Origin of the sequence: Paraburkholderia sp. BL18I3N2 (genome assembly GCF_003001875.1) — a bacterium.
GTDB lineage: Bacteria > Pseudomonadota > Gammaproteobacteria > Burkholderiales > Burkholderiaceae > Paraburkholderia > Paraburkholderia phytofirmans.
In genome coordinates this window covers 57,672-115,342 of sequence record NZ_PVNC01000006.1, presented here as the reverse complement: position 1 = coordinate 115,342, position 57,671 = coordinate 57,672, and the positions used below count along the sequence as shown (strand labels likewise).

Genomic DNA, 57,671 nt, shown 5'->3' with positions numbered 1-57,671 from the left:
CGAGCCGCATGCTGGCTCCGACACCGCCGCGCTGCGCGCGAGTGCCCGCCGCGATGGTGATCACTACGTGCTCAACGGCACCAAGCAGTTCATTTCGAATGGCAGCGAGGCCGGCGTCGGCATTGCGTTCGCCATTACCGACAAGGCAGCGGGCAAACGCGGCGCGAGCACCTTCATCATCGACCCAAAGGCGCCGGGCTACAGCGTCACTCGTATCGAAAGCAAGCTCGGTCAGCACACCGCGCACACGGCGCAGATCGCGCTCGAAGACTACCGGGTGCCGGCGGAAAACCTGCTTGGCCTGGAGGGCAACGGTTATCGCACCGTGATGGGGGGTGTCTCGGACGGCCGCATCGGCATCGCGTTCATCTCGGCGGGCGTAGCGCGGGGGGCGCTGGACGCCGCCGTCAAGTACGCGCGCGAACGCGAGGCGTACGGCGGCCCGCTCACCAAACTTCAGGCCGTCGCTTTCGATCTTGCGGATATGGCCGCGCAGGTCGACGTTGCGTGGCAATACTGCCTTCACGCCGCGCGGCTGCGCGATGCCAGTTTCGACTGCATCAAGGAAGCGTCCATCGCCAAATTGTTCGCGAGCGAGATTGCGGAGAAGGTATGCTCCGACGCCTTGCAAATTCATGGCGGGTACGGCTACCTGACCGATTTCCCGGTCGAACGCTATCTGCGCGACGTGCGCATCTGCAAGATCTACGAAGGAACGAGCCACATCCAGAAGCTGATCATTTCGCGCAACCTGGATTGAACGGCCATTGAGATTTTAAAGTCGAAGAGAAGTCCGGCTTGCATGAGAGAACTTCATGCAAGCTTTTTTTGTCCATCGCTTGCGCGTTCCCCGGAATTGCTTTGAACAAACGCTTGAGCGACAAAAAAACCGCCGCAAAAGCGGCGGTTCGTGCGGTTCACGTGACGCTGGTGCCGTTACATGTCGCAGACGAGCTTCAGGAAACGCTGCACCTGTTCACCCGACTCGCCGTACGCGCGCGCGGTGCTCCAGTCAGCGATATCGCCGAAGCGAGCGGCGACGCCTTCCGGCGTGATGTCGTCATCGGCGAGCAGCACCGGAGCGCATTCGACGATGGTCCCCGCGGCGAATGCGCCGCCGCCCGCTGCGATGATGGTTTTCGACGGTGCGTTCTCGCCCGCAAGGAACAACACGGCGGGCGTCACGCGCTCAGGCTGGATACGCTCGAGCATTGCTTCCGGCAGGATGTCGGCGGTCATGCGCGTCGCCGCAACCGGTGCGATCGTGTTGACCAGGATGTTGTTCTTCCGGCCTTCGGTCGTAAGCGCATTCATCAGGCCGATCACCGCCATCTTCGCCGCGCCGTAGTTCGATTGCCCGAAGTTGCCGTACATGCCGGACGACGAAGTGGTCATCACGATGCGGCCGTAGTTCTGCTCGCGCATGACGTCCCATACCGCCTTTGAGCAGTTGATCGCGCCCATCAGATGAACGTCGAGAACCGCCTTGATGTCGGCCATTTCGAGCTTCGTAAAGCTCTTGTCGCGCAGGATGCCCGCGTTGTTGACGAGAATGTCGACGCGGCCGAACTCGCTCACCGCGCGCTTGGCCATTGCCTGCACCTGCTCGTAGTCCGCCACGTTCGCGCCGTCGGCGATCGCCGTGCCGCCTGCCTGGCGGATCTCTTCGACCACCGCGAGCGCTGCCTCGGACGATCCGCCCGTGCCATCGCGCGCGCCACCGAAATCATTGACGACCACCTTCGCGCCACGCGCCGCGAACGCCAGCGCATGTGCACGGCCAAGGCCGGCGCCAGCGCCGGTCACGATCGCGACCTTGCCATCGAAACGAATACTCATGCTTGAATCTCCTCGAACATTGTCAGCCATGGAATATCAGGGAAATAGGCGCGTGATCGACTCCGCGACGCATGCGGGCTTGTCGGCGCCCTCGCATTCGACGGTCATTTCGATCTTCAACTGCGCGCCGCCGCCTTTCAACTCGCTCCACTCCATGAGCTTGAAGTGCGCGCGCAGCCGCTTGCCGACCGCGACCGGTGCAATGAAGCGCACCTTGTCGAGCCCGTAATTCAGGCCACTTTTCGTTTCCTTGATTCCGAAGGCGGTCGCGAAGAACGCGGGCAGCAGGCTCAGCGTGAGGAAACCATGCGCGATCGTCCCGCCGAACGGGCCTTTCAGCGCGCGCTCCACGTCGACGTGGAGCCACTGGTGGTCGCACGTTGCGTCCGCGAACTGGTTCACGCGCTGCTGATCGATCAACAGCCACTCGCTCGTGCCGAGCGATTCGCCGACGAGCGGCTGCAGGTCGGCGATTTTCTGGAAACTCTTCATGCGTGGTTTTCCTTTTGAAGCAATTCGTTCTGCAGCTGCGCCGCGCAAGCGGCGTCGTGCTGGTCGCTGCTGCCGAACAGCACGTCGGCGACGACCGCCCGTTTGTAGTAGTGACCGACCTGGTATTCCTCGGTCATGCCGATGCCGCCATGCAACTGGATCGCCTGACCACACACGAAGCGCGCGGCGCGGCCGATTACCGATTTGGCCTGCGAGACGGCTAGCTGGCGAGCGGGTGGCGCGTCGTTTTCAAGCGAGCCGAGCAGCGCATAGAGCATCGAGCGCGCGAGTTCCATTTCCGCCGCCATGTCCGCGAGACGATGCTGAAGCGCCTGGAAGCTGCCGATGGGCACGCCAAACTGCTTGCGCACCCTCAGATATTCGGCGGTGAGTTCGATGGACTTTTCCATTGCGCCGACCAGTTCCGCGCCGAGCGCCGCTGTCGCGTGAGAGAGCGCGTGCTGGAGCGCCGGGAGTCCTTGCCCCGGCACACCGAGCACCGCTTCACGGGTCACGCGCACGCCTTCGAGCGTCAGTTCGGCGGCGAAGCTGCCGTCGTGCAACGGCAGCACACGGCGCGACAGGCCCGTTGAGTCCGCCGGCACTAGCATGAGCGTGATGCCGTCGGCGTCCTGCGCACGCGCCGATACGATGAAGCCGTCGGCATCCGCGCCACCCAGCACGAGTGTCTTGCAACCGGTGAGGGAGTAGCCATCCGGCGTCGGCGTCGCGCTCGTTTCGACGAACTCGGGAAAGCCACGCGACTGCGCCTCGCTATACGCGAGCGCGAACTTGCGCGAGCCGTCGGCGAGCGCCGGTAGCCATTGCTCGCGTTGCGCTGGCGTTGCGCCCGCGAGCAGCGTTTGCGCCGCCAGCACCGCACAGCCGAGGTAAGGCTCGACGACGAGTCCGCGACCAAGTTCCGAGGCGATCAACACCGTGTCGGTCAGCGAACCGTCGAAGCCGCCACAAGACTCGGGCAACGCCGCTGCGAGCCAGCCGTTGTCCGCGAGAGTTTGCCAATGCGTTGCGCTGCACGCCGAACGTGCCTTGACGAGCGCCATGCGCGTTTCGAAGCTGTAATGCCTGTCGACGAAACGCCGAACACTATCCTGCAGCAACTGCTGCTCTGCACTGAGAGTAAAGTTCATGATCCTTCCGACGACTCAGAGTTGAAACAGCATCTTGGCGATGATGCCGCGCTGGACTTCGCTCGTGCCGCCGTAGATCGTCGACGCGCGGCGGAAGAACATTTCGTTGGCAATGCCACGCGCCACGTCCTGGTGCGGCAAGGGCTCTGCTTCGCACGCGTCGTGCGGTTCGGGGTAAGCCACGGCGCCATAATCGCCGAGCGCTTCGACCATGAGCTCGCTGATGCGCTGCTGAAGCTCCGTGCCGCGCACCTTGAGGATCGATCCCATCGCATGGGCGGCGGGACTGTGGTCCTGCTCCATCGCCGCGACGCGCTTGACCATTGTGGCGACCGCGCTCACTTCGGCTTCGAGGCGCGCCAGGCGCAACGCGAAGCCCGGCTGCGCGATCAACGGCTCACACCCCACGCGGTGCGTTGCCGCGAGCGTGCGGAGCTGCATCAGATAACGCCGCAGGATCGGCAGGTCCGCTGCGCTCGCGTGCTCGTTGTTGAGCAGGAACTTGGTGATAGTCCAGCCGGCGCCTTCAGCACCGACGCGGTTGGCTAACGGCACGCGCACATTGTCGAAGAAAGTCTCGTTCAGGTGATGGCAGTCGTCGATGCTGCGGATCGGACGCACCGCGATGCCTGGAGTCTTCATGTCCACAAGCAGGAAACTGATCCCGGCCTGCTTCTTCACTTCGGTATCGGTTCGCACGAGCAGAAAAATCCAATCCGATTCATGCGCGTAGCTCGTCCAGATCTTCTGGCCATTGACGATGTAATGATCGCCATCGCGCTCGGCACGCGTGCGCAGCGACGCGAGGTCCGAGCCCGAGCCCGGCTCCGAAAAACCCTGGCACCAAAGCCGCTCGCCGGCGAGAATGAGCGGCACATGCTCGGCCTTCTGTTCCGGCGACGCAAATTCGTTCAGCACGGGGCCGAGCAGCTTCTGCGCGAACCCGTCCTGGGTTGGCGCGCCCGCCGCGATGCATTCTTCGTCGAAGACGAGACGCTGTAAAACCGACCAGCCCGTGCCGCCGTCCTTTTGCGCCCAGTACGGCGCGCCCCAACTTTGCTGATTCAGGATCTTTTGCCAGCGCACAAGATCGGGCCGCATGGAGCGAACGCTGCCCACCGGTTTGCCCGCAAGATCACGTGGCAGGTGCTCGCGCAGGAATGCACGCACTTGCTCACGGAATGCCTCAAGCCCTGCATCAGGTTGAAAATCCATTTACGTCTCCCGGTCAGTTGCAGTACATGGTCACCACGCACGCACCGCCGATGCCCACGTTGTGTTGCAACGCAACGCGCGCGCCTTCGACCTGCCGCTCAGCGGCCGTGCCGCGCAGTTGCTGGACCAGTTCCGTGCATTGCGCGAGTCCTGTCGCACCGAGCGGGTGTCCTTTCGAAAGCAGACCGCCCGACGGATTGACGATATAGCGCCCGCCGTAAGTGTTGTCGCCGTCGTCGATGAATTTCGCCGCGCCGCCTTCAGGGCACAGTCCGAGCGCTTCATAGGTAATCAGCTCGTTGTGCGCGAAGCAATCGTGCAGTTCGATCACATTCACGTCTTCGGCGCCGATGCCTGCGGCCTCATACACCTGGCGCGCCGCGTTTCTCGCCATGCTGAAGCCGGCCACGTCTCGCAGGTCGTCCCCTTCGAGCGATTCGGGGCCGTCCGTCGTCAGCGCCTGAGCGGCAATCCACACGCGCGTGTCGAGGCCGTGCTTCTTCGCGTAATCCTCGCTGCACAGCACGGCGGCAGCCGCGCCGCAAGTCGGCGGGCAAGCCATCATGCGCGTCATCACGCCAGGCCACATGACCTGGTCGGCCATCACGTCTTCGGTTGTGACCACCTTGCGGAACACCGCGTGCGGGTTGTTGGCCGCGTGACGGCTCGCCTTCGCGCGAATCTTCGCGAAGCTTTCGAGCGGTGTGCCGAAGCGCTTCATGTGCTCCATGCCCGCGCCGCCGAAAATGCGCAGGGCCGGCGCAATTTCAGGCGGCACGCCGAGGCGGTCGCACTGCTTGAGGAACAGTTCGGAAGGCAGCGGCCGGTCGTTAAAGTAGCTGCCGAGTGCGCCCGGATTCATCTGCTCGAAGCCGAGTACGAGCACGACGTCGAGCGCGCCGGCTTCGATTGCCTGGCGCGCGAGGTAGAGCCCCGTCGAACCAGTGGAGCAATTATTGTTGAGGTTGATGATCGGCAGGCCGGTCATGCCGACGTGGTAAAGCGCGCGCTGACCAGCGGTCGAATCGCCATAGACAAAGCACGCGTACGCCTGCTGGATCGCCTGGTACGCGACGCCAGCATCGGTCAGCGCGAGGCGCGCCGCCGCGGCGCCCATCAGGTCATAAGTTTCGCTGGCACCAGGCTTTCGGAACGGGACCATCCCCACGCCCGCGACGACGACTTTGCGCGTCATACGTTCTCCTTCAGTTGTTTTGATCGCTGATCGGATCGATCAGCACTGGCTCATCATAGGCAGACGGCTGCCAGGCCGGCACCCCTCCTTTCAAGGGGTGCATGCATCGCGTCGGCGCGTGCTGCCCGAGGTCCGCCCGCCCCCGCCAAACGCGGGGTGATGCCGCGCCCGGCGGACGTCCCGCGGAGATCGACGAAGTGGTCATCAACTTTGCCCGAATAGTCGAGCAGATGTCCATCTGCCACGGCAAAAAAGAACGCGACCCAAAAAGAAAAGAAAGCTCTTCGCGCCCATGCGCGAAGAGCCCCAGGACAGGCCGGCCCAAAAGTTGCCGGCCACTCCCCCCTCCGTCAAACGAACGCCGCGACCCCGGTCAGCGCGCGCGAAATGATGAGCTGCTGGATCTCCGTCGTGCCATCCGGGATCGGGATGATGATCGCTTCGCGCAACAGACGCTCGACGTTGAACTCCTTCGTGATCCCGTTGCCGCCGTGCAGTTGCACGGCGTCCCGGCAGACCTTGACAGCGGCTTCAGTGGCGAACGCCTTTGCCATCGAAGCCTGCATGTCGCAACGAACGCCCGCGTCGATCAGGCCGAACACGCGCTGACACATCAGGCGCGACGCGTCGACCATGATCGCCATGTTGGCGAGCTTCGCCGCGATCAGCTGATGCGCCGCGATAACCTTGCCGAACTGCTTGCGCTCCTTCGCATAGGCGATGGATTCCTCCAGCGCGGCGCGCATGATCCCGACCGACAGCGTGCCCACGTGCGCGCGCGCGTGCTCGAAGACCTTCATCGTATTGCGCAGCCCTTCCCCTTCCTCGCCGATCACGTTGGTGGCCGGCACGCGAGCATCGGTGATGAAGATCTGTGCGGTGGACTGCGACCCGAGCGCGATCTTGTCGATGTTGCGCGACTCGTAGCCATGCTCCTTGCGGTCGATAAGGATGTGCGAGAGACCTTTTTCGCCGCGCACGGTGCAGATCAGTACGTCGGAATAAACGCCGTTAGTGATCCAGGTCTTTTCGCCATTGACGATGAAGTGGTCTCCATCGCGCACGGCGCGCGTTCTCAGTTCGGCCACATTCGAGCCGACATCCGGCTCGCTGATGCCGATCGAGCCGAAGATCTTGCCGGCCAGCACGCCTGGCATGTAGCGCTCGCGCACTTCCGGCCGGGCATTGGTCAGCATGGCCGCGAGGCCCATGTTGAGCATGACGCACAGCGCGATATCGCACGAGCAGGCGACGAGTTCCTCGAAAAGCATGCCCTGGGTGGTGAACGACCAGCCCATGCCGCCGTATTCAGCGGGGATGGTACAGCCAGGCAGGCCGAAATCGGCGATGCGCTCCGTAAGCTCGCGCATTTTTTCTTTCGGAATGAAGCGGTCGCGATACTCCTTGGCAACGGGTTTGACTTCCGCCTGCAGAAACTTCCGAAAGCTCTCGACGGCGAGGTTCTGCTCTTCAGTGGGCAGTTGATACGGCATGGTATGGATTCCCTGAATGGTTCTGGTCAGGCGCGACCGAAGATGCCGATGTGGTCGATGCTCTCTTCCACACCCCAAAGGCCGCCGCCGTTGCCCTGGATTGCGAAGCGCGCACCTTCGACCTGGCGCGGACCGCACTCGCCGCGCAGTTGCCCGACCAGTTCGAAGATCTGTCCGAGGCCCGTCGCGCCGATCGGATGTCCCTTCGATTCGAGGCCGCCCGACGGGTTGATCGGCAGGCGCCCGCCAATCGTGCTCTCGCCGCGCTCGGCCATCACGCCGCTCTCGCCCGGCTTGCACAGGCCAAGGTTCTCGCACAGCGCGATTTCGCCGATCGACGACGCGTCGTGCAGCTCGGCTACGTTGATGTCTTCAGGCCCGATGCCGGCTTCTTCATAGGCGAGCTTCGCTGCATGAACCGTGATGTGGTTCGCGAGATCGTCGCCTGCGCGCGGCGAGGCCGAGCGCACGATCGTCGCAAGCACGCGCACCGCACGATTGCGGTCGAAGCCATATCGCTTCATCGCGGACTCCGTGCACAGGATCGCGGCGGCGGCGCCGTCGGAGATCGGCGAGCACATCGGCAACGTGAGCGGAAACGTGATCGGCGGCGCCGCGAGAATCTCCTCGATCGACATCGGCTTGCGATATTGCGAGCGCTCGTTGTGCACCGAATGGCCGTGATTCTTCGACGACACGGCGGCGAACTGGCGCTGCGTGATGCCGTAGCGCGACATCAGCTGGCGGCCGATCCCGGCATAGACATCCATGAATACGCTATACGGCTTGTCGGACTGCGTGCCGTCCGGCGCCGTAACGCCCTTGCCCAGTTCGACCATCTGCGCCGCGTTGGCTTCCGCCGTTTCGATGTCCCATGCGGAGTCGAACACGGAGAACATGCGCGCCTTGTCGCTCGAATACATCTTTTCCGCGCCCACGGCCAGCACGACATCCGCCATGCCCGCGCGCAGTTGCGTCACGGCGAGGTGAAATGCGCTGCTTGCCGACGCGCACGCGCTTTCGACGTTGTGGATCGGAATACCGCCGAAGCCGAGCGGGATCAGCGACACCTGGCCACGGATCATGTGCTGGCCTTGCATGTGGCCCTGCGTGGTGTTGCCGAAATAGGCCGCTTCGACCCAGCCGCGCTCACAGCCCGAGTCCTTCAAGGCGTCTTCAACCGCCCAGGCCGTGAGCTGCTTGACCGATTTGTCGAGATGCCGGCCGAACGGGGTCATGCCCATGCCGACGATGTAGATGTTTTCCATTGTGTGCCCGATAGCTTCGTGTAGAGTTCAGCAGCCCTTGAACTGCGGCTCGCGCTTTTCTGCAAATGCGCGCAAGCCTTCCTGAACGTCGTATGACCGCTGATGGTTGCGCAGCTCCAGCAACTCGTGGCGCAATGCGTCCGCCGCCGATTTGTCGGCGGTCTCGTTGGCCACGCGCTTCATACGCGCAAGCACGAGCGGACTCTTCTTCGCGAACTTGTCGGCGAGCGCCTGGGCGCGAGGCTTGAGTTCCGCATCGGCCAGTACCTCGTTGACGAGGCCGTAGCCCTTGAGCTCGGCGGCGCTCATCGCATCGCCCGTGAAAAGCAGGTAGCGCGCAACGTTTGCCGGTACCTTGCGCGGCAGAATCGCCGCGCCGCCCGCACCAGGGAAAACGCCGAAATTGGAGTGCGCGTCGCCAAGACGCGCCGACTCGGCGGCGAGCACCACGTCGCACGCGAGCACCACTTCGAGACCGCCCGCCAGCGCAAGACCGTTGACCGCGGCGATCACCGGCTTCGGGAACGCGCGCAGCGTGTCGAAAAACTCGACGATCAGTTCCAGGAATTCCCGCTTGCCTGGCTGCGTGGCCTCAGCGGCCTCGATCAGGTCGGCACCGGCGCAGAAAGCGCGGCCGTTGCCGGTTACGACCAGGACCCGTACGGCGTCGTCGTTGCGCCACGTATTCAACTGCGCGATCAGGCCCGTCGCCATCTCACGATTCAAACTGTTCATGGCGGCGGGACGGTCCAACGTCAACCAGCCGACCGAGTCCACCACTGCATGCGAATAACTCATCTCCCCCTCCGGAATCTTGCGAACGAATGTGATCGCCGCTTCGGTTGTGGTAAGTTAGTTTTCGCAACCTCGAATAGCACCCCTCGTTGTGAGGGGGCCACGCGCAGGTACATATTTGCGAAGCTGCAGACAACGGTGTCCAGCACCCGCCTTCACATGCCGTATCGCCCGGACTGGGTCACACCTTGAATACACCAATTCCCAAACATCTCGTTTCCACCAAATTTTCCCCGCCGCGTATCGGCGCGAAGTACATCACCCGCGTGGATCTGCTTGCGCAACTGCAGCGCAAGCGTCATTGCCGGTTGTCTCTCGTCACCGGCAGCGCGGGTTATGGCAAGACAACGCTGCTCGCACAGTGGCGCAAGGTTTGCCTGAAGGCGTCCGCCGAGGTCGCGTGGCTCGCGCTCACTGCCGACGACAAGGGCTACGCCGATTTCTCCACTGCACTGTTCGCTGCAATGCAGCGCATCGGCATTTCGGTGGCGACTGACCTCTCGCTCGAAGGAGCGAGCGCCGCGGCCATGGATGCAGCGATTGCGGCCATCGTCGAAGCGGCGGTCGAATTGCCCAAAGAGCTGTACCTGATGATCGACGACTATCAGTACGTCGAGGCACCGCTCGCGCACAAGTTCATGCAGAAACTGGTCGATCAAGGGCCAGGCAATCTGCATTTCGTGATCGGCTCGCGCCTTACGCCGCCGCTGAGCCTGAGCCGCCTGCGGATGATGGACCAGATCGTCGAACTGGACAGCGACGGTCTGCCGTTCGATCTCGCGGAGACACGCAGCTTCGTCGACGAAAACCTCGGCCTTGGTAAGATCAACGCCGACGAACTCACGCTCATTCACGAACTGACCGGCGGATGGCCGTCGTGCATCCAGCTCGTCATCATCATGCTCAGGAACCGGCCCGATGCGCGGGCCACGCTCGGCGACCTGATCTGGCGTTCCAGCGACCTGCAGGCGTATCTGAGCGAAGAGGTCATGGCGCAGCTTCCTGCCGAGCTGTCCGAATTCGCCGTAGCGCTCTCGATCTTTCGCCGCTTCAGTGCGCCACTTGCGCGTGAGGTCACCGGCAACGAACACGCCGCCGATCTGCTCGAACGCATGGAAGACGAGAACCTGCTGATCACCCGCGTCGACTCGGAGGACCGAACGGCGTGGTATCGCTTTCATCCGCTTTTCGGGGAGTTCCTTGCAACCCGCCTCGCGCGTCGCGAAGGCGATGCCGTGCGGGAATTGCATCGGCGCGCGAGCCGCTGGTTCGCTACGCACGGGCTACTCGCCGAAGCGGTGCGCCACGCGAGCGCGGGCGGAGACGTCGAGTTTGCCGCGTCGGTCATCGAGCGCGCAGCGCCAGCCACGTGGAGCGTCGAATATCTGGGCCCCACGCTCCATCTGCTGGAACGGTTGCCGGAACAAACACTGCTCAGCCATCAACGGCTGCTGTTCATCGCATGCCTGACGGTCGCGCTCACCACACGCCCGGCCAAGGCGAAGGCATGGCTCGCGCACCTGCAGGCAAATGCGGCGTCGGCAGATCCGGAGATCGCCAGCAGCCTGCCGCTGGTTCATGCCGCCATCGCGTTCCAGCACGACGACACGCAACGCATGATCGACCTGCTCGAACCACATCGCGGCGACACGTTCGACAATCCCTTTCTGCAGTATCTGCTGGTCGCCGAACTGTGCGCGGCCTACGCCGCGGCGGGCCGCTTTACCGAAGCGCGGCGCCTCTTCAATCTGCACCCAGTTCCGCCGGCCGAGCGCAACAACGACATGGCGCTCGTCGCACAGGCGACCCGCGCGTCGACGATACTGCTCGAAGGCAATGCGCGCGAGGCCGAACGCGAGAGCGCGGGTCTGCTCACCCGTTCGGTGCAGGCCGTGGGCCGCCATTCGATCAGCGCCAACATTTGTGCGAGCGTGCTGGCCGATGCCTGCTATGAACTCGACCGCATCGACGCGGCCCGCGAAACCATTGCGAACCGTCGCGGCCTGCTTCATTCTTCCGGGCCCGACGTATTAATTCACACCTCGCTCTGCCGGGCGCGTCTCGACCTGCTTCAGGAGAGCCCCGACGCGGCGCTCGACTTCGTGCAGCAGCAGACCGCACACCTGCGCAGCATGCGCCAGATCCGCGCGGTCGCGCACATGCTGGCCGAACAGGTCAAAATCCTGCTCCTCAAGCACGACCACGCGGGCGCGCTCGAAACGCTCGCCCTACTCGATGAAATCGCCCAGGCTCATGCCGCCGAACAAGGCTCCAAGGCGGAAATTCCTGCGATTGCAGCGCTCGCACGGGCGCGCGTGTTGCGCCACGACCAGCCTGAGGAAGCGCTGCGGGCACTGCAAATCACCCGCAGCCATGCCGAGGCATTCGGCCGGGGTCGGCTAGCTGCACTCGCGGATCTGCTGTCGGCCATCGTCTTCGCCGAGCAACGCAGCGACGACGACGCGCAGGCATGCTTCGCCCGCGCCGCGGAGGCAGCGCAGCGCTTGGGGCTCGTGCGTACGTTTGTGGATGAAGGCGCGGCCGCCGGCAGGTTGCTCGCAAAGATGGTGCGCCAGGGCAAGCTGGAGGGCGCGACACTGCAATATGCAACTGGCCTGCTCGAGAAGTTTCCGGACAGCGCGATCTCCGAGGGGCTGGCAGGCAATGTGCGCCGCCCGGGCGCATCGAAATTGCAGCCCATGCTCACTCAGCGCGAGCTCGAGATTCTGAGTCTCGTCGGCCAGGCCATGTCGAACAAGCGCATTGCCATTGCGCTCGACATTACGATCGAGACGGTGAAGTGGAATCTGCGCAATATTTTCAGCAAACTCGGCGTGTCGAGCCGCTATGACGCGATGGTGTGGGCCCGAAAGCAGGAGCTGATCCGCTAGCCTCGATCCGTTCAGTGCGCCCGGACCGGCGCGCGTGATCGAACCGGAGATATCGGGTATCGGCCGTAGCGGACACCCTCTTTGCTAACGGATCATTGCGTCTCGACGGCTTGCGCTTCGAATATGACGGGTTGTCCGAGTTCAGCCCACGCCTGAGCCATCGGCAGATAACGTTTCTCGATCGCGCCGCGCCTGATCTTCATGGTTGGCGTGAGCAAGCCATTGTCGGACGTCCAGGGGTCCGCGACGACCACGGCGAAGGCGAGCTTCTCGTGATCTTCAAGCGTATCGTTGACCTTGTCGAGCATGCTGCGCAGTTCCACACGCAAGGCATCATACGCAGACGCGTCCTGAAGTTCTCCTCGCGCAGCGGGAGACAGCATCAACAGCGCAAACGGCTGGGCGAGCCCCGGGCCCGTCGCGCACACGGCTTCGACTTTGGGATGACTCAGCTTGTTCTCGATGGGCGCGGGAGCCACATATTTTCCCTTGCTGGTCTTGAAGTTTTCCTTCACCCGCCCTGTAATTTTCAAACGGCCGAGTTCGTCGAGTTCGCCGCAATCGCCGGTTTTGAAGAAGCCGTCCTCGGTCATGCTTTGCGCGGTCAAGTCCGGCTGCCTGTAGTAGCCGAGCATCATGGTCGGCGCCTTGAGCAGAATCTCGCCATTCCCGGCAATCCGGCATTCGACGCCCGGCATGGCCTGGCCGGAATAGCCAGGCCGCACGAGCCCTGGACGGCTGTAATGCGAGTACGAGAAGTTCTCCGTCATGCCGTACACGTCCAGTAACTCCAGCCCGAGCATGCGATACCAGTTCGTGATTACCTCAGGCAGCGGCGCGGAGCCGGTAAAGGCGATCCTTGTCGCGTCGAGCCCGAGCATCGTGAGGATCTGCTGCTTGATGACCGCGGCTTCGGGCGTCGCTGTGTCAACCAAGGCCAGCTGGCTCGCGGGTAGTTTCGCGCAGACGCCCTGATAGAACTTGGTCCACAGTCGCGGCATCGAAATGAATACAGTTGGCCGCGCGCGATGCAAGTCCTGAACGAAAGTAGCAAGACTATCGTTGAAGAAAACCTGGAAACCGTGGCAAAGCGAATTCGATTCGACGAAGGACCGCTCTGCCGTGTGTGCGAGCGGCAGATAGGACAGAACTCGGTCCGCTGGAGTGAATCCGCAGAATTCACCTGCCTGCACCGCATAGGCAAAGATCGTCCCGAAGCTGTGCAAGACGCCCTTAGGACGGCCGGTGGTGCCGGATGTATAAATGATGGTTGCCAGCTCGCCCGGAGCCGGCAGGTGAACGTCCCGTAACGGCGCCTGGCTAGCGACGATATCGTCCCATTGAAGAGCCTCGGGCACGGGCGACATGGGCAAGCCGATCAACTGCGCATGCGGCGGCACTGCTTTGCGAATTTCATTCCAGCCGTCGGTCTTGCCGTCAAGCTTGCCGACAAACAGCAAACGAACGTCGCAGTGCTCGAAGACGTACTGCGCGGTGTCTGCGTTGATGGTTGTGTAGAGCGGTACCGAGAAGGTACCGGCCATCCAGATCGCCAGATCCGCGATGATCCAATGGGCGCTATTTTTGCCGACGATCGAGATCGCACTGCGCGGCGGCAGTTGCAACGACTGCAAATACCCAGCCATGCGCCGGGCCTGATCGCCGACCTCCTGCCACGTGTACTCCACGACCTGTCCGTCCGGCATCGACTCGGTTAGGTAGGGTGCATCAGGCTGTACACGCTCCCAGTGCACAAAGCGATGAATCAGGGTGTCCGAATTCGTACCGCTCATCTCAGTCTCCATATATTTTTCTGCGGTCCGGCGCCATGCCGGCCGTTGCATCCGTTTTGGGCCGCCGGTTGCCGGCGCCGTCAGTTCCGCCGCGAACCGCCGCCGTGTACCAGCGCCTTTTCTCTATGCAACATTCAGATGCAGCGTAAGGCACGGTAAGCGATCGGGGCAACAAATTCTCCCCCCGTAATTAGGGGTGACTGCACGGCACGTCGACACGAATATTGCGCCCATGATGGACCGGCGCGTTCGAGGCAATGTTGACATCTATCGTGCGAACCCGACGGCAGCTCGAGCGGTGTTCAGACCATGATTCGTCCTGCGGCCGTACACCGTACCGTCGCCGCCCATCTCCCCCATGGAAGGAGACGACATGAAACGTATCATCCCAGCCTTGCTTCTGGCGGCAGGAGCGGCGCTGGCCATCTCGCACCTGGCCGGCGCGCAGACGATCACCGAACCCACCAAGCAGCCGGGGCTGGCGGGTTATGACCAGCCCAACCAGTATCTGGCGTCCCGCACCGTCAAGCTCGCGGACAACATGGAACCGGCCATCGCGCACGCGGATCAGCAGCAGGAGGCCGTCCGCAAGCTGGAAGCCCTGCAGAAGAAATCCGGCAAGCGCCCCAACGTCGTGATCTTCCTGCTCGACGACGTCGGCTATAGCGATTTCGGCTTCAACGGCGGCGGCGAGGCTGTGGGCAACGCCACGCCTGACATCGACCGCATCGCGAATCAGAGCCTTATCCTGAGCTCGGCGTACTCGCAGCCGAGCTGTTCGCCGACCCGTGCCACCATCATGACCGGCCAGAACATGGCCCACCATGGCATCCAGATCCCACCGATGTACGGCCAGCCGGGCGGTCTCGAAGGGTTGACGACGTTGCCGCAGTTGCTCTCGCGCGCCGGCTACACGACGCAGGCCGTCGGCAAGTGGCACATGGGCGAAAACTCCGGCTCGCAGCCGCAGAACGTCGGCTTTGACGACTTCCGCGGCTTCCTCTCGGTGTCGGACATGTACACCGAGTGGCGCGACCCGCAATACAACCCGGAGATCGCGCTGAGCCCGCAGCGTTATCGCTACATTCTCAATCTGCCGTTCAACAAGAGCGACGTGCACGCCGTCAAGGGCGGCCAGATCGAAAGCCTGTATGAGATCAACACCGACACCATCAAGGATCTCGATACGAAGTGGCTCGACTACACGGTTGGCTTCCTCGACCGGCAGAAGAACGCCACCAGGCCGTTCTTCCTGTACTACGCCCCGCGTGCCTGCCACTTCGACAACTATCCGAACGAGTACTACAGCGGGCGTTCGGCGGCGCGCACGAACTATGGCGACTGCATTGTGCAGGTCAACGACATGTTCAAAAAGCTGATCGACACACTGCAGGCGAACGGCGAACTGGATAACACGATCGTCTTCTTCGCATCGGATAACGGCCCCGAGCAGGAGGTACAGCCGGCCGCCCGCTCGATGTTCCGCGGCGGCAAGGGCTCGACCTGGGAAGGCGCGGTGCGCTCGCCGTTCTTCGTCTACTGGAAGGGAATGATCGAGCCGGGCCGCTCCGACGGCCTGTTCGACTTCGCCGACATGTTCAACACGTCGGTGGCGCTGTCCGGTACGCCGGGCGCGGGCGTCTCGAAGCTGGTCCCGGCAACGACCTATCTCGACGGCATCGACCAGACCTCGTTCCTGCTCGCCGACAAGGGCGTCTCCAACCGGCGCAGCGTTTTTTACTTCTGGAACGACGAGCTTTCGGCTGTGCGCGTCGACGAGTTCAAGCTGATGAAGAAATTTCAGCTTCCCGACGCCGTCACCCAGAAAGGCTACAACGGCGGTTTCTCGGGAATGCTCGGCAATGCATGGACCGCGCTGGTCTTCAACCTCTACACGGATCCCAAGGAAGAGGAGTCGATCGCGATCCGCCATATCCCGGTCAGCGTGCCGCTCGTGATGGAGTTCGCCCGCTATCAGCAGGTCCTCAAGAAATACCCCCCGAAAACCCAGGCCTCGCTGAAGTAGGCTTGACTGCGCCGAGGTCCAGTGCGACGTCGGCGCTTCTGGCATTGGAAACAGCAATGAAGTTAGCGAACAAGCATGGGTACGGGGCGGCCGCTGTCGCGGTCGCTCTTGTCATGGCCGGCAGCGCCATCGCCGCGTATGAGCACGTCAAGGGCCCCGCCCCGCTTGCCGTCGGCGACGGCGTGGCCGGACCGAAAGACATGGTGTGGATCGCCGGCGGCGACTTCATGATGGGCAGCGAGCACCCACGCGCGCTGCCCAACGAGCGGCCCGCGCACAAGGTGAAGGTGCATGGCTACTGGATCGACCGCTACGATGTCACCAACATGGAATTCGCCCGTTTCGTCGCCGCGACCGGCTATGTCACGACAGCCGAACGCAAACCGCGCTGGGAAGATCTGGCGGTTCAGTTGCCACCCGGCACGCCGCGCCCCGCCGACGACACGCTCGTGCCCGGCGGCCTCGTCTTCACCGGCAGCGACGCGCCCGTCGCGCTGAACGACTACTTGCGCTGGTGGAAATTTGTGCCTGGTGCCGATTGGCGGCATCCGGGCGGACCGGGTAGCAGCATCGCCGGCATGGACCGTCATCCCGTCGTGCAGGTCTCCTACGAGGATGCGCTCGCTTATGCGCGCTGGGCGCACAAGCGGCTGCCGACCGAAGCAGAATGGGAGTACGCGGCACGCGGCGGCCTTGAGCAGGCCGATTATGTGTGGGGTAACGAGTTCGCGCCGGCCGGCAAGAAGATGGCGAACACCTGGGACGATGCGGCCCGCCCATTCCCCGTCACCGAGGACCGTGGCAGCCACGAAAAGGTTCAAGTGGGGACGAGCGTCGTGGGCAGCTTCGCGCCGAACGGCTATGGTCTCTACGACATGGCTGGCAACGTCTGGCAGTGGGTCGCCGACTGGTATCGCGCGGACGCGTTTCGCGTCGAGGCGGCGTCCCGACGTGTGGTTAGCGATCCTCACGGCCCTACATCGAGCTACGATCCCGAAAACGGTCCGACCGCCGCGGCCCCTGAACGCGTGACGCGCGGCGGTTCGTTCCTGTGCAGCGAAGCTTACTGCATCAGCTACCGAACCAGCGCGCGCCGCGGCACGGACCCGATGAACGGCATGTCGCATCTTGGCTTCCGGCTGGCGATGGACGAGGACGAGTGGAAGCGGCAGTCGCGCCATTGAGGTGACGCTGATGCCCGGATACTGGCCACCTCAAAAAGAGGACGGTGTCTCGGGTTCACTCGCGGTGAAGGCGACAAGGTCCTCCCGGATCTCATTTGCTTTTCAACCCGTCTCGCCAGGCGATCGCTTCGAGTTCAACCCGGACCGCGTCCTCGACGGCAACCACGGGGTGCGCCCGAAATTCAAACGCGGGGAATGTCGAGCAAACTTTGTGAACCGCCAACGGATCGTCGCAGTCGACCAGCATGTGCCCACCCCACTCCCCGACACGCACCACGAAAAATTCGATCTTGAAGTTCTCTGGCGCTTTCCACTGACCAAAGACATCAAGGATTCGCTTCTGGGCGTTCTCGTACTCTAGAGGCGAACCTTGTGTGCGTTCGAACCAGCTAATGATGTACTTCATGGCCATCCTCCTCTAAACATCGATGTCGCCATAACGCTCGCCGTTTGGACGGGCCAGCGAATCAGCAAGCTACAACTGGAGCAGCGGCGACGAATGCCCATTGCTGTTGCCCGTCTTATGCACCGCTTCGAAGCGGCCAGTGAGGGTCGTTTTGCGTGATTAAAATAGCTTAGCTCACAGCAGAACAGATTCGATGGAGATGTAACTGCGAGTGGCGGTTCATGGCCGACTACGCGCTATTCCGCCTCCCTGCTTCGATCGCAGGCGAGGCAACCGACAGCACGGCCCTCCGGTTGCCCCGCCAGACCCGCCAGGCGATCGCAGGGCTGAGCAGTGACGACGGCGGCATCATCAGATTGACGACCTTCAGAAACGCAATGGCCAGCGTGCTGTCGCGTGTCGCGGCACGGTGAAGCTTGCCGATGTACCAGTTGATGAAGCGCAGCATCGGCGGGCGCGCGCCCTTGACTTGTGGATGGCGGAGGTCGTTGCCAACCGCGATGTCCCAGGGAATATCGACGATCTTCGCGGCCGCCCTGAAGAATCGGCGCGCAAGATCGTGCGAACCCGTGCGCAGGCACCACTGCAGTGTCAGCGCTTCCTCTGCCGCGACCGTCATGCCCTGCCCGTAGACAGGGTTGAAGCTGCAGATGGCATCGCCGAAAACCAGATAATTTTTGGGGAAGCTCGCAAGCTTCTCGTACCGCCGACGCAGGTTGGAGACGTAGCGGTAGCGTCTGTAATCGGTGAGCGGCTCAGCTCTTGCGACCAGGTCGTGAATCTCCATGGTCGGCAGCGTCGCCAGATAGGCGAGAAAGCCCTGGTCGTTGTCGGGTGCGTCGTCGCCGAGAAAACCGCCGGCGCTAACGATCCAGCTATCGTTTTCCTGCGCAAGCATGACGCCGTTGCGCCAGTTCGGCGCACTCCCGGCGACAACGATACCGTGCTTACCGTCGAGATCAGTTGGCCGACGTCGATAGGTACGGGTCATATAGCAGATGCCGATCTCGATCTCCTCTTTGACGGCCGGCGAGTAGCCGAGCTCCTCGAGCCACGCCGCAGTGGATGAGCCACGGCCAGTCGCATCGACGACAAGGTTCGCCTCAATAGTCTCTTCCGGCCTGCACTCGACACATGCGCGCACACCGTTCACGCACCTGCGAGCGGGGTCGGTGGCAAGACCTCGCACGGCGCAATTTTCCACGACGCGCACGTTCGTCAATCCCAGCAGCCGCCGGCGTAGATGACCTTCGAGCACGGGGCGGCTCGCAAGCAGCCCGGTCAGGTTGCTCGCGCCGTTGGCGAGCCTGACGTTGCGGCCTATCCAGATCACGTCGTTGGCTACATCACCGATCAACCCGTTGCTTTGCGCGACAACCTCGCTGTTATATCCGGGGAAGAATTCGTCGAGTATCGCGCTGCCGCGCGCAAGAAGCCCATGGGTATGACGGCCCTGCGGCACGCCCTTGCGCGGCAGGTCGGCTGCCGGAAACGCATCGCGTTCGAGCACGGTGACAGCGGTGAAGAAATCCGACAATACGCGGGCGGCCAGGAGCCCACCCATGCTGGCGCCGATCACGATCGCATGTTCGCCCAGGTTCTTCATGGCAATTCTCCAGTTCAATCCAACGCGATGAGTCCGGTGACCGTCGCTTGCACGGAATGGTAGGATTGCCTCGTCCCCTGAGCGTCCCCCGGACGCCATCATTGAGAGTCGACTCGCCATGGCTCTGTTCAGCGTGCGGACGCTTGGATTTCCGGAGATCCATCGGAACGGCCGGCTCTGCCAGTTGCCCTTGCGCAAGGGCCTGGGGCTGCTGATCTACCTGGCCGAAGCGAATGGCCCGGTCGCGCGCGATGCCGTCGCTGCGATGTTGTGGCCGGAAGGCGGCGAAGAGGTTGTACGGGCGCGGCTGCGACGCCTGTTGCATCGCCTGCAGCATACGCTCGGCGACGACGTTCTCGCAACAGACCGGTCGACCGTTCGATGGTCGGCAGCGATCCGTCTGCAAGTGGACTCCCAACTGTTCGAGCAAGCCTGCGATCGTGGCGAGTTCGAGCGGGCGTGCCGCCATTATTCCGGCGACTTTCTCGAGGGTTTTTCGCCCGGCGACTGCCCGCAGTTCGATGAGTGGGCTTTTTTTCGCCGCGAGGCTTTGCGAAGCCGGGCGATCCAGGCGCTCGAGCGAGTGGTGCACGACAAGAACGCAGCCGGCGACTACGCGGCCGCGGCCGCGCACGCCGGCCGCCTTGTCGAGCTCGATCCACTCAGCGAAGTGTACGGCCGGCACCTCGTCCGCAATCTTCTGCTCGCCGGAGACCGGGCCACGGCCCAGCGGCACCTAGCGGCCCTGACCCAACGGCTGCGCGACGAGCTCGATGTGGCGCCCGAATCCGAGACCCTCGCGCTGCTCGATGCCGGCGCGGCCTTCCGCTTCGAGGAACCGCCGTCGACGCGCTACGTCAGCGGTGGCGGCGTCCATCTCGCATACCAGACCTACGGCGCCGGCCGCATTGATGTGCTGGTGCTGCCCGGTTTCGTGTCTCACGTCGAACGGGTGTGGGAAGAGCCGCGCTGCCGGGCGTTCCTGTCCTCTCTTGCCGGGATGGGCCGCCTCATCCTGCTCGATCGCCGCGGCGTCGGGCTGTCCGACCGGGTCGGGTTCAATCCGGGCGTCGACGCGACCGCGCAGGACATCGGCACCGTGCTGGATGCCGCCGGCAGCCGGCGGGTCGTGCTGTTCGGCGCGTCAGAAGGCGGACCGGCATGCATCAGGTTTGCCGTCGATCACCCGAGTCGCGTCGCCGGCCTCATTCTGTTTGCCTCGTTGGCGAAGGGAACCGCAACGAACGACTATCCCCACGCACTTCACGCCAGTCAGTACGACATGTGGCTGCAGCAACTCGTCGCAGCCTGGGGCGGCCCCACAGGCATCGAGACATTCGCGCCGAGCCTGTCCTTCGACCCACAGGCGAGAGCCTGGTGGGCAGGCCTGCTGCGGGCCGCGTCGAGCCCGGGCGCCATCAGGGGTGTGCTCGAGGCTTTGCGCAACATGGATGTGCGGTATCTCCTGGGCCGGATTTCCGTGCCGACCCTGGTGCTGCATCGTCACGACGACCGCGCCGTTCGCATCGGCGCGGGCCGGCATCTCGCCAGCCACATCGCGCAGGCGCGATTCGTCGAACTCGACGGCGCCGATCACTGGGCCTTCGCGGGCGATCAGCAACCCGTCCTCGACCACATCAGGCAATTTGTCGGCAGTCTTGCTGGGTAATCGCGACCGGGAGATGTGGCGCAAGACATCCGTCGCACGGCGTGCAAACGGTCCGATATCCACGTGCACCTTCGTGCAACTCAGCGGCGTTTTTGCTCCGACAAATCGCACGCTTCTGGACCGCACATGCACTGTTTGAGCGCAACGCCTTCTCACCGGCACGCTTACGTTGCTAAACGCGAGATGACGAAACGACGCCCTTCATGGCCGTTCTGTGCAAATCTGACGCATCCGGCCACCGACCCCGGCAGATCGTGCCAACTAAGGCGCCGACTGGGACAGCTCGTCAAATGCGGCCCGGAAGTCGCTAAAGACCATCCAACTTCGTTTGTACCGGCACGCAAACTCCGCGAGCCAAAACGGTCGGACGACTCTAAAGGATGACAGCGATGCGATTCGGCAAAATCCCCGTGACGGTCATTACAGGCTTTCTCGGCGCGGGCAAGACCACACTCGTCAATCACATTCTCGATGCAACCCGACCGATGCCGATCGGCATCATCGTCAATGAATTCGGCGAGGTGGGCATCGACGGCCAGTTGATCGTGGCCGACGAGGAAGCCGTGGTCGAGATCAACAACGGCTGCGTGTGCTGCACCGTGCGCACCGATCTGGTGGCCAGCGTGCGCGATTTACTGACACGCTACGGCGACCGGCTGGAGCGGTTGATCGTGGAAACCTCCGGGCTCGCCGATCCCGCACCGGTACTGCAAACATTTCTCGCCGACCCCGACGTACGCGAGCGCGTCGAACTCGAAGCCGTCGTCGCGGTGGTCGATGCCTGTCATGCGCACGCGCAGCTTGGCGACGACATCGCACGAGAGCAGATCGTCTTCGCCGACCGCATCGTCATCAACAAGACGGATGCCGCCACGCCCGCTCAACGCACAGCGCTGGCTGACACTATTGCGACGCTGAATCCGACCGCGCGGCTCGAGTTCACGTCCCACAGTGCGATCGACGTGAACGCGCTGCTCGGCGTGCGCAGCTTCTCGCTCGACAACCTGCTCTCGATCGAACCTGATCTGCTGGACGACGGCGCACACGATCACGAACACGACAACTCGATTGCATCTTGCGCGTTCGTCGTGCCGGGCGACGTGGACGCCGGGCGCTTCAACCGCTGGGCCAATCAGCTCGTGCAAACGCATGGACAGCAACTGCTGCGCATGAAGGGCGTGCTCAACATGCGTGGCGAGGCACGCCGGCTCTATTTTCACAGCGTGCATATGTTGATGGACACGCGCTTTGGCAAAGCCTGGGCGCGCGACGAAACGCGCGAAAGCCGCTTCGTCGTGATCGGCCGGGGCATCGATGCCGCCGTCATGCGCGACGGCCTGCTCGCTTGCATCGACGAACCCGTGCACAGCTGAGCCTCGCCAACGCCACTTCCCCTTTCACATCACCACACTTCCATCCTTTCTCGAGGAGCAGGCAAATGAAAAAACCAGAGGCATACACAGTGAGCATCGGCGTTCTCGCCGTCGTCGACACATGGCTCACCGGCACCATTTTTCCGGTGCCGGTGTGGGTGACGTTCATCGCATGGGCGTCGTTCTTCGTGCTCGGCGGCGGCAATGCCGGCTTCGTCAAAAGCGTGGCGTCGAATCTGACGGGTCTTGTCATCAGCTCGCTCACGCTCCTCGGCATCGCGACGATGACCACCACGCCGTTCGGCATTGCGGTGGCGGTCGGCATCGGCAGCGCGCTGATGGTTCAGGCGTCGAAGATCAGGCTGCTCGACGTGCTGCCCGCAATCGTGTGGGGCTTCGCGTCGACCGTCGGTGCCACCGTGGCCAGCGGCAGGCCGATCACCACGGCCGGCATCGGCAACCCGGCGCTCGTAGCCGCCGCCGCGCTCGTGACCGGCGCGCTGTTCGGCTTCGTCTCCGAAAAACTCGGCGACGCGCTGTCGTTCAAGCGCACCCATCAACTCAGCTAATTCGATTCCTATCCGTCTGCGGAGCGTATCGTGAAACTACAGCATCACCTTGGCGGCATTGAAAATCTCGGACCTGTCAGCACGGAAACACGCGTGTTCGTCGAACCGTGGGAAAAACGCATCTTCGGCATTCATACGGTGATGATGGCCGAGAGCGCGCATCTCTCGGACGCCATCCATGCGTACCCGGTAAAGGAATTGCCAACGTCATTCAGGAACGACTGGACGTGGGCTTCGCTGCGCACCGGCGCAGAAGACATGCAGCCGTTCGAATACTTCAAGTACCGCTACTACGAGAAATGGCTCGGCGGCATTTCGCAGTTCTTCATCGATCAGGGCTATATCAGCGCCGAGGAGTTGGGCGAGAAAACCGCCTTCTTCCGCGCCAAGCCGGACGCCGCGCTGCCGGAAAAACCGAACGAAGCGATCGGCGCGCAGATCGGCGCGTATTTGCAGAAAGGCGATTCGGGCGCTCACGCGCTGGAAGGCGCAGCGCGTTTCAAGGCCGGCGAGACCGTGCGTATTGCCGATCCGGATGCGGTCGACCATACGCGTTTGCCCGGTTATCTGCGCAACAAGACTGGCGTGGTGGACCTCGTCTATCCCGGCGCGTTTTCGTATTTCGTGTCGACAGGGCCGGACGGAATCGGCGAGCCGATGCCGGTGTACCGGATTGCGTTCGACGCCGCCGACATCTGGGGCTCCGGAAAGAGCGAGGAACACACGACGATTTACGCGGACCTGTACGAAGCGTACGTCTCGCCAGCACATTGAAATCTTTGCGACGAAACCCGATTGCACAACGAGAGAGAACGATATGAGTGACCTGTTTCAGTTTCCCGACGACCGGGAAGCGTCGAGCGCCGCCAAGGTGCGCGCGCTCGAAGCACTGCTGATCGAGAAAGGCGTGATCGGCAGCGATTCCGTCGATGCCGTACTCGAACACTTCGCGACCATGGCGGGACCGTTCAACGGCGCGAAGATCGTTGCACGAGCATGGATCGATCCGGAGTTCAAGAAGCGTCTCGTCGCCGATACGCCGGCTGCGATCGCCGAACTCGATTTACCCGAGGGTATGGCGGGCGCGGAAGGCGAACACATGGCCGCCGTCGCCAATGACGCCGACGTGCACAACCTCATCATCTGCACATTGTGCTCGTGCTATCCGTGGCCTGTGCTCGGACTGCCGCCGTACTGGTACAAGGATCCCGTGTTCCGCGCGCGTGGCGTGCGCGAGCCGCGTGCGGTGCTGAAGGAATTCGGCGTCGAGGTGCCGCCCGGCAAAGCGGTGAAAGTGTGGGACAGCAGCGCGCAGATCCGCTGGTTCGTGGTCCCGGAACGGCCCGCGAACACCGAACATCTGAGCGAACAGGAACTCGCCGCGCTCATCACGCCGGAATCGATGATGGGTGTGGCCCTCGTCGCCCCGCCCGCCGCCTGAAGGGAGCATGCGATGTTCACACGCTTCGAGGAATATGCCGCGACGTCGATGCTCGGCGCCATCGACTCGCCGCCCCGGCTCGACGGCAAGCTGTATTTCACCAATCGCTGGGAGCGGGATGCATTTGGCCTCGCGTTGTCCCTCTCGAAAGCGGGGTATTTCGAATGGGAGGATTTTCGCCAGTGCCTGATCGCCTCGATCGCGCGTTGGGAAAATGCCCCGGCCGATTGCGCCGCACCGCCGCACTGGGACTACTACGAGCGCTTTCTGGAAGCGCTGCTGGACGTGGTCGAAGCAAGCGGTGTGTTGTCCCGCGACGAACTCGCGGGAATCATGACCGCGCGCCGGCCCATGCAAGCCAATGCGCCCGCTTCGCACCCACCGACCGCATGAAACGCGCCGCTTCAAACTCTTCTATCAACCGACTCTCGATTTCGAAGGATGCCTGTCATGAGCGATGCTGTCCTCCACCCAACTGCCGAACTGACGCCGATTCCGCTGCGCGAGCTGCTTCCGTGGATCGTTTTCGGCGGCTTGCTAACGCTGCTCGCGCTGTATTTCGTCGGTGCCGAACAAGGCGCCACGTCGATCGTTCCCGGCATGTACGTGCATGAATTCGTCCACGACGGCCGCCATCTGCTCGGTTTCCCCTGCCACTAATCCACGAGGTCGTCATGGTTGGAAAACTATTGGTACGCGGCATGCTTGCCGGCATCGTCGCTGGATTGGTGACGTTCGGCTTTGCAAAAATCGCAGGCGAGCCGCGCGTGGATCAGGCCATATCGTTCGAAGAGCACGCGGCCGCGGCGCGCGGCGAGGCGCGTGAGCCTGAGCTCGTTAGCCGCGAGACGCAGGCGGGTCTCGGGCTGTTGACCGGCGTGGTGACCTACGGCGCGGCATTCGGAGGCCTGTTTGCACTGACCTTCGCATTCGCATATGGCCGCGCTGGCCGATACGGCGCTCGGGCGCTGTCGGCGACGATCGCGCTTGCGGCTTTCGTCACGCTTTCCGTGGTGCCGAACCTGAAGTATCCGGCCAACCCGCCGTCGGTCGGAGACCCGGACACGATTGCCTATCGAACCGGACTCTACTTTCTGATGATTGCCGTGTCGATCGCCACGCTGGTGTTGTCGTTGCAGGTGAGACGACTGGCGAGTGCGCGACTCGGGGCATGGAATGCGTCGATCGCAGCGGCAGCCGTATTCGTCGCTATCATTGCCGCAGTGCTACTCGCGTTGCCGACCATTAACGAAGTTCCGGCGGCGTTTCCCGCCACCCTGCTGTGGCAATTCCGGCTCGCGGCGCTCGGCATGCAGGCGATCCTCTGGACGACCATCGGCTTGCTGTTCGGCGCGCTGGCCGAGCGCTGCGTGCCGGCGGGTCGCGAGCAGGACGTTCGAGCGCGCGTTTTCCGGGTTTTTATGGCGGATGGCCGGCTCTAATGTTTCTGGATAGACTGACTGGCACAACGGAGATGGGGTGATGAAACACATCAAAGTCGGCATGGTGGTCTTTCCCGGCTTCCAGCTGCTCGACATTGCCGGTCCGAAAGACGCCTTCGCCGAAGTGAAAATACTCAGCAAGGGTGAGTCGGAATACGAAATGCTGACCGTCGGCACCACGCGCGGCAGCCTGCAGTCTTCGAGCGGGCTGACCATCATGCCCGACCGCACCATTTTCGACGTCTGCCCGGAATTCGACACGATCATCGTGCCAGGCGGCCTCGGCATTTTCGAGGCCTTCGACGACCCCGCGCTGAGCGGCTGGCTCAGAGACCGGCACAAGCAGTGCCGGCGCATGTCGGCGATCTGCAACGGCCTGTTCGCGCTCGGTTCGGCCGGGCTGCTCGACAACCGCGTGGTCACCACACACTGGATGGACGTGCCGCGCCTCGCGGCCACCTTCCCGAAGGCGCGCATCGAGCCCGACCATATCTACGTGCAGGACGGCAGCATCTTCACAACGGCTGGCGTGACCGCCGGGATCGACCTGTCGCTCGCGATGATCGAAGCCGATTTCGGCCGGCAAATGGCGCTCGATGTCGCCAAATATCTCGTGGTCTATCTTCGCCGTGCGGGCGGCCAGTCGCAATTCAGTCCGCTACTCGAAGTGCAGGCCTCGCCGTCGACGCAAACGCTCTTGTTGCAGCAGTACATGCTCGACAATCTGCATGTCGATCATACGGTGACCACGCTCGCAGAACGCGCGCACATGAGCGCGCGCAATCTGTCGCGGACCTTCATGAAAGAATGCGGCGTCACGCCGATGACATTCCTTAGCCACGCGCGAATCGACGCCGCACGGCATTATCTGGAAGCCACCACTTTGCCGTTGCGTGAAATCGCGCGCCGCTGCGGATTCGACCATACGGATGGGTTTCGCCGCATCTTCCAGCGGCGTCTGCAGATCAATCCCGCGGAGTATCGCGAACGTTTCAGGTCGAGTAATGGATCGTCCAGAACCGGTGTCGGCACGGTGCCCGCTGAAACGCGTCACACGGATAGCGCGAGCCGCGCTCTCAATACGTCGATCAAGGCCCGCACTTTGGCCGAGGAATGACTCCGTTGCATCGCGGCGTATTCATTTCACCCCGGGCCCGCAGCCGGATCAGGCACGCACCTGGATACGATTGACGCCACCCCCACCGCCATCCATGCACCAGGTGTCCTGTTCCGCCTGCCAGTCACATCGGCATACCCTGCATGCGACGGGCGAAGCGTGTCCGCTCGGCTTGGTCCATCAGATCCAGAAATTGATCCGTGCCCATGTGAATCAGCGCTTCATGGTCGCCGGCTTCGAAATACACGTCCGGCTGCAGGGCGAGGCTCTCGTCGAGATAGGTTTGCATGCCGTAGGCCGTACAAACCGGCGGGAGCGCTCCCGCGTCGCAATCCTTGAACAACTCCCGTAAATCGGTCTCCTTGGCCAGCAGGAGGTGGCGTCCGGTCTTTGCCCAGAGCTCGGACAGTCGCACCGCGTAGGTCGATGGCAACACCGTTGCCACATAGCCGTGCTCGTCTTCAAAAAGCACTGTCTTGGCGAGGCGATCGCCGGGAATATGCGCTGCCGCCGCGGTTTCGACGCTGGAATGACTGTGCGGATGATGCACGATTTCGTACTGCGAGCCTTTGCTGCGCAGGCAGTCCTGGAGCGTGGCTGACATTGACATGACACACCTCCACTGGAAGCAGAGCGGAAATTGCTTTCGCAAGATTCTTTAAGAATAGTTCGCTTTCGCTGGCGCGTGAGAAACATGCGGACGGAAGCGCCGTCTGCAAAGTTGCCGCGTCGATTCGAATGAAGATAGATCGACTTTGATACGGTTATATCGGCCGTTCAAATGCGAACCTCAATGCCTCGCTCGTCATGAATCAGGCGCCCTATTGCTAGCCGCCATGCCGCCCGGCTCGGTTACGCCGACCCGCGGACGTGACCGCCTTTCTATGCCTCGCAGACCCGGTTACGTCCGGTTGACTTCGCTTCATATAGGGCCGAGTCGGCCATGTTCACCAGCGTTGCGCCATCATGAGCCACCCGCCCGTCGGATGTCACCAGGCCGATGCTCACGGTCACCCGGCCATACCGGCTTTGCACGTGCTCAAGATTCAGATCGAATACGGCGCGCCGAATGGTCTCCGCGACATTCGTGGCGCCGGTCGCGTCGGTATCCGGAAGCGTCACCACGAACTCCTCGCCGCCATATCGGGCCGCCTGGTCCGCCGATCGTAGAACGCACAGGCCCACACACTGGGCAACGGCTCTCAGCACCTCATCGCCCGCCTGATGACCATAGTAGTCGTTGTAAGCCTTGAACTGATCAATGTCGATGAACAGCAACGAAAGCGGACGGCCCGAGCGGTTGGCTCGCTGCCACTCCTTTTGCAGCGTATCGTCGAAGGCGCCCCGATTGCTCAGCCCCGTGAGAGCGTCCGTGCGCGCCAGGTGTTGCAGTTTTGATTCCGCACGCTGCCGCCGCCGTAGTTCTCGCGACAACAGCAAAGAACCAGCCCCAAGAATTATGCTGAACACCGCCATCACGATCTCGAGCCGCAAGGCCCGGCGTCGCCATTCAGCGTAAACGTCGCTCTCCGCAGGCGCCACGTCGACGATGATCGGAAGCCCGGTCAAGCGCTTGTACACGTAGAGCCTGCGAACCCCATCGATCGAGGCGGTGCCCGCGAAGGCACCTTCGTTCGTCGACATTGCCTGAATAAAAACCGGAGCGTTTCGGATGTCGCGCCCGACCACCTTCGGATCGTAGGGCAAACGCGTGATCATGGCGCCGTTAGTCTCGATCACTGCCGCGGTGCCGCGCTCCCCCACGGACAGGCCGTCCAGCAAAGCGCGAAAATAGTCGATGCTTAGCGTCCCGACCACGACACCGCCGAAAGAGCCGTCCGGGTGCGCAATCCGACGGCTCAGGGCAATCGTGAGCGCCCCGTCCCGCAGCCGTGACGCGTAGGGCTTGCTGATGTAGAGGCCGGTGTTACCGTTATCGCGGTGAAAGCTGAAATAGTCACGATCGCCGAAATTGCCCGCTCGCGCCGGTACGAATCCGGAGTCCAGGACGATGTCCCCACGCTCATTCATCACGAAGATGGAGCCGAGGTACTTGCCCGAAGCGGCGCGGTCGAACAGCACCCCGCTGCGGATCTTCTCGGGGAGTGCCATCACCTGCGGATCCGCAACCCCTTCCACTACCGCCTGCAGCGACAGATCGTAGAGTTCGATGTTGCGAGCGATGTCCCGCTCGATAACCAGCATCAGGTTCCGTGCGTTTTCCTCAGCGCGGTTGTAGGCATCTTTACGTGACTCGAAAAGCACCCACGCGCAAAGACTGCACGTGAACAGTATCAGCAGAACGCCACAAACAATCACGCCAGATGGCGACAATACCCGCGACGCGGATGACGAAACGGATTGCCGCACGGAAAGCGGTAGTGACGAATGCATGGAGCCTCATGAAACGAATTCATACACACGGCCTGAAAAAACGTCGCCGGGGCACTGGGCGTAGCGGGTGCTGCCTGGCGATTAACCAGTTATCGCTATTCCCGCGACGCACGCAAACGCTGAAATGAATGCGATTATCGCCGCTCAGTATCTGACAAAATCATTACTTGAGTAATTCAGTGGAAGGCCCAAGACGCCTTTTCGCCCTTTCGAATATTCGAGGCGGCACGCGCCCAGCCACCACGGCTGGACGACTGGGCCGACTGAACTTACCTGCCTGAGGCAGCGGTCGCGATTGGGAGTACTAGTACTGCGACCGATCGCTATGGTATCCGAGAATCACAACGCGCCCCGTTTGCCGAAAGGCCAGCATCTTCGCGTGGGCAACGTTCGTCGCCGTGCAACCAATGAGAGCGGCCGTTCAGACCAGTCTCTTTTCAAACCAGTGATGGGCATACGGTTCCGCGCTGAACGCCTCGACTTCGACGTATCCGCACTGCCGGTATAGCGAAATCGCCTCGCGCAGAGTTCGATTTGTTTCCAGACGAATAACGCGCGCTTTGGCCTGCCGGGCGCGTTTCTCCGCCTCGACGATCAACCGGCGGCCTACACCCATCCCGCGAGCGGAAGGGCTCACCCACATTCTTTTGAGTTCGGCCGGAGACTTCTTATGAAACTTCAGCGCGACGCAGCCGACCGGCCTTCCATGGAGTCTCGCCACGATCAGCGCGCCTTCCGGTGGCGTCAGTTCATGGGCATCTGCCGAGAGGCTGATGGACGGGTCGAATCCTGCGTCAAAGCGCTCATCGAGTTCGGCGAAATACTGTTCGAAGCACCACCGCGCGTCGTCGCTATCCGGCTGCTCGACCGCAAAATGCACAAGAGATGCCTGTAGCAAACGCTCGACCTCGGACATCGCTGCGACCAGTCTGCGGCGCTGCTCATCGCCGAGTGGTTCGAGCGCGCGTAACGCGACCGCGTCGGAGAGCCGTTCGAGTTCGGCCCTTTCCATGAGGCCCTTCTGAGTCAGACAAGCCCGGCGTACCCGGCGGTCGTCCGGATGAGTGAGGACAGCGACAAGTTTTTGCCGTTCAAGAGACGCCAACGTGCGGCTGATATATCCCGAATCGAGATTTAGCCGCGCGCGAAGGGTACGAATGTCCGCGCCTTCGACACCGATCTCCCATAGCAGGCGCGATTCACCCATCGGGCGGCCCCGGCCGAGGAAATGATCGTCGATAGCGCCAATGCTTTCGGCGACTACGCGGTTAAAGCTACGAACCTGGAGAATGTCGGACGTGTCCATATCTCTGACTTTAGTCAGAGATATGGATTTCGTCAACTTGAAGTCGGGGCATGCTGTGCCTTGCTCAAACGACGGCCTCGGTACGGATCAGTCCGCGCGAGAACTGCGCGAGAACTATCAGGCTCCGCGCAGTTGGACAGAGCGGGCGTATCACAACGTGACCTACTGCACCGGGCTCGACAAAGGCGGACACGCCGCCGCACAGCATCACGCAAATCGAAGTCTTAGCCTTTTACCGAAAGCCAGAGTCCGTCGATCACAAATCCAACGTCACACCCGCGTCGCCCGCAACCGGATGCGCCATGCAAACCAGCGCCGCACCGGGTTCGATTTGCGCCTCGACCTCGCCGTCGTACCTGACCTTGCCCGACAACAACCGCGTCGAGCACGTCCCGCACATACCCGACCTGCAACTCGACGGCGCGTCGATACCGTGCGCTTCGGCGAATTCAAGCAGGCTGCCGTCGCGCGGCCGCCATTGAATCGTGCGCTCGGAGCGCGCGAACGTCACTGGCACAGCGCCCACGTCTTGTGCCGAGGTGTCCGCCGGCATCGGCTCACTCCTGACGGCAACCGCGCGCTTGACGCTCGCCGGACCGAACGACTCGAAACGAATCCGTTCATCGGCGACATTCAATCCGCGCAGACCTTCATACAGGTCGCGCATGAACTGCTCAGGGCCGCACAGGTAGAAATCGTAGTCGTCGAACGGAAGCGCGCGCTTTAACGCGTCGATGCTCACACGACCGGCCGACACGCCTTCGGCGACGCTATCAGCGGCGCTATCGAAAAGATGCAGGGAAAGCGCGGCATGGTGCGCGGCAAGCTCTTTCAATTGCGCACTGAACGGACGTTCGCGCTCGCTACGCGCGCCGTGAAAGAAGAACACCCGCTTCGCCGGCGCACCCTCAGTGCGAGAAGCGGCCAACGCATGCCGAAGCATCGCCATCATCGGTGTAATGCCGATGCCCGCCGAGATAAACACGGCTGGCCGCGGGCTCTTTTCATCGAAGACGAAAGCGCCGCGCGGGTTCATCGCTTCGATCTGCGCGCCGGCAACCAGATGCTCATGCAGCCATTTCGATGCAACGCCTTCGCGCTTCACGCTGATTCGATACCGCTGCGGATCGTGCGCATCGGAAAGCGTATATGTCCGCGACAAAGGCGTGGTACAGCCCTCCACAGGCACGCGAATCGGCAGAAACTGCCCTGGCTTGTACGACGGCAACGGCGCACCGTCGACCGATTCAAAATAGAAGGAACGGATTGACGCAGTCTCCTCGACCACCGCCGCGACCTTCAGCTTGTGCCACGGCGATGCAGCCACCGGCTTTTGCACCGCCGCCGCAAACTGCGGCGCGTACTCGACGTCCGACCAGCGAAACGGCAACGCGCTCCGGCTGCGCCGCGCTTCCAGCACGTGAAAACGCACGAGCCGTTGCGCACCTTCGAAGGCCGCCACTTCCGCGCCGTCCCAAATGATTTCCGCGCGCGCCGCGATATACAGCAGATCGCCGCTCGCAAAGTCGATGAACAACAGCCCGGCGCGCGAATCGTGGATCAGGTTGCCAATCGTGTTGAAGAAGTTGTTGCCGACAAAGTCGGGGGTCGTCAGCGTGTGTTCATCGTCCACACGCACAAAACCCGGTGCGCCGCCGCGATGCGAAACGTCGACACCGCGCGCGAGATCGGCGTCCTCCGCAAGATTCGCGCTCGCGATGAAAAACGTATCCGCCCGCGCCAGAAACGCGCGGTCGGCATCGCTGAGTTGCTCCGCTATTTCCGGCGGCATGGGAGGCTCGGAAGCACTCGGCTCCGCCCAGCTCGGTGTACGGCTCTGGATGTACTTGTTGCAGTTGCCGAAACTCTGACGAACCTCGAGCGTCAACGCCGCCCCGTCCGCCGACGTCACCACGCCGTTGATCCGGTTGCGCCTGCGAGTCTGCGGCTGGAGCCCAAGGCCGCCGATCATTGAGCCCTTCTGCCAGCTATCCGCGAGCGGATCGCCGGCTAACGCGCCGCCCTCGATACGCAAGGTCTTCGCATCCGGTGACGACACGAAGCCCGGCAGGCCGGCGCGCACCGTCGCCCACGGCTGCCCGTGCGCATCGACGCCGCCGATCACCATGAACGGCTGCTCGGCAAAAAACTTGCGATGCTGGTCAGGCATGTAGCGCCGAATCCCCCGGCGTCCCGACGCTTCCGCCACGCTTCTCACGCCCACGCGCTGCTGGGCGGCGAGTTCGGCGGCATGAAACGGCGAGGTGTCGGCGCCCCAGCCATTCAAAGGGATAACGGTGGACATGACCGGACTCCGGTGTTGTGAAAGATTAGCCGCTCATTCGGCGAGCAGCCCCGCTTTTGTCGAGGGCATCGCGATGAACCGCGGCAACGCCTCGACGCGGCGCAGCCACGCACGAATGTTCGGATACGGGTCGAGCGACACGCCGCCTTCCGGCGCGTGGGCGATGTAGGTGTGCGCGGCGATATCGGCGATCGTCACCTGATTGCCTGCCGCGAACGGCTTGTCCGCCAGTTCGCGGTCGAGCACGTCGAACAGCTTGACGGCCAGCTTCTTCGCGGTCTCGTGATCGTGCGGCGCACCAAACGCGGTGACGAGGCGCGCCGTGCACGGCCCATACGCAATCTGACCCGCCGCGAGCGACAACCAGCGCTGCACCGCGGCCGCGCCGAGCGGGTCTTCCGGCAGCCACGAGACGTCACCGTAGCGCTTAGCCAGATACACCAGAATCGCGTTCGAGTCCAACAGCGTAATGTCGCCGTCCTGAATCGTCGGCACCTGGCCGAACGGGTTGAGCGCCAGATAGTCTGGCTTGCGGTTGTCGCCGGCCTTCATGTCCAGTTCGATCACTTCGAACGGCAGATCCAGCAGGGTCAAAAACAGCTTCACCCGATGGCCGTGGCCGGAAAGCAGGGTCGTATAGAGGCGGAGCGGCTGGACGGGTCGGGCAACGGGCATGACGGGTTCCGGAGAGCGTGAAGGGATGGTGCGAGCATAATCCGCACGCACCATCTTGCAGAAGCCTGATAATCCGGGAAACACAGTCAATCGAAGATGGACAATCCACCATGGCCGACGTACGCGACGTAAACCTGAACCGGCTGGCGATCTTCGTCGCGGTCGTCGAGGCGGGCTCGCTGACCGCCGCGGCAGCGCGTCTGGGCCTCGCCAAGACGATGGTCAGCACGCACATGCAGCGGCTCGAGGCCGAGGTCGGCGCGAGCCTGCTGGTGCGCACGACGCGGCGGCTCGGTTTGACCGAGCCCGGCCGCGCGTTCTACGAAGCAAGCGTGAAAATCCTCCGCGCCACGGAAGACGCGCTCTCGGCGATTGGCGGCGAAACGGCACCCGTGCGCGGCACGTTGCGCGTGAGCTCGCCGATCGATTACGGGTCGCTTGCAGTCGCGCCAGTGCTGGTCGAACTGCGTCGCACGCATCCGCAACTCAATGTCGAGTTGCTGTGCACCGATCGCTATGTGGATCTGATCGCGGACGGTATCGACGTCGCGATTCGTCTGGGCCGGCTTGCCGATTCCAATTTCCGCGCGGTGAAACTCGGCAGCTTCGTCAAATGGATCGTGGCGAGCCCGGATTTCGTCGAGGTCTGGGGGCAGCCGCAGACACCGGCTGAATTGTCGGCGATGCCCTTCTGCGCGTTGACTGTGTTGCCGCGTCCGCTGACGCTCGACCTGCAGCGCAACGGCGGCACGGGCGATGGCGACGCGGAAAGCGTGCGTTGTGAAAACGCGTTGCTGGTGAACACCGCCGACGCCTGCCGTGCGGCGACACTCGCCGGCGGCGGCTTCGGCCTGTTGACGGATTTCTCGATCGGCGGCGACATCGCGGCCGGCCGGTTGATTCGCCTGCTGCCGGAATGGGCGAGTGAGCCCGCGAGCATTCAGGCTATCTTTCCGCCCACCAGTCATCCTCCGCCCAAAGTGCGGGCGCTGATCGAGACGTTCAAGAAGCAGCTCGAACGCGCAGCGTGACGGCACCTCTGGCGCCCCGTGAACGGGACACCAGCAAGCCTTCACATATCAACGTGTTAGAACGAGTGCCGCATGCCGATCCGCACATCCGTCTGCGTGTTCGACGTGGACGGCGTGAAGCTGTAGCCGATCACCGCATTCACGCCGTCCGACGCACGCAGATAGTCGCCGGAGATGTAGACGTCCGTGCGCTTGGAGAGCAGATAATGCAGCCCGAGCGAACCCTGGTTCCAGTGATTGCCTTCGAAGCGCGTGTGCTGATAGCCGCCGTACAGCATCAACGCGGGCGTGAAGGTGTACGAGGCGCCCGCTTCATACACCTGCATATGCGAAGTCTCGCCGAGTCCCTTGATCGTCGTGTAGGTGAAGTTGCCGCTCAACATGACCTTTCCGATCGTATAGGCCGCGCCGACTGCGAACGCCCCTTGCTTGTCGACCGGAAACGCCGACGAGCTATACAGATCCGTCACCGCGCCGGTCGCCGGATCGACGGACACGGTCGGCTTGCCGAGGAACGTGCGTGTGCCGATCATCGCGTACGGGTCGAATGCATAGATGCCGTTCGGATTGTTCAACTGCGTATAGGCTGCGCCCATGTTGAACGCGCTGTGCTCGTAACGCGCGCCAACGCTCCACGCGCTCTTGTTGTGGAAGTCACCGGCTGTATTGCCGAACGAGTACATGCCGCCGAACGAGAAGCCTGCATAGTCGTTGGAGAGGAACTTGACCGAGTTCGGCAGCCGGTCGCCGTTCATCCGGTCGAAGTCGCCTTGATGGATCGCGTAACCGCTCGCCCACGCCGAGATGTTATAGAGGTAGACGAACTCCTCGGTCATGTCCAGTTGATTACCAAACGAGAGTTGCCCCCAGTTGTTCTTCAGGCCAACATAAGCCTGGCGTCCGAACTCGGCACCGCCGAATGCAAGTTGCCCATTGCCTACATGAAAACCCGATTCGAGCACGAACACTGCCTGCAAGCCGCCGCCGAGATCCTCGACGCCCTTGAAGCCGATCCGGTTGCCGTATGAAATACCGTCGTCGAATTTGAACTGGTGAGCCCCGCCGGCATTGTTCACGTAGGTAATGCCGGCATCCAGAATGCCGTAAAGGGTGACGCTGCTTTGTGCATGGGCAGCAGTCGGCGCGCATACAGCGCTTGCCGCGATAGCGAGTCCCGAAAGGCTGACGGCATTTTTCTTCTTCATCTAATTCTCCCCTGCTCTTTGCCTGCGTATTTCGTTGGATAAGGCGGTCCCTGCAGCGTGTTGTTGACCAACGCGCGGCGCTTCTCGCATGACGGGCAGTTCAGAAACCGGCTGAGACCGAGTAAAACGAATTGGAGCTATCTACGATGCATGCAATAAGCACCCATGTCCGCATCGCCGGATCAAGAATACGGGTCCAGATTTATGAGGATTCGACCGGATGCGACATAAATCTGTCGCACCGCGACCTCATTGTTAGGATTGCGGCTGTTATTTCACGCCGAGCGCGGTTTGCACGGCTTGCAGGCCATTGGCTCCGCTCGATGTGTTCACGCCGTCGAGCCATGACTTCAACAATTCGGGGTGACGTTTGAGCGCTTCCGTGGCGGCGACATCCACGCCTGTTTTCTTTTCGAGTACTTCGGTGATCACGCCATTCTCCAGATCGACGTTGAAGGTGAGTTGCCTGAAAAGACGCCCGACATTCGGACACTGCGCGGCATAGCCGCTGCGTGCCACCGTATTGACCGTAGCGCCGCCGTAGTTGGGTCCGAAGTACTTGTCGCCGCCGTCGAGATAGGTGAGCTTGAACTTCGTGTTCATCAAATGCGGCTCCCACGCAAGAAAGACAATCCACTTCTTCTCGCGCACCGCGCGCTCCACTTGTGTGAGCATGCCGGTCTCGCTAGATTCGACGAGCTTCCAGCTGCCGAGGCCGAACGCCTTGTCGTCGACCATTTTTTTGATGTTCTGATTTGCCGGCGCGCCAGGCTCAATGCCGTAAATCTTGCTATCGAACTTGTCGGCATTCTTCGCCAGGTCCGCGAAAGAATGAATGCCGGCAGCGGCGACATAGTCGGGCACGGCCAGCGTGAACTTGGCGTTGCTCAGATTCGGATGCACGACCTCGATCGACTTTTCGTCCTCGAACGGTTTGACCACCGGCGCCTGTGCGGGCATCCAGTTGCCGAGGAACACGTCGATCTGCCCTTTCTTCAGGCCTTGATAAGTGATCGGCACCGACAGGTTGGCGACATTCTGCTTATAGCCGAGCGCCTTCAACAGTACTCCGGTCATTGCATTGGTCGCGTCGATGTCGGTCCATCCCGGCCCCGCCATATTGACCTGCGTGCATGACTGCGGCTCGGCGGCCGACGCGAAAGTGGCTGCCGCGCACAGCAGCGCAACGCCGGTTACCGCCTGTTTGAAGAGCTTTTTCATTATGTCGGCTTCCTGTTGATGGGGTGGATTGGATCGTGAGCAGGGTGAGGATCAACGGGCGACGGCGGGAAAGCGCGCCATCGCTTCGAGCGTATCGAGATCGATGTGGTTGCGCATATAACGCTGGCTCGCATCGACGAGCGGTTGCCAGTCCCATGATGCGACCGTGCCTTGTGTAGTTGACGCGAAGTGAAAATGACGGCGCCTCTGGCTTTGCAGCACTTCGTTGTGCAGCGCGGCGAGGTCCCAGCGTTGCGCGATTTCCTCTCGGAATGCCACGACCTGTGACGCATATTCGCTGCGCGACGCAAGGTTCTGCCGTTCCAGCGGATCGGCTGCAACGTCATAGAGTTGATCGGGATCGGCGGGTGTATGAATGAACTTGAAGCGCCCACGCCGCAGCATCACAATCGGCGCAATCGCGCCCTCGGCCAGGTATTCGCCGATCGCTTCGTCATGACCGCCTTGCCTGCCCAGCAGATGCGGCACGAGGCTTTGTCCATCGAGCGAATCGGGCCACGCGGCCGGTTGTTCGCCGCGCGCCAGTTCGACCAGCGTCGGCACCAGATCGAGATGCGAGACCGAGGCCTTCACGCGATGCGCGTCGAATTGCTGCGGCGCGTGCACGATCAACGGCACGCGGCAACCGCCTTCGAAGAAAGTCATCTTGTACCAGAGTCCGCGCTCGCCGAGCATCTCGCCGTGATCGGACGTCACCACGATCACCGTGTCTTGGGCGAGCCCGGCCTGGTCGAGCGCTTCGAGGATCGCGCCGAACTGGTCGTCGACGTAGGAGATCGCGCCGTAGTAAGCGCGGCGCGCGTTGCGGATCTGCTGATCGGTAGGCGGCGTGCGATCGGTTTCGCAGACATGGCGCAGGCGCTTCGAGTGCGGGTCGGCGTCTTCGAATGAATCGCGAAACGCGGGCATGTCGATGTCTTCGTCGCGATACATGTCCCAGTACTTTTGCGGAATCGCATACGGGTCGTGCGGGTGCGTCAGCGAGGCGACCATGCAGAACGGCCGTGCATCTTTGCCCGCATGACGTTCGCGCGCGATGTCGAAGAGTTTCTGGCGAGTGGTGAACGTGACCTCGTCGTCGAAGTCGAGTTGATTGGTGCGCACGCACGGACCCGCGTCGATTACCGAACTCATGTTGTGATACCACGTGGGACGTGCTTCGAAGTTGTCCCAGTCGGGTGTCCAGCCGAAATCGGCGGGATAGATATCGGTGGTGAGCCGTTCTTCGAAGCCATGCAATTGATCGGCGCCGCAGAAATGCATCTTGCCGGACAGAATGGTTCGATAACCTTCAGCGCGGAGATAATGCGCAAATGTCAGCGTTTGCGACGGAAATTCCGCTGCATTGTCATAGGCACCGATTGCGGACGGCAGCTTGCCCGATAAAAAAGAGAATCGCGACGGCGCACACAGCGGACTCGCGCAATAGGCCGATTCGAACACCACGCCCTGTTTCGCGAGGCGATCGAGATTGGGCGTCTTCGTCAGAGGGTGCCCGTATGCGGCCAGCGCGAACGGCGTCATCTGGTCGGCCATCAGGATGAGAATATTCTTTTTGGTGTCAAGCATGAGTGCGTGCCTCGAATAGAATCGCAAGTGTCGATGCAGATGCCGCGATGGATGCAACGGCCAACGGGCTGCCAGCGTGCCGGGCCCGCCATGAGCACCACTATTGCCGTCCAATTCGCCGCTGTGAAGACGGCAATTCGTTATGTGCCTATAAGGGGGTGTTATGTCGAGACAGGACCGCTTGCCGCCTATGCAGGCATTGACGATGTTCGAGTCCGCCGCGCGTCTGGCCAGCTTTACGGCGGCCGCGCGCGAACTGGGTTCGACCCAGCCCGCGGTGAGTCAACGCGTCGTGCAGCTAGAGGAAGCGCTGGGCGCCCCGCTGTTCGAGCGCGGCCATCGCGGCGTCACGCTCACCGAAGACGGCGAACGGCTCTTCGAAGCGGTACGCCTCGCGCTGGACACGATTCGCCTCGCCACCGGCGAAATCCGCGCGCGGCGCACGCCGCAAACGCTCACCCTCTCCACCGACTTCGGCTTCGCCACCTATTGGCTGATGCCGCGTCTATCGCAGTTCAAGGCGCTGATGCCGGATGTCGACGTGAAGATCATCACGTCGCAAAGCGTGTTCGATCCGTCGCACGATCAGGCGGACATCGCCATTGCATTCGGCGATGAACACGCGGACTGGACCGCGCGCGGCGTGGTCAAACTGTTTCCCGAGCGCGTCACGCCGGTGTGCAGCCCGGCGTTTCTCGCGGCGCACCCGTCATTGCGCGCGCCCGCTGATCTGCTGAATCTGCCGTTGCTGCATCTCGAGCCGACCCAGCCGGCGCGCTGGCTGTCATGGGCCGACTGGTTCGCCGCGCACGAACTCGATGCGCCCGCCGCGCATCGCGGCATCACGTTCAACAGTTTTACGCTGGTGGCCCACGCGGCGATCATGGGTCAGGGCGTCGCGCTGGGCTGGGCGCCGCTGGTCGACGAACTGCTCGCCACCGGGCAACTCGTCGAACTGTTCGAGCCGCCGGTCATCACGGAGCGGGGTTATCTGCTCGTCACGCAGCGCGCGGCAACACCCGTGGTCAGCGCCTTTCGCCACTGGCTGCTCGGCGAATGCGGGCTCGACGCGGAATAAGCGCGTGGGGACCGGCCTGACGCTCCCGTTCCAGCGCGACGGCGGTTAGCTTCTATCCGCGTGCCCGCCTGATTTGCTCTACTGCGAAGATGCATGCCGCGCCCCGCGGCATCGTTCTATCGTCCAAGTGGAGTGCGCATGTCCGTCGATTCCCGTCCCGATCAGCTGGTTCTCACCGTCGCCTGTCCGAGCGCGGCCGGCCAGGTTGCCGCCGTCGTCGGCTTTCTCGACCGGCATCATTGCTATATCGACGAACTGACCGTTTTCGACGACGACCTCAGCGAGCGCTTTTTCGTGCGCTGCGTGTTTCATGGCGTCGACAGTCAGGAGACGCTGCGGGTCGCCGCGCTCAAGCGCGAATTCGAGCCGATTGCCGAGCGTTTCCGCATGACATGGGCGATGCACGACGTCGGCACACGGCCGAAGGTTCTGATCATGGTGTCGAAACTCGAACACTGTCTCGCCGATCTGCTGTTCCGCTGGCGCATGGGCGAGCTGAAGATGGACATTGTCGGCATCGGCTCGAATCATCGTGATCTCGAACCGTTGGCGCAACAGCACGGCCTGCCCTTCCACCATCTGCCGATCACCGCCGACACGAAGCCGCAACAGGAAGCGCGTTTGCTCGATCTGTTCGAGACTTCGGGCGCCGAGTTGATGATTCTCGCGCGCTATATGCAGATTCTCTCCGGGGAAACGAGCCGTGCGCTGGCCGCGCGAGCGATCAATATCCACCATTCGTTTCTGCCCGGCTTCAAGGGCGCCAAGCCGTATCACCAGGCGCATGCACGCGGCGTCAAACTGATCGGCGCGACCGCGCATTTCGTCACCGACGACCTGGACGAAGGTCCGATCATCGAACAGGTGGTGGAGCGCGTGGATCATTCGTACAGCCCGGAGCGTCTGCTTGCCACTGGGCGCGACGTGGAGTGCATTACGCTTGCGCGGGCCGTCAAGGCGTTTATCGAGCGGCGCGTGTTTATCAACGGCGATCGGACTGTTGTGCTGCAGTAGACGAAAAAAAACGCCGCTAGAAAGCGGCGTTCTCGTTTGTTCGGGCGTTGCCGCTTCATCAAAGCGGCAACGCTTTCGCACAAGCACGTTCAGCAGAATCACTTCACCCAGCTATCCACCCGGTCACCATGCGCACTGATCCACGCATCGGCCGCGGCGGTCGGCTTCTCACCGTTCTGCGTCGCCAGCATCACGCTGTCGATCTCGCCCGGCTTCCATTGGAACTTCTTGAGGAACGCGACGACCGGCGGCGCCTTCTTCTCGAGTTCCGGATTCACGACGCTGTCCACGTGCTCCGCTTCGCCGAATACCTTCTTCGGGTCGTCGAGGAATTTCAGCTTGTACTTCGCGAACATCCAGTGCGGCTTCCAACCGGTCACGATAATCGGCTTGCTCGCCGCTTCCGAACGCGCCAGTTCAGCGGTCATCGCGCTGCCTGAACTCGGCATCAACTGATAGTCGAGCCCATAGGCCTTGATCGCCTCGCTGGTTTTCTGCATCACGCCCGCGCCGGCGTCGATACCGACGATGCGCGAGCCGAACTCCGCCTTCTTCGCTTCCAGATCGCCGAGGCTCTTCACGTCGACGTTATCCGGCACGATCAGCCCGATCTTCGCGTCGTTGAAGTTCGGCCCGAGGTCGATCACCTTGTCCTTGAAGTTGTTCCAGTACGCACCGTGCGTGACCGGCAGCCACGCCGACAGCGTCGCGTCGAGGTCGCCGCGCGCCACGCCCTGCCACATCACGCCGGCCGCGACCGGCACGAGTGTGACCTGATAGCCGAGGCGCTTTTCGATCACCCGCGCGGCCACGTTCGAGGTCGCGACACTATCGTCCCAGCCTTCCACGTAGCCGATCTTGATGGTCGGCTTGCTATCGGCCGACACGCTCACGCTGCTTGCCGCCAGCGCCGCGCTCAAGGCGCTCAACACGAATATCTTTTTGATCAGTCTCATCGCCGTTCTCCCTTTGCCGTCAAAACAACCCAATGAGCATTTAGAATCGCCAGCCAGAATTACCGGGTAGCGTTGTTTTCCGACATCCAGTTGTCCGCATGCGACTTCGCGCCACTGGACCCATCTTCTTCTCGTCTTACTTATCCACGACAAGATCGCTCAACGGCTTGCTGCAGCACAGCAGCACCATGCCCTGATCGATCTCACGCTGGCGAATCCCGCCGGCGTGTTTCATCGCGACTTCCCCCGACACCAGCTTGACCTTGCAGGTGCCGCACATGCCCTGTGTACACGACGCCGGCAACCGCACGCCCGCTTTCTTCGCCGCGTCGAGCACGTGCTGGCCGCTGCCGCATTCGATCTCGCGATTGCTTTTGGCGAAACTCACCTTGAAGCGGATTTCTGTTTCGATGGAAAGCGGTGCGGGCGCGAATCCCGGCGCCTCCTCGCGCGCCTCGACGAAGCTGTCCGCAGTGACGGGCGCGCCAACGCTCTGCAATGCATCCGCGACATGCGCGGTGGTCAATTGCGCGGCCACTTCGCTGACCGTCTCGAAGGAAAAACTTTCTTCGTGATAGTGGCTGCGGTCGAAGCCGCCTTCGTCCAGCAGATTGCGCACGGCTTGCATATACGGCGCGGGGCCGCAGGTGAAAATCTCGCGTTCCAGATAATCCGGCGCGATGAGCTTGAGCAACGGCAAGGTCAGAAAGCCAGTCACGCCGGGCCAGTTCGTGCGCGCGCCAACTCGCTCGCAAACGAACGCCGTACGGAAATGGGCCTGATTCGACGCGATCAGATCGAGCTCGCGCGCGAAGATGATGTCGTCCGGCGTGCGGGCGCTGTGCACGAACACGATGTCGCTGTCTTCACCGAGTTCGTGATGCGCGCGGCTCATCGACATCAGCGGCGTGATCCCCGAACCGGCCGACAGAAACAGGAACTTGCGCGCCGGATGCCGCGCGCAGGTGAATTCGCCCGACGGCCCCAGCACACGGACCTCGGCGCCCGCATGCAGATTGTCGTGCAGCCAGTTCGACACTTTGCCACCCGGCACGCGCTTCACCGTGATCGAGATCGTGTGAGGACGCGTGGGCGGCGACGAAATCGTATAGCAACGATTGATCGATTCACCGTCGATCTCCAGTTCCAGCGTAATAAACTGCCCCGGCTCGAACACGAACGCCCGCCCGGAAGGCGCACGAAAGAAAAAGCTCTTCACGTCGTGCGTTTCCTGGCGAACCTGGCAGCACACCAGCGTGTCGTCGGTATCGCTATTCCAGCGTGGCGGCAACGTCTCCCAGAACCGCGGCTGCGTGACGCGGCTCGCAGCGTGATCTGGAGCCGGTTCGGGGCTCAGTTGAAACGTCGCCTGATCGCGCATCATTGTTTTCTCCGACTCCTGGTTGCAGCGTCGCGCTCAGCGCATGAAGGACACAACTTTTTCGCCATGCGAAGCCTGCGCAGTATCGCCGGCGTCATGGGTTTGGGGCGCATTGCTGTAATCCGCCATGCGCGCGATGTACCACTCGCAGAACTTTTCCACGAGCCCTTCCGTGAACGGCGAATACGGACCCGGCTCATACGCGCTGCTGGTCGCGCCGCGCTGCGAGTACTCGACGAGCGCGCGATCCTGGTCATTGGTGGCGCGCCACACGGCCGTGAGGTTGTTCACGTCGTAATCGATACCTTCGCGCGCGTCCTTGTGGACGAGCCACTTGGTGCGCACCAGCGTCTTACCCGCCGAGAGCGGAATCACCGAGAAGCTGACGATGTGATCGCTCATGAAGTGATGCCACGAATTCGGCTGCGTCCAGAACGACAGTCCGCCGAGGTCGGCCTGCTCGAAGCCGCCGAGCAGTTTCTTCGACGCCACTTTCGCGTCTAGCGTCTGCGATTCGCCGTCGCGATCGAGCGGCAGGCGTTGCGTGCGGAAACCCGTGACCAGATCGGCGAGCCGTTCGATTTCCGCCGACGGCAGCTTCATCGCTTCCCATTGCGCGGTACGGCGCGCCACGGTCTCTTCGAACGCGGCCATGCCCTCTTCGTTGGCCGGCGTGCGTTGATAACCGAAACCGTATTCGTAGAGCGAAATGGTCAGCTCGGGATGGTTCGCGACGCAGTGATAGCACTCGCGATTGTTCTCCATCGTGAGCTTCCAGTTGCCGTCTTCGATAATGTCGATCGAGGCCGCGATCTTGCAGCTGGCCAGATCGTGCGGCTGCAGATACGGTTCCATCGCGGCGCGCATCACGCCAAAGTCGGCCGGCGGATTGTCGGCGAGGCAAATGAAAATGAGGCCCGCCAGATTCTCGACATGCACGGCCTTCAGGCTATGCTTGCAGCGGTCGAACTGATCGCCCATGTGTTCGGCGAACATCAGATCGCCGTTCAGGTTGTAGGTCCAGCTGTGATACGGGCAGACGATATTGCCGAGCGAGCCTTTGTCGGTATTGCACAAGCGGGCGCCGCGATGGCGGCACACGTTGTGAAACGCCCTCACCTGCATGTCGTCGTCGCGTACGATCAGGATCGAATCGTTGCCGATCTCCACCGTGATGTAATCGCCCGGTTCCGGCACGTCCGGCTCCACCGCGACCTGGATCCAGTGCTGACGGAAGATCGCCTCCATATCGAGCGCGAAAATCGCCTCGCTCGTGTAGAACGGCGCTTCCAGTGTGTAATTCTTTTTGCGGCGTTCGATCATTGCGCGAACGTCTGCCGAAACTTTCATTGTGTGCTCCGTTGCATGTCACGTCTGGCGCCGCACCAGGCCCTCCTGGTCGCGTGCTGGCCCGAACCGGAAATCAGTAATCCACGAGTTGATGCTCGCGCAAATACGCCAGAATCACTTGTGCTTTTTCGACAGAACTTCCTTCAATTACGACGCTGCCGCCACGGCTTTCGGTCGTCGTGGCCGAGAGCATGCGAGCGTGGCCGGAGCGCTTTTCGGCCGCGGCGAGCCGCACCGGTTTGGCGGCTGCCGGGCGCACGGTCCAGGCGAGCTCGTCGGGGTTGGCGGCGGCGGGCGTCGCGACCGGGCGGATCGTGCCTTGGCGCAAGCGCGCATAGGCGTACGTCGGCGCGGCGTTGGCGAGCGGATGCACAGCGATCAGCGTGGGCAGCCGCACTTCCACGCGACGGCGCAGACCCTTCGGCATGAATTGACGGACTTCCGCGCAACCGTCGCGCAGCGTGATGTCGACGGCGGCACCGACCAGCGGCATTTCCAGCGCGCCGGCGATGCGATACGGCAGCATGCCGCTGTCGAATGCGCCTTCAGCACGCGTGCCCGTCAGAACGAGGTCGTAGCCACGCAGACGGGCGGCCAGCGGTGCCGCTGCGTCGGCTTGCAATTCAGGCGTTGAGGCGATTTCAAGTACTTCGACCGAGCGTGCTCCGAGCGCAAGATACTCCTTCAACGCAGGGTTAGCCGGATCGCCCGCATGCAACACGTCGAGCGTTGCGTTGTGCGTTCTGGCAAGCGAGAGCGCGAGAGTCAGCGCTGCGGCGTCGTTGCGGCTGTAGCGCGCGGTGCCGCTCACCGGATGACGGCCCACGGAAACGAGGACGGCGATCTTCATGCGAGCGCTCCTTCGGCGACAGCCGTTGAATTCAGCAGCGCTGCACCGGTTCCGCGTGCCGTGCGCGCCGCGGCCGCCGCTTCGTTGAGCGCCGCGATGGTTTCCTGTGCGTCCGCGATCACCGTGAGATTCGCGCGTTTGGCGATCGGCGCGCTGGCGTCGAGGTTCACCGCGATCACATGCCGGCAATCCTTGATACCTTGCAGATGCTGCACTGCGCCGGAAATGCCGAAGGCGATATACACGCTCGCTTCGACGGTCTTGCCGGTCGCGCCGATCTGCTTGTCGCGCGTGAACTTGCCGTCGTCCACGGCGACGCGGCTCGCGCCTATTGCTGCGCCGAGCGTGTTCGCGAGGCGCTCGAACGCCGGCACGTCGCTCACGCCGTTGCCGGCCGAGACGATAAAGTCGGCTTCTTCGAGCGCGAGTTGCGCGGCGTCGATTTCCTCGATGCCGAGATCGCGTACGGCGCCTTGGACTTGCTGCGAAGCGGGTTCTCCGTCGAAACGCCACATCACCCGTTCGCCCGCACCGACGAACGGCAACTTCGGATCCACCGCATTGGCCGCGAGCAATACCACTTCAGGCAAGGCACGCGCCGCGAACGCTGTATTCGCCTGAACATAGCTCGCCACATGCGCGGCATCGATCTCGACGACATGCGCCGCGACGCTTGCATTCGCGGCGGCGGCGTAACGGCGGCCGAGATCGCCGTCGCCGGTTGCGTTGTCAGGCAGAAAAATGTGCACCGGCGCGTGGGCCGCGACGCACGCAGCCAGCGCGTTCAATTCGTCCAGCGGCGCAAACTTGCGGCGATCGAACATCGGCAACTCGATCAGTTTGTCGGCGCCGAGCGTGGCGGCATCGCCGCTGAACTCGCCGAATACCAGCAGCACGACTTCGGTCGCGGCGTCGGCTATCAAGGCCGCTGCGGCCAATGTCTGGCGCGCGTGATCGTCCAATGCGCCGCGGTCCGCATGCGCGGCCACGAGTATCACGCGCTGCGGCGCCGCCGTGGTGCGGCGCGGTTTGGCCTGTTCGCGGTGCAAGGCGCCGCCGCCGTGCGTGGCCGTTTCCATTGGTCCGGCCGCACCAATTGCGCCGAGCGTGATGCGTTTGAGTCCGTCTGCCGTGATCGTGAACGGACGGCGCGGATCGATTCGTTTGAGAGTGTTCATCGCGTTACTCCAACGCCGCTGCAACCAGTTCGGCGACGTCCAGCACTTCCGGACGCGGGCCGACCACGCCTTCCAGCATCGCCGTGCAATTCGGACAGCCCACCGCGACGATCTCCGCGCCGACGGTTTTCGCGTCGTCGATACGGATATCCGGGATACGCCGCTTGCCCGGGATGTCGGTCAAGGGCGCGCCGCCGCCACCGCCGCAACAGCGTCCGCGCATACCGTTACGCTCCATTTCCACGACCTTGATGCCGATGGTCTTCAACAGCTTGCGCGGCGCTTCGGTCTCACCGTTATAGCGGCCCAGATAGCACGGGTCGTGATACGTGATCTTGCGGTCCGCGAAGGCGGCGACCGCGCGCGGCGTCAGCTTGCCGCTCGCGACCAGTTGCTCGATCAGCGCCGTGTGATGCTGCACTTCGTAGAAACCGCCGAGCGCGCGATACTCGTTGCGCAGGCTATGCAGCACGTGCGGATCGGCGGTGACTATCTTGCGGAACGAGTACTGCGAGAGCGTGCCGATCAGCTTCAGCGCGAGTTGCTGGAAGGTGGCTTCATCGCCGAGCCGCCGGGCCGTGTCGCCGGTATCGGTTTCCACGCCGCCCAGCACCGCGTAGTCGATGCCCGCGCGATTCAGTACTTTGACCAAAGCGCGCAGCGTGCGTTGATAGCGCATGTCGAACGCGCCTTCGCCGGCAATCAGCAGCACGTCCACCGGACGTCCCGGCTGCGCGACCTGCACCTGCAGATCGACGGCCCAGTCGTAGCGCGCGCCGATGTCGTAGCCGTTCGAGCTGCCCGTCTCGCGCAGATTGGCGAGCGTGATCGGGCCTTTGCCCGGCACGCTGCCTTCCACCAGCGTCTGATTGCGGCGCATATCGACGATCGCGTCGACGTGTTCGATCAGCATCGGGCACTCCTGCACGCAAGCGCGGCAGGTCGTGCAGGACCACAGCGTGTCCGCTTCGATCATCGTCGAGATGAGCGGCTTGTCGGGCGCGCCGGCATGCTTGCCGACCGGAATGCCCGGCGTGGGACTGCCCGCGTATTCCGCGTCCGTGCCGCCCACCATGCCCGTGACCAGGTCCTGAATCAGCTTCTTCGGATTGAGCGGCTGACCGGCGGCAAACGCGGGACAGGCTGCTTCGCACTTGCCGCACTGCACGCACGCATCGAAACTGAGCAACTGGTTCCAGCGAAACTCGACCGGCTTGCCGACACCGTATTCTTTCGCGTCGAGCAGCGGCGCTTTCAATGCGGTCGGCGGCACCACGTCGTTGTCATTGCGCTCGGCAAAACGCTCCTGGCGCGGATGAAACGCAAGGTGCAGCAGACCGGCGAGCGCATGCTTCATTGGCCCGCCGCGCGCCGCGCCGAACGTCATCGCGAACGCGCCGGCCGCGATCAGCAGGGCGACGATGATCGCCAGCGCGCCGGACATCGCACCGGCAGGCAGCGCGATGAAGAGCACGAGACCGAGTGCGAACGACCCGAGCAACAACGGCAAATGATCCCAAGGTCCGCGCGAGAGCCTGGCCGGCACCGCCTTCGCGCCATGACGGCGACGCCAGACGAACACCGCGCCGACCAGCATCACGAGCGCCGCGAGGAAGATCAGCTTGTCGAGCCACGGCGAATAGATCGCCAGCCCATAATTGACGAACACCAGCGCCATCGCGAGAATCGCGCCGCCCGCGGTCGCCACATGCGTTTTGGCGATGTACGGGTCGCGTGCCACCACGTGATGCAGATCCACGAAGTAGCGCTTGGGAATCGACAGCAGATTGGTCCAGCCGTACGCGCCCGCCGCCGTCGCGCGGCCTTCGCGCCAATACGCGGCGCGTTTGACGAGCGCGAACGCCAGACCAGCCACCGACAACCACAGCAGGACGGTGATGACAAACACGGGGCTCATCGTCAGAAATCCTTGCAAAGGCGCAGCGCGTCGTAGATCGCGCCGTGAATGTTGTGCATGGAAATGCAGTCGCCGACACGGAACAGCAGGAAGCGGCCGTTGCCGAGTTCTTCGCTCAAAGACGGCTGCGGCTCGGAGGCGAACAGCTTATGCACATCAACCTGACCGCGATTGACCGACTCCGGCTTGAGCTTCCAGTACAACTCGTCGTTCGGCGTGCTGCCGTTTTCGATCACCACCTGATCGACCGCGCGCTCTTCCTGCTCCTCGGTGTACTCGTTGCGGATCACGGCGATTTTCTTGCCGTCTTCCTCGTAGACCTTGTCGAGCCAGTAGTTCGGCGTGTGGATCACGCCTTGCGCGTAGAGCCGGCGATAGAAAATCGGGAACGTGGTGCCGCCTACGTCGTCGGCGACCTTCACGTCGGGCGTCACGATCTCGACGTTCGAACCCCGGCTCGACATGAAATCGGCCACGCCGGCGCCGGCATGCGTGCTGACGCCGTCGTACACCAGCACATTCTTGCCCGGCTCGACCTTGCCCGAGAGCACATCCCACGAACTCACGGCGAGGCCTTCGTCGACGCCCCACGCCGCCACTTGCGACGTGAACGACGAGCCGCCCGTGGCGAGCACGACGATGTCCGGCTTCTCGGCCATGATGGTTTTCTCGTCGGCGGCGACACCGAGGCGCCGGTCCACGCCGAGACGCTTCGTTTCCATGTCGAACCAGCGCACGATACCCGCCATCTGTTCGCGTTGCGGCGCTTTCGCGGCCAGCATGATCTGGCCGCCCACGTAGTCGTTCTTCTCGAACAGCACCACGTCATGACCGCGCGACTTTGCCACGCGCGCCGCTTCGAGCCCCGCCGGACCCGCGCCGACCACGACGACCTTGCGCTTCGGCCCGCGCGTTTTGGCGATCACGTGCGGCATCGTTTCTTCACGCGAGGTCGCGGCGTTCTGCACGCACAACACGTCGAGCCCGTTGTACTGGCGGTCGATGCAATAATTCGCGCCGACGCACTGCTTGATTTCGTCCTCGCGGCCATCGCGGATCTTGATGACCATATGCGGATCCGCGATCTGCGCGCGCGTCATGCCGACCAGATCGACCATGCCGCTGGCGAGCAGGCGTTCGGCCTGGCCCGCGTCGCGAATGCTTTGCGCGTGCATGACGGGCAGCTTCACCACCGACTTGATGCCGGCCGCGAGATGCACGAACGGTTCGGGCGGCAGCGCCATCGGCGGCATGCAGTTGGCCAGCGTGTTATGCGTGTCCGCACCCGAGCCGATCACACCGAGGTAATCGATCAGGCCTGTCTCACTCATCGCCTGGGCGATTTCCTTCAGTTGTTCGTGATCGAGGCCGTCTTCATGGAACTCGTCGCCGCACATGCGCAAGCCAATGCAGAAGTCCGCGCCGACTGCTTCACGCACGGCCTTCAATACTTCCGTGCCGAAACGCAGGCGGTTTTCGAGCGAGCCGCCCCATTCGTCGGTGCGGAAGTTGGTGCGCGGGCTCCAGAACTGGTCGATCAGATGCTGGTGCGCCGCCGAGATTTCCACGCCGTCCATGCCTGCGTCTTTCACGCGCTTCGCAGCCGCCGCGAAATCGCTGATGATGCGGCGGATTTCCTCGACTTCGATGATCTTCGCGTTGCCGCGATGCACCGGCTCACGCACGCCGGACGGCGACATCAGATGCGGCCAATGCTCGCCGTGAAACGCCGAGCGGCGTCCCATGTGCGTGGCCTGAATCATGATTTTCGCACCGTGCGTATGCATCGCTTCGGCGAGCCGCGCGAGCGGGTCGATGATCTTGTCGGTCGACAGATTCACCGACTTCCACCAGCCTTGCGGGCTGTCGATCGACACCGGACTCGAGCCGCCGCATACCGCGAGGCCGACGCCGCCCTTGGCCTTCTCTTCGTAGTAACGGATATAACGGTCGCCGGGCAAGCCGCCCGGTTCCGCATAGACCTCCGCGTGCGCGGTACTGACGATGCGGTTGCGCAAGGTCAGCTTGTTCAACGTGAGAGGCTTGAAAAGGTTCGGGTAACGCATCGCGATCGACCTCGGAATGGAGTGCTTTTTTGCGCTGTGTCGTGCGCGGTCAGGAAGCCAGCGGCGATACTTCGAACACGCAGTGGTCGTGATGCTCGGCCGCGCATTGCGCTTCTCTCGAATGCGACGGCGGGCCCTTGCGCGAAGCGTCTGGCGCGGTATCGTTGACCCAGTCCATCGCGCCCGCGAACCAGCCGGCGAACATATAGCAGAGCTTGCCGACCTTGCCCGGCTGCGCCAGCACAAACGACGAGTGGTGCAATTCGATGCGCGCGTGCGAGCTCGCCGGGTCGGCTTCGGTGATCGTGAAGATGCCCCAGCCGCGCTGCGAAAGACGCTTCAGGTAGTGCTCGAAAACCGCCATGCCGGCGAGGCCGTGCTGCTTCGCTTCCTTGTCGCACCAGAAATACGCCGACTTGTAGCCGGCTTTGTACAGAATCTCGGCATACGTATCGAGGCCGAGCGCTTCTTCCACGGCGGTGTGGTTGTTGGTGAAGAAATGGCGCGGCACGTACAGCATGGGCAGCGCGTCGGTGGTCCAGACGCCGGTGTTCGCATCGACGTCGATAGGCAGTTGGGGTTGCATGTGGAGGCTCCGTTTTTTATGTGTGCGAGTGAGGTTTCATCAGCGCTGGAAGATCAAACCTTCCAGACTTCGCCGAACACCCGCACCCAGTTTTCGCCCATGATCTTCTTGATGCGCGTTTCACTCCAGCCGGCGCGCTCCATTGCGGCCGTCAGGTTCGGAAACTCGCCGATCGTGCGGATGCCTTCCGGATTCACCACCTTGCCGAAGTTCGTCAACTGACGATAACGGCCCTTGTCGTGCGTGATCCAGTCGAAGAACTCGGTGCTATAGCCTTGCGTGAAATCGGTGCCGATGCCGACCTGATCTTCACCGATCAGATTCACCACGTACTCGATCGCTTCGATATAGTCTTCGACGGTCGCGTCCGCGCCGCGCTTGAGGAACGGCGCGAACATCGTCACGCCGACGAAACCGCCCGCGTCCGCGATCTCTTTCAGTTGCTCGTCGCTCTTGTTGCGCGGATGCTCTTTCAGCCCCGAAGGGCAGCAGTGCGAGTAGCACACCGGCTTGTTCGACGCCGCGATCGCCTCAGAAGAAGTCTTGCCGCCCACGTGCGAGAGATCGACCATGATGCCGACGCGGTTCATCTCCTGGATCACTTCTCGGCCATAGCCCGACAGACCGCCGTCGCGCTCATAGCAACCGGTGCCCACGAGGTTCTGCGTGTTGTAGCAAAGCTGCACCACGTTCACGCCGAGGTCCTTGAACGCCTCGATATAGCCGAGGTTGTCCTCGAAAGCGTGCGCGTTCTGGAAACCGAAAATGATGCCCGTCTTGTTCTCTTTCTTCGCGCGGAAGATGTCGTCCGTGGTCCGCACCAACGTGAGAATCTCACCGTACTCGCGAATCTGCTGCTTCATTTCGGCGATGTTGTCGACGGTCTTCTGGAAGCTTTCCCAGACCGAGACGGTGCAATTCACCGCGGTCACGCCGCCCTTGCGCATGTCCTCGAACACCGAGCGCTCGAACTTCGAAATGTTCAGACCGTCGATGATGATGCTGTTGTCGTGCAATGTGCTCATCGTTTGCTCCAGGCGTACTCAGTAGATGGGAAAGCGTTCGCACAGCGCGAAAATCTCGCGGCGCACGCGTTGTTCGGTGGCGGCATGGCCTTCGGGATGATCGCGCAGCGCGTCGAGCACTTCGACGATCAGCCGGCCGATTTCGCGGAACTCGCTCACGCCGAAGCCGCGCGTGGTGCCCGCGGGTGTGCCCAGGCGAATGCCCGAAGTGACCGTCGGCTTCTCGGTATCGAAGGGAATGCCGTTCTTGTTGCAGGTGATGCCCGCGCGTTCCAGGGCCTGCTCGACCTGATTGCCTTTGAGGCCCTTCGGCCGCAGATCGACCAGCAGCAGATGGTTGTCCGTGCCGCCCGTGACCAGGTCGACGCCGCCTGCTTTGAGCACTTCGCCGAGCGCCTGCGCATTGGCGAGCACGCTGTCGATATACGTCTTGAAGCCCGGTTCCAGCGCCTCGCCGAACGCAACGGCCTTGCCGGCGATCACATGCATCAGCGGGCCGCCCTGCAAGCCAGGAAATACGGCGGAGTTGATCTTCTTCGCGATGTCTTCGTCATTCGTCAACACAAAGCCGCCGCGCGGGCCGCGCAGTGTCTTGTGCGTGGTCGACGTGACCACGTGTGCGTATTCCACCGGGTTCTGATGGCGACCCGCCGCGATGATTCCGGCGATGTGCGCCATATCCACCATCAACTTGGCGCCGACGCTGTCGGCGATCGCGCGCAGCCGTGCAAAATCCAGCGCTCGCGGATAAGCCGAGAAGCCCGCGATCAACAGCGCGGGTTTATGCTGCTGCGCTAGTTCCTCGATCTGCTCGTAATCGATCAGCATCGTGTCGCGATTCACGCCGTACTGCACCGCGTTGAACCACTTGCCCGACATGGCCGGCTTGGCGCCGTGCGTGAGATGGCCGCCCGCGTCGAGCGACATGCCGAGCACGGTGTCGCCCGGCTTCACCAGCGCGAGCATCACCGCGCCGTTCGCCTGCGCGCCGGAATGCGGCTGCACGTTGGCGAATTTCGCGTTGAAGAGTTGCTTGATGCGATCGAGCGCCAGCGTTTCGACCACGTCGGCGTATTCGCAACCGCCGTAGTAACGCTTTCCCGGATAGCCTTCCGCATACTTATTGGTCAGCACCGAGCCTTGCGCTTCGAGCACTGCGCGCGACACGATGTTTTCCGACGCGATCAGTTCGACTTGCGACTGCTGGCGCTCGAGCTCTTTCAGAATAGCGCCGCGCACCGCCGTATCGCGCGTGGCGAGCGTTGCTTCGAAGAAAGGATTCGGGTTCGACATGGAAGGTCCGTGGAGTCGTTGACGGAAGGCCGGAAGCCGCATCTGGGCTTTGCTTCGCCCCTGCTACTACCGGTGTGCATTGCGTCTATTCTTGACGCTTGCCTCGCTTGTCAATTTATGAATTCAGACGCGTTCTTTGCCTTTTCCGCCATACGCGTCCTTTTTTCACAAGTCGGCCCTGACGCGCTTTCTCCATTTGCCGAACGAGCGTGCTGAACGTGCCGTCATGTTGCACTGCACGCGAACGCCGTGCGCGCTTGAGGTGCGCGAGCCGACCGCTACGGCGCCGGTTTGGTGCTAATTGTTTAGCTATCCGAGTCGAAGACGGCCCAACCGAGGGTTTAGCCTGATGGCACGGTAGTTGCCCTAGTCCTCAAAATTGAACAAGTCGCTGCTCCCCACGGCGACGTGACATTACAGATTCGAAGGAATCATTCCTCCCATGTCCACCGACCGCACGGCATCGTTGTCGCATTTCGCATTCATGCCGGTTCCCAACTTCACCATGATTGCGTTTACCAACGCGATCGAAGTCCTGCGCATGGCGAACTACCTGACCGGCCAAACGCTTTACCGCTGGTCGATCGTGAGTCCCGAGGGCGGCCCGGTGATGGCCAGCAATGGTTTATCGGTCGATACGGGACCCGTTGAATGCGTCGGCCAGCCGGATATCGTGTTCGTGGTCGGCGGCATCGACGTGCAGCGCGCCACCACGCCGGCCCATCTTTCTGCATTGCGCCGCTTCGCCCGGCTGGGTTGCGTGCTCGGCAGCCTGTGCACCGGCACGTATGCGCTGGCGCGCGCCGGTTTGCTGGCCGGTTATGCGTGTGCGATTCATTGGGAGAACATGTCGGCGCTCAAGGAAGAGTTTCCCGACACGCGCTTTCTGAAAGAACTCTTCGTGGTGGATCGCGATCGGGTGACGTGCACGGGCGGCGTCGCGCCGCTCGACATGATGCTGAACCTGATTGCGCCGCGCGTCGGTACGGCACGCGTCACGCAGATCGCCGAGCAGTTCATCGTCGAACATGTGCGCGATACCAGCGCGCAACAGAAAATGCCGCTGGTGGCGCGGCTCGGCTCGGCCAACAAGTCGCTCTTCGAAGTGATCTCGCTGATGGAGAACAATATCGAAGAGCCGCTCTCGCGCGAAGAACTCGCGCGGCTCGCCGGCATGTCGCAACGCCAATTGCAGCGTTTGTTCCGCGAACATCTGGGCATGACGCCGACGCATTACTACCTGACGCTGCGCTTGCGGCGCGCGCGCGAGTTGCTGCTGCAAACGGATATGTCGATCATGCACATCACGATGGCATGCGGGTTCCAGTCGGCTTGCCACTTCTCGAAGAGCTATCGCGACGCGTTCGGCACGGCGCCGACGCGTGAACGACGCAAGCAGGCGCCGTCGCTCGCCGCGGTGCCGGTGCTGGCAGCCTGAGGCGATTGATCGCCTGACGGCTGGAATGCCCGGCGGCAAAAAATAAACGCGTTGAGCGGTTTTCCGTTCAACGCGTTTTTTCTTGTGGATCAGCGGTTTCGACTATTCACATCTCCGCGCGACGACGGCGCAGCGCAGCGCAGCGCAGCGCATCGCGAGACTGCGCATGCAGTCCCGCCGCCACTTCATTCCGCGATCAAGCCGCCTTCAACAACCCGTGCGGATCGATCACGAACTTCTTCGGCGCGCCGCCATCGAACTGGCGATAACCATCAGGCGCCTGGTCGAGCGACACCACGGTCACGTTGACGATATCCGCAATCGGCAAGCGGTCCCACAAGATCGCCTGCATGAGATTGTGGTTGTACTTCATCACCGGCGTCTGTCCGGTATGGAACGAGTGCGACTTGGCCCAGCCCAGACCGAAGCGGATGCTCAGGCTGCCTTTGCGCGCGGCGGCATCGGCGGCGCCCGGATCGTCCGTGACGTATAGGCCCGGAATGCCGATCGCGCCCGCGGCCCGCGTGATTTCCATCAGCGAGTTGAGCACGGTGGCCGGCGCTTCCTCGTGCGAACCGCTGCTGCCGTGGCCGTGCGCTTCGAAGCCGACGCAGTCGACCGCGCAATCCACTTCGGGCTTGCCGAGAATCTGCTCGATCTGCTCGCCGAGCGTGGCATCCTTCGACAGATCGATGGTCTGGAAGCCCATCTTGCGCGCGTGCGCGAGACGCTCCTCGTTCATGTCGCCGACGATCGTGCAGGCCGCGCCCAGCAAGCGCGCCGAAGCGGCAGCCGCCATGCCCACCGGGCCCGCGCCCGCGATATACACGGTGGCGCCGGGCTTCACGCCTGCCATCACCGCGCCGTGATAACCGGTCGGCAAAATGTCGGAGAGACACGTGAGGTCGCGGATTTTCGCCATCGCCTGCGCATGGTCGGGGAATTTCAGCAGATTGAAGTCGGCGTACGGCACCAGTACGTATTCGGCCTGGCCGCCGATCCAGCCGCCCATGTCCACGTAACCATAAGCGCCACCCGCGCGCGACGGATTCACGTTCAGGCACACGCCGGTATGTTGCGCCTTGCAGGTCGGACAGCGTCCGCAGGCCACGTTGAACGGCACCGAAACGAGATCGCCGACCTTCAGCGTTTCCACGTCCCGGCCCACCTCGATCACCTCGCCGGTAATCTCATGGCCGAGCACGAGGCCGACTTCGGCGGTCGTGCGGCCGCGCACCATGTGCTGATCCGAGCCGCAAATATTGGTGCTCACCACCTTCAGGATCACGCCGTGACCGATCGACCGGCCACGTGGATCGACCATCTTCGGAAAGTCGATCGACTGCACTTCCACCTTGCCCTGCCCTAGATACACGACGCCGCGATTGCTGCTCATTGTCTGTCTCCATGTCTTGTGAGCGGCGCGCCCGGTTCGCCCGGTTCATTAAAGAGCACGCCGTTCAACGAGCGTAGCGCCCAGTGAACCAGGCGCATGTGCCGAACGCGACATGGGTTTGGCCGGAACCGACACGACGGGCGCAGCCCTTGCCTATCCTGATGCACCCGACTTTTTATTGATTGACCGTTCAATATAAAAAACCTACCATGGCCGTTCGAATCCAGTTGAACGGGCCGCTTTCGTCTTCGGCAGTCCGCCCGGAGCCAACGCCAGCTATAGCGCCCGCACCATGCCCAAACTCGGAATGCGCGAAATCCGCCGCGCGCAGTTGATCGACGCCACGCTCCACACGATCGACCAGACCGGTCTCGCGGGCGCCACGCTGGCTTCGGTGGCGCAACGCGCGAGCATTTCCACCGGGATCGTCAGCCACTATTTCGGCGACAAGGACGGCTTGCTCGAAGCCACCATGCGTCACGTGCTGCGCGACTTATGGCAGGCCACGGCGCGCCGGCGCCGCGCGGCGAAGTCCGACCCGCGCTCCAAACTGCGCGCAGTGGTCGCCGCGAATTTCGACGCCGAGCAGACCAGCGGCCCGGTCATGAAAACCTGGCTCGCGTTCTGGTCCGAGAGCATGCACAAGCCGCCATTGCGGCGGCTGCAGTACGTGAACACGCGCCGCCTGAACTCGAATCTGTGCGCGGATTTTTCCAAAGCCATGCCGCGTGCCGCGGCGCGCCGTGCGGCGAGCGGCCTCGCCGCGTTGATCGACGGCCTGTGGCTGCGCGGCGCGCTCTCGGGCGAACCGTTCGACACCAAAGCCGCGCTGCGCGTGGCCAACGACTATATCGATCTGGTCCTCGCATCGCGCGAGTAAGCACACGGCCAGAGCGGCGACATCTTCAGAAAGGAGCAAGTCATGGCGGTATTCGCAACGCAACGTCTCTATATCGGCGGAGGCTATGTCGACGCCACCAGCGGCGAAACCTTCGACACGCTCGACCCCGCCACCGGCGAAACGCTCGCGAGCGTGCAGCAGGCCTCGGCGGCCGACGTCGATCGCGCGGTACGATCCGCGCAGCAAGGCCAACGCGAATGGGCCGCGCTCACAGCCATGCAGCGTTCGCGCATTCTGCGCCGCGCCGTCGAGCTTCTGCGCGAGCGCAACGACGAACTCGCCGCGCTCGAAACGCGCGACACCGGCAAGCCGATTGCTGAAACCCTCACGGTAGATATCGTCACCGGCGCGGACGTGATCGAATACTATGCGGGGCTCGCCACTGCAATCGAGGGACAGCAGATTCCGCTGCGGCCCACGTCGTTCGTCTATACGCGGCGCGAACCGCTCGGCGTTTGCGCGGGCATCGGTGCATGGAATTACCCGATCCAGATCGCGTGCTGGAAGTCGGCGCCCGCGCTCGCGGCCGGCAACGCAATGATCTTCAAG

At 62.7% G+C, this 57,671-nt stretch carries 49 protein-coding genes (2 of these 49 cut by a window edge); 19 read left to right on the top strand and 30 right to left on the bottom strand.

Features of this window, described 5'->3' with window-relative positions; translation table 11 throughout:
• Positions 1–760 carry the 3' portion of an acyl-CoA dehydrogenase family protein gene (locus tag B0G75_RS18310; RefSeq protein ID WP_106308323.1) on the top strand. 386 nt of this gene lie to the left of the window's left edge, so only the last 760 of its 1,146 coding nucleotides appear in the window; its start codon lies beyond the left edge, outside the window; its stop codon occupies positions 758–760.
• Positions 761–936: 176 nt separating this feature from the next.
• Here the strand turns inward: B0G75_RS18310 and B0G75_RS18305 are convergent, their stop codons facing one another.
• The 8 genes from B0G75_RS18305 to B0G75_RS18270 form a co-directional block, all read right to left on the bottom strand.
• Positions 937–1,839 (bottom strand): SDR family NAD(P)-dependent oxidoreductase, encoded by a 903-nt coding sequence (locus B0G75_RS18305; protein ID WP_106308320.1) that lies wholly within the window; start codon positions 1,837–1,839, stop codon positions 937–939.
• A gap of 36 nt (positions 1,840–1,875) precedes the next feature.
• Positions 1,876–2,331 (bottom strand): MaoC family dehydratase, encoded by a 456-nt coding sequence (locus B0G75_RS18300; RefSeq protein WP_106308317.1) that lies wholly within the window; start codon positions 2,329–2,331, stop codon positions 1,876–1,878.
• On the bottom strand, positions 2,328–3,482 hold the full coding sequence (locus B0G75_RS18295; RefSeq protein ID WP_106308314.1) for an acyl-CoA dehydrogenase family protein: 1,155 nt from the start codon (positions 3,480–3,482) through the stop codon (positions 2,328–2,330). The genes B0G75_RS18300 and B0G75_RS18295 overlap by 4 nt, the downstream gene beginning before the upstream one ends.
• A 15-nt stretch (positions 3,483–3,497) precedes the next feature.
• Positions 3,498–4,697, bottom strand: a complete 1,200-nt coding sequence (locus B0G75_RS18290) for an acyl-CoA dehydrogenase family protein (protein ID WP_106308311.1) — start codon at positions 4,695–4,697, stop codon at positions 3,498–3,500.
• 13 nt (positions 4,698–4,710) lie between these two features.
• The gene (locus B0G75_RS18285; protein WP_106308308.1) at positions 4,711–5,892 is read right to left on the bottom strand and encodes a lipid-transfer protein; all 1,182 of its coding nucleotides are present in this window, start codon (positions 5,890–5,892) and stop codon (positions 4,711–4,713) included.
• Between the two features lie 350 nt (positions 5,893–6,242).
• Positions 6,243–7,385, bottom strand: a complete 1,143-nt coding sequence (locus B0G75_RS18280) for an acyl-CoA dehydrogenase family protein (protein WP_106308305.1) — start codon at positions 7,383–7,385, stop codon at positions 6,243–6,245.
• A gap of 26 nt (positions 7,386–7,411) precedes the next feature.
• The gene (locus tag B0G75_RS18275) at positions 7,412–8,653 is read right to left on the bottom strand and encodes a thiolase family protein (protein ID WP_106308302.1); all 1,242 of its coding nucleotides are present in this window, start codon (positions 8,651–8,653) and stop codon (positions 7,412–7,414) included.
• A 27-nt stretch (positions 8,654–8,680) separates the two neighbouring features.
• Positions 8,681–9,451 (bottom strand): enoyl-CoA hydratase/isomerase family protein, encoded by a 771-nt coding sequence (locus tag B0G75_RS18270; protein ID WP_106308299.1) that lies wholly within the window; start codon positions 9,449–9,451, stop codon positions 8,681–8,683.
• 185 nt (positions 9,452–9,636) lie between these two features.
• Between B0G75_RS18270 and B0G75_RS18265 the strand changes: the two genes are divergently transcribed.
• Entirely contained in the window at positions 9,637–12,339 is a 2,703-nt protein-coding gene (locus B0G75_RS18265) for a LuxR C-terminal-related transcriptional regulator (RefSeq protein ID WP_106308296.1), read from the top strand.
• Positions 12,340–12,431: 92 nt separating this feature from the next.
• Here B0G75_RS18265 and B0G75_RS18260 read toward each other — a convergent pair whose 3' ends face one another.
• Positions 12,432–14,132 (bottom strand): AMP-binding protein, encoded by a 1,701-nt coding sequence (locus B0G75_RS18260; RefSeq protein ID WP_106308293.1) that lies wholly within the window; start codon positions 14,130–14,132, stop codon positions 12,432–12,434.
• Between the two features lie 373 nt (positions 14,133–14,505).
• Here B0G75_RS18260 and B0G75_RS18255 point away from each other — a divergent pair, with 373 nt between their 5' ends.
• Both B0G75_RS18255 and B0G75_RS18250 read left to right on the top strand, forming a co-directional pair.
• Positions 14,506–16,158, top strand: a complete 1,653-nt coding sequence (locus B0G75_RS18255; RefSeq protein WP_106308290.1) for a sulfatase-like hydrolase/transferase — start codon at positions 14,506–14,508, stop codon at positions 16,156–16,158.
• Between the two features lie 56 nt (positions 16,159–16,214).
• The gene (locus B0G75_RS18250; protein ID WP_106308287.1) at positions 16,215–17,342 is read left to right on the top strand and encodes a formylglycine-generating enzyme family protein; all 1,128 of its coding nucleotides are present in this window, start codon (positions 16,215–16,217) and stop codon (positions 17,340–17,342) included.
• A gap of 91 nt (positions 17,343–17,433) precedes the next feature.
• Here B0G75_RS18250 and B0G75_RS18245 read toward each other — a convergent pair whose 3' ends face one another.
• Complete coding sequence (locus B0G75_RS18245) at positions 17,434–17,748, bottom strand: DUF3303 domain-containing protein (RefSeq protein ID WP_012426969.1); 315 nt, start codon at positions 17,746–17,748, stop codon at positions 17,434–17,436.
• A 229-nt stretch (positions 17,749–17,977) separates the two neighbouring features.
• Positions 17,978–19,354 carry an NAD(P)/FAD-dependent oxidoreductase gene (locus B0G75_RS18240; RefSeq protein ID WP_106308283.1) on the bottom strand — a complete coding sequence of 459 codons (1,377 nt, stop codon included), beginning with the start codon at positions 19,352–19,354 and terminating at the stop codon, positions 17,978–17,980.
• A gap of 118 nt (positions 19,355–19,472) precedes the next feature.
• Between B0G75_RS18240 and B0G75_RS18235 the strand changes: the two genes are divergently transcribed.
• The 9 genes from B0G75_RS18235 to B0G75_RS18195 all read left to right on the top strand — a co-directional run bounded on the left by B0G75_RS18235 (position 19,473) and on the right by B0G75_RS18195 (position 26,965).
• Positions 19,473–21,023 carry an alpha/beta hydrolase gene (locus tag B0G75_RS18235; RefSeq protein WP_106308280.1) on the top strand — a complete coding sequence of 517 codons (1,551 nt, stop codon included), beginning with the start codon at positions 19,473–19,475 and terminating at the stop codon, positions 21,021–21,023.
• Positions 21,024–21,412: 389 nt separating this feature from the next.
• Positions 21,413–22,396, top strand: coding sequence for a GTP-binding protein (locus tag B0G75_RS18230; RefSeq protein WP_106308277.1), 984 nt, complete (start codon positions 21,413–21,415; stop codon positions 22,394–22,396).
• 65 nt (positions 22,397–22,461) lie between these two features.
• Positions 22,462–22,965, top strand: coding sequence for a DUF1097 domain-containing protein (locus B0G75_RS18225; RefSeq protein ID WP_106308274.1), 504 nt, complete (start codon positions 22,462–22,464; stop codon positions 22,963–22,965).
• Positions 22,966–22,995: 30 nt separating this feature from the next.
• Positions 22,996–23,739 carry a nitrile hydratase subunit beta gene (gene nthB / locus B0G75_RS18220; RefSeq protein ID WP_106308271.1) on the top strand — a complete coding sequence of 248 codons (744 nt, stop codon included), beginning with the start codon at positions 22,996–22,998 and terminating at the stop codon, positions 23,737–23,739.
• Positions 23,740–23,782: 43 nt separating this feature from the next.
• Entirely contained in the window at positions 23,783–24,406 is a 624-nt protein-coding gene (gene nthA / locus B0G75_RS18215; RefSeq protein WP_106308268.1) for a nitrile hydratase subunit alpha, read from the top strand.
• 12 nt (positions 24,407–24,418) lie between these two features.
• Positions 24,419–24,799, top strand: coding sequence for a nitrile hydratase accessory protein (locus B0G75_RS18210; protein WP_106308265.1), 381 nt, complete (start codon positions 24,419–24,421; stop codon positions 24,797–24,799).
• A gap of 57 nt (positions 24,800–24,856) precedes the next feature.
• Positions 24,857–25,066 (top strand): CbtB domain-containing protein, encoded by a 210-nt coding sequence (locus tag B0G75_RS18205; protein WP_106308262.1) that lies wholly within the window; start codon positions 24,857–24,859, stop codon positions 25,064–25,066.
• A 14-nt stretch (positions 25,067–25,080) separates the two neighbouring features.
• Positions 25,081–25,848, top strand: coding sequence for a CbtA family protein (locus tag B0G75_RS18200; RefSeq protein WP_106308259.1), 768 nt, complete (start codon positions 25,081–25,083; stop codon positions 25,846–25,848).
• Between the two features lie 40 nt (positions 25,849–25,888).
• Entirely contained in the window at positions 25,889–26,965 is a 1,077-nt protein-coding gene (locus B0G75_RS18195) for a GlxA family transcriptional regulator (RefSeq protein ID WP_106308256.1), read from the top strand.
• 124 nt (positions 26,966–27,089) lie between these two features.
• Here B0G75_RS18195 and B0G75_RS18190 read toward each other — a convergent pair whose 3' ends face one another.
• The 5 genes from B0G75_RS18190 to B0G75_RS18165 form a co-directional block, all read right to left on the bottom strand.
• A complete protein-coding gene (locus B0G75_RS18190; RefSeq protein ID WP_106308253.1) occupies positions 27,090–27,575 on the bottom strand; it encodes an aminoacyl-tRNA deacylase in 486 nt (161 codons plus the stop codon).
• Between the two features lie 272 nt (positions 27,576–27,847).
• On the bottom strand, positions 27,848–29,359 hold the full coding sequence (locus B0G75_RS18185) for a sensor domain-containing diguanylate cyclase (protein ID WP_106308250.1): 1,512 nt from the start codon (positions 29,357–29,359) through the stop codon (positions 27,848–27,850).
• A 421-nt stretch (positions 29,360–29,780) separates the two neighbouring features.
• Complete coding sequence (locus B0G75_RS18180) at positions 29,781–30,665, bottom strand: helix-turn-helix domain-containing GNAT family N-acetyltransferase (RefSeq protein WP_106308247.1); 885 nt, start codon at positions 30,663–30,665, stop codon at positions 29,781–29,783.
• Between the two features lie 256 nt (positions 30,666–30,921).
• Positions 30,922–32,970: a pyridoxamine 5'-phosphate oxidase family protein gene (locus tag B0G75_RS18170; protein WP_106308244.1), complete on the bottom strand. Its 2,049-nt coding sequence runs from the start codon at positions 32,968–32,970 to the stop codon at positions 30,922–30,924.
• Between the two features lie 33 nt (positions 32,971–33,003).
• Positions 33,004–33,645, bottom strand: coding sequence for a glutathione S-transferase family protein (locus B0G75_RS18165; RefSeq protein ID WP_106308241.1), 642 nt, complete (start codon positions 33,643–33,645; stop codon positions 33,004–33,006).
• Positions 33,646–33,755: 110 nt separating this feature from the next.
• On the opposite strand from B0G75_RS18165, the gene B0G75_RS18160 reads away from it, so the two are divergent.
• Positions 33,756–34,676 carry a LysR family transcriptional regulator gene (locus B0G75_RS18160; protein WP_106308238.1) on the top strand — a complete coding sequence of 307 codons (921 nt, stop codon included), beginning with the start codon at positions 33,756–33,758 and terminating at the stop codon, positions 34,674–34,676.
• Between the two features lie 56 nt (positions 34,677–34,732).
• Here B0G75_RS18160 and B0G75_RS18155 read toward each other — a convergent pair whose 3' ends face one another.
• The 3 genes from B0G75_RS18155 to betC all read right to left on the bottom strand — a co-directional run bounded on the left by B0G75_RS18155 (position 34,733) and on the right by betC (position 38,692).
• Positions 34,733–35,881 carry a porin gene (locus B0G75_RS18155; protein ID WP_106308235.1) on the bottom strand — a complete coding sequence of 383 codons (1,149 nt, stop codon included), beginning with the start codon at positions 35,879–35,881 and terminating at the stop codon, positions 34,733–34,735.
• 270 nt (positions 35,882–36,151) lie between these two features.
• The gene (locus B0G75_RS18150; RefSeq protein WP_106308232.1) at positions 36,152–37,102 is read right to left on the bottom strand and encodes a choline ABC transporter substrate-binding protein; all 951 of its coding nucleotides are present in this window, start codon (positions 37,100–37,102) and stop codon (positions 36,152–36,154) included.
• Positions 37,103–37,153: 51 nt separating this feature from the next.
• Complete coding sequence (betC, locus tag B0G75_RS18145; protein ID WP_106308229.1) at positions 37,154–38,692, bottom strand: choline-sulfatase; 1,539 nt, start codon at positions 38,690–38,692, stop codon at positions 37,154–37,156.
• A 163-nt stretch (positions 38,693–38,855) separates the two neighbouring features.
• Here betC and B0G75_RS18140 point away from each other — a divergent pair, with 163 nt between their 5' ends.
• Positions 38,856–39,770, top strand: a complete 915-nt coding sequence (locus B0G75_RS18140) for a choline sulfate utilization transcriptional regulator (protein ID WP_106308226.1) — start codon at positions 38,856–38,858, stop codon at positions 39,768–39,770.
• A 138-nt stretch (positions 39,771–39,908) separates the two neighbouring features.
• The gene (gene purU / locus B0G75_RS18135) at positions 39,909–40,784 is read left to right on the top strand and encodes a formyltetrahydrofolate deformylase (RefSeq protein WP_106308223.1); all 876 of its coding nucleotides are present in this window, start codon (positions 39,909–39,911) and stop codon (positions 40,782–40,784) included.
• 98 nt (positions 40,785–40,882) lie between these two features.
• Here the strand turns inward: purU and B0G75_RS18130 are convergent, their stop codons facing one another.
• The 10 genes from B0G75_RS18130 to B0G75_RS18085 all read right to left on the bottom strand — a co-directional run bounded on the left by B0G75_RS18130 (position 40,883) and on the right by B0G75_RS18085 (position 53,387).
• Entirely contained in the window at positions 40,883–41,740 is an 858-nt protein-coding gene (locus B0G75_RS18130) for a glycine betaine ABC transporter substrate-binding protein (protein WP_106308220.1), read from the bottom strand.
• Positions 41,741–41,876: 136 nt separating this feature from the next.
• Positions 41,877–43,124, bottom strand: a complete 1,248-nt coding sequence (locus B0G75_RS18125; RefSeq protein ID WP_106308217.1) for a hybrid-cluster NAD(P)-dependent oxidoreductase — start codon at positions 43,122–43,124, stop codon at positions 41,877–41,879.
• Between the two features lie 33 nt (positions 43,125–43,157).
• Complete coding sequence (locus tag B0G75_RS18120; RefSeq protein WP_106308214.1) at positions 43,158–44,471, bottom strand: SRPBCC family protein; 1,314 nt, start codon at positions 44,469–44,471, stop codon at positions 43,158–43,160.
• Between the two features lie 73 nt (positions 44,472–44,544).
• Positions 44,545–45,321, bottom strand: coding sequence for a drug:proton antiporter (locus B0G75_RS18115; RefSeq protein WP_106308211.1), 777 nt, complete (start codon positions 45,319–45,321; stop codon positions 44,545–44,547).
• Entirely contained in the window at positions 45,318–46,499 is a 1,182-nt protein-coding gene (locus B0G75_RS18110; RefSeq protein WP_106308208.1) for an electron transfer flavoprotein subunit alpha/FixB family protein, read from the bottom strand. The genes B0G75_RS18115 and B0G75_RS18110 overlap by 4 nt, the downstream gene beginning before the upstream one ends.
• Before the next feature lie 4 nt (positions 46,500–46,503).
• Positions 46,504–48,417 (bottom strand): (Fe-S)-binding protein, encoded by a 1,914-nt coding sequence (locus B0G75_RS18105; RefSeq protein WP_106308205.1) that lies wholly within the window; start codon positions 48,415–48,417, stop codon positions 46,504–46,506.
• A 2-nt stretch (positions 48,418–48,419) separates the two neighbouring features.
• Positions 48,420–50,483 carry an NADH:flavin oxidoreductase gene (locus B0G75_RS18100; RefSeq protein WP_106308202.1) on the bottom strand — a complete coding sequence of 688 codons (2,064 nt, stop codon included), beginning with the start codon at positions 50,481–50,483 and terminating at the stop codon, positions 48,420–48,422.
• Positions 50,484–50,532: 49 nt separating this feature from the next.
• Positions 50,533–51,069, bottom strand: a complete 537-nt coding sequence (locus tag B0G75_RS18095; protein ID WP_106308199.1) for a DUF5943 domain-containing protein — start codon at positions 51,067–51,069, stop codon at positions 50,533–50,535.
• 53 nt (positions 51,070–51,122) lie between these two features.
• A complete protein-coding gene (locus B0G75_RS18090) occupies positions 51,123–52,094 on the bottom strand; it encodes a dipeptidase (protein WP_012426939.1) in 972 nt (323 codons plus the stop codon).
• Positions 52,095–52,112: 18 nt separating this feature from the next.
• Entirely contained in the window at positions 52,113–53,387 is a 1,275-nt protein-coding gene (locus B0G75_RS18085) for a serine hydroxymethyltransferase (protein ID WP_106308196.1), read from the bottom strand.
• Between the two features lie 442 nt (positions 53,388–53,829).
• Between B0G75_RS18085 and B0G75_RS18080 the strand changes: the two genes are divergently transcribed.
• Complete coding sequence (locus tag B0G75_RS18080; RefSeq protein ID WP_106308193.1) at positions 53,830–54,825, top strand: GlxA family transcriptional regulator; 996 nt, start codon at positions 53,830–53,832, stop codon at positions 54,823–54,825.
• A gap of 196 nt (positions 54,826–55,021) precedes the next feature.
• On the opposite strand, the gene fdhA is transcribed toward B0G75_RS18080, so the two are convergent.
• Entirely contained in the window at positions 55,022–56,221 is a 1,200-nt protein-coding gene (gene fdhA / locus B0G75_RS18075; RefSeq protein ID WP_106308190.1) for a formaldehyde dehydrogenase, glutathione-independent, read from the bottom strand.
• A gap of 292 nt (positions 56,222–56,513) precedes the next feature.
• On the opposite strand from fdhA, the gene betI reads away from it, so the two are divergent.
• Both betI and betB read left to right on the top strand, forming a co-directional pair.
• Positions 56,514–57,101 (top strand): transcriptional regulator BetI, encoded by a 588-nt coding sequence (betI, locus tag B0G75_RS18070; RefSeq protein WP_106308187.1) that lies wholly within the window; start codon positions 56,514–56,516, stop codon positions 57,099–57,101.
• Positions 57,102–57,143: 42 nt separating this feature from the next.
• Positions 57,144–57,671, top strand: the start of a protein-coding gene (gene betB, locus B0G75_RS18065; RefSeq protein WP_106308184.1) for a betaine-aldehyde dehydrogenase. The gene runs 942 nt beyond the window's last position; the window shows 528 of its 1,470 coding nt (coding positions 1–528); the start codon lies at positions 57,144–57,146; its stop codon lies off the right edge, out of view.

Excerpts from the sequence above, each read along its gene's own strand:
- B0G75_RS18240 (WP_106308283.1), bottom strand. The coding sequence starts at position 19,354 with ATGAAGAACCTGGGCGAACATGCGATCGTGATCGGCGCCAGCATGGGT.
- B0G75_RS18305 (WP_106308320.1), bottom strand. The coding sequence starts at position 1,839 with ATGAGTATTCGTTTCGATGGCAAGGTCGCGATCGTGACCGGCGCTGGC.
- B0G75_RS18270 (WP_106308299.1), bottom strand. The coding sequence starts at position 9,451 with ATGAGTTATTCGCATGCAGTGGTGGACTCGGTCGGCTGGTTGACGTTG.
- B0G75_RS18100 (WP_106308202.1), bottom strand. The coding sequence starts at position 50,483 with ATGCGTTACCCGAACCTTTTCAAGCCTCTCACGTTGAACAAGCTGACC.
- B0G75_RS18105 (WP_106308205.1), bottom strand. The coding sequence starts at position 48,417 with ATGAGCCCCGTGTTTGTCATCACCGTCCTGCTGTGGTTGTCGGTGGCT.
- B0G75_RS18125 (WP_106308217.1), bottom strand. The coding sequence starts at position 43,124 with ATGATGCGCGATCAGGCGACGTTTCAACTGAGCCCCGAACCGGCTCCA.
- B0G75_RS18095 (WP_106308199.1), bottom strand. The coding sequence starts at position 51,069 with ATGCAACCCCAACTGCCTATCGACGTCGATGCGAACACCGGCGTCTGG.
- B0G75_RS18260 (WP_106308293.1), bottom strand. The coding sequence starts at position 14,132 with ATGAGCGGTACGAATTCGGACACCCTGATTCATCGCTTTGTGCACTGG.
- B0G75_RS18155 (WP_106308235.1), bottom strand. The coding sequence starts at position 35,881 with ATGAAGAAGAAAAATGCCGTCAGCCTTTCGGGACTCGCTATCGCGGCA.
- B0G75_RS18160 (WP_106308238.1), top strand. The coding sequence starts at position 33,756 with ATGGCCGACGTACGCGACGTAAACCTGAACCGGCTGGCGATCTTCGTC.
- B0G75_RS18170 (WP_106308244.1), bottom strand. The coding sequence starts at position 32,970 with ATGTCCACCGTTATCCCTTTGAATGGCTGGGGCGCCGACACCTCGCCG.
- B0G75_RS18185 (WP_106308250.1), bottom strand. The coding sequence starts at position 29,359 with ATGCATTCGTCACTACCGCTTTCCGTGCGGCAATCCGTTTCGTCATCC.
- B0G75_RS18120 (WP_106308214.1), bottom strand. The coding sequence starts at position 44,471 with ATGAAAGTTTCGGCAGACGTTCGCGCAATGATCGAACGCCGCAAAAAG.
- B0G75_RS18195 (WP_106308256.1), top strand. The coding sequence starts at position 25,889 with ATGAAACACATCAAAGTCGGCATGGTGGTCTTTCCCGGCTTCCAGCTG.
- B0G75_RS18080 (WP_106308193.1), top strand. The coding sequence starts at position 53,830 with ATGTCCACCGACCGCACGGCATCGTTGTCGCATTTCGCATTCATGCCG.
- betC (WP_106308229.1), bottom strand. The coding sequence starts at position 38,692 with ATGCTTGACACCAAAAAGAATATTCTCATCCTGATGGCCGACCAGATG.
- B0G75_RS18115 (WP_106308211.1), bottom strand. The coding sequence starts at position 45,321 with ATGAAGATCGCCGTCCTCGTTTCCGTGGGCCGTCATCCGGTGAGCGGC.
- B0G75_RS18280 (WP_106308305.1), bottom strand. The coding sequence starts at position 7,385 with ATGCCGTATCAACTGCCCACTGAAGAGCAGAACCTCGCCGTCGAGAGC.
- B0G75_RS18250 (WP_106308287.1), top strand. The coding sequence starts at position 16,215 with ATGAAGTTAGCGAACAAGCATGGGTACGGGGCGGCCGCTGTCGCGGTC.
- B0G75_RS18180 (WP_106308247.1), bottom strand. The coding sequence starts at position 30,665 with ATGGACACGTCCGACATTCTCCAGGTTCGTAGCTTTAACCGCGTAGTC.
- B0G75_RS18285 (WP_106308308.1), bottom strand. The coding sequence starts at position 5,892 with ATGACGCGCAAAGTCGTCGTCGCGGGCGTGGGGATGGTCCCGTTCCGA.
- B0G75_RS18140 (WP_106308226.1), top strand. The coding sequence starts at position 38,856 with ATGTCGAGACAGGACCGCTTGCCGCCTATGCAGGCATTGACGATGTTC.
- B0G75_RS18200 (WP_106308259.1), top strand. The coding sequence starts at position 25,081 with ATGGTTGGAAAACTATTGGTACGCGGCATGCTTGCCGGCATCGTCGCT.
- nthA (WP_106308268.1), top strand. The coding sequence starts at position 23,783 with ATGAGTGACCTGTTTCAGTTTCCCGACGACCGGGAAGCGTCGAGCGCC.
- B0G75_RS18165 (WP_106308241.1), bottom strand. The coding sequence starts at position 33,645 with ATGCCCGTTGCCCGACCCGTCCAGCCGCTCCGCCTCTATACGACCCTG.
- B0G75_RS18290 (WP_106308311.1), bottom strand. The coding sequence starts at position 4,697 with ATGGATTTTCAACCTGATGCAGGGCTTGAGGCATTCCGTGAGCAAGTG.
- B0G75_RS18210 (WP_106308265.1), top strand. The coding sequence starts at position 24,419 with ATGTTCACACGCTTCGAGGAATATGCCGCGACGTCGATGCTCGGCGCC.
- B0G75_RS18110 (WP_106308208.1), bottom strand. The coding sequence starts at position 46,499 with ATGAACACTCTCAAACGAATCGATCCGCGCCGTCCGTTCACGATCACG.
- B0G75_RS18190 (WP_106308253.1), bottom strand. The coding sequence starts at position 27,575 with ATGTCAATGTCAGCCACGCTCCAGGACTGCCTGCGCAGCAAAGGCTCG.
- B0G75_RS18235 (WP_106308280.1), top strand. The coding sequence starts at position 19,473 with ATGGCTCTGTTCAGCGTGCGGACGCTTGGATTTCCGGAGATCCATCGG.
- B0G75_RS18275 (WP_106308302.1), bottom strand. The coding sequence starts at position 8,653 with ATGGAAAACATCTACATCGTCGGCATGGGCATGACCCCGTTCGGCCGG.
- B0G75_RS18205 (WP_106308262.1), top strand. The coding sequence starts at position 24,857 with ATGAGCGATGCTGTCCTCCACCCAACTGCCGAACTGACGCCGATTCCG.
- B0G75_RS18245 (WP_012426969.1), bottom strand. The coding sequence starts at position 17,748 with ATGAAGTACATCATTAGCTGGTTCGAACGCACACAAGGTTCGCCTCTA.
- B0G75_RS18090 (WP_012426939.1), bottom strand. The coding sequence starts at position 52,094 with ATGAGCACATTGCACGACAACAGCATCATCATCGACGGTCTGAACATT.
- betI (WP_106308187.1), top strand. The coding sequence starts at position 56,514 with ATGCCCAAACTCGGAATGCGCGAAATCCGCCGCGCGCAGTTGATCGAC.
- B0G75_RS18255 (WP_106308290.1), top strand. The coding sequence starts at position 14,506 with ATGAAACGTATCATCCCAGCCTTGCTTCTGGCGGCAGGAGCGGCGCTG.
- B0G75_RS18300 (WP_106308317.1), bottom strand. The coding sequence starts at position 2,331 with ATGAAGAGTTTCCAGAAAATCGCCGACCTGCAGCCGCTCGTCGGCGAA.
- purU (WP_106308223.1), top strand. The coding sequence starts at position 39,909 with ATGTCCGTCGATTCCCGTCCCGATCAGCTGGTTCTCACCGTCGCCTGT.
- B0G75_RS18295 (WP_106308314.1), bottom strand. The coding sequence starts at position 3,482 with ATGAACTTTACTCTCAGTGCAGAGCAGCAGTTGCTGCAGGATAGTGTT.
- B0G75_RS18130 (WP_106308220.1), bottom strand. The coding sequence starts at position 41,740 with ATGAGACTGATCAAAAAGATATTCGTGTTGAGCGCCTTGAGCGCGGCG.
- B0G75_RS18150 (WP_106308232.1), bottom strand. The coding sequence starts at position 37,102 with ATGAAAAAGCTCTTCAAACAGGCGGTAACCGGCGTTGCGCTGCTGTGC.
- B0G75_RS18225 (WP_106308274.1), top strand. The coding sequence starts at position 22,462 with ATGAAAAAACCAGAGGCATACACAGTGAGCATCGGCGTTCTCGCCGTC.
- B0G75_RS18085 (WP_106308196.1), bottom strand. The coding sequence starts at position 53,387 with ATGTCGAACCCGAATCCTTTCTTCGAAGCAACGCTCGCCACGCGCGAT.
- B0G75_RS18230 (WP_106308277.1), top strand. The coding sequence starts at position 21,413 with ATGCGATTCGGCAAAATCCCCGTGACGGTCATTACAGGCTTTCTCGGC.
- fdhA (WP_106308190.1), bottom strand. The coding sequence starts at position 56,221 with ATGAGCAGCAATCGCGGCGTCGTGTATCTAGGGCAGGGCAAGGTGGAA.